This is a genomic window from Pseudomonas sp. FFUP_PS_473, from assembly GCF_002858665.1.
Lineage (GTDB): Bacteria > Pseudomonadota > Gammaproteobacteria > Pseudomonadales > Pseudomonadaceae > Aquipseudomonas > Aquipseudomonas defluvii.
Genome location: NZ_PJQQ01000013.1, coordinates 56,675 through 112,535 on the forward strand (window position 1 = coordinate 56,675; position 55,861 = coordinate 112,535).

General features: G+C 60.8%; 55 protein-coding genes and 1 tRNA gene (2 of these 56 cut by a window edge). 23 read left to right on the forward strand and 33 right to left on the reverse strand.

Features of this window, described 5'->3' with window-relative positions; genetic code table 11:
• From CYD26_RS11155 to pcaC, 5 genes are all read left to right on the forward strand, one after another.
• On the forward strand, positions 1-50 hold the 3' portion of the coding sequence (locus CYD26_RS11155) for a CoA-transferase subunit beta (RefSeq protein ID WP_176717404.1). It extends 733 nt beyond the left edge of the window; the window shows 50 of its 783 coding nt (coding positions 734-783); its start codon lies beyond the left edge, outside the window; it ends in the stop codon at positions 48-50.
• On the forward strand, positions 47-1,252 hold the full coding sequence (pcaF, locus tag CYD26_RS11160; protein ID WP_178081709.1) for a 3-oxoadipyl-CoA thiolase: 1,206 nt from the start codon (positions 47-49) through the stop codon (positions 1,250-1,252). The genes CYD26_RS11155 and pcaF overlap by 4 nt, the downstream gene beginning before the upstream one ends.
• 252 nt (positions 1,253-1,504) lie before the next feature.
• Positions 1,505-2,869: a 3-carboxy-cis,cis-muconate cycloisomerase gene (locus tag CYD26_RS11165; protein WP_102052623.1), complete on the forward strand. Its 1,365-nt coding sequence runs from the start codon at positions 1,505-1,507 to the stop codon at positions 2,867-2,869.
• A gap of 11 nt (positions 2,870-2,880) precedes the next feature.
• Positions 2,881-3,672 (forward strand): 3-oxoadipate enol-lactonase, encoded by a 792-nt coding sequence (gene pcaD, locus CYD26_RS11170; RefSeq protein ID WP_102052624.1) that lies wholly within the window; start codon positions 2,881-2,883, stop codon positions 3,670-3,672.
• A gap of 10 nt (positions 3,673-3,682) precedes the next feature.
• A complete protein-coding gene (pcaC, locus tag CYD26_RS11175; RefSeq protein ID WP_065758701.1) occupies positions 3,683-4,075 on the forward strand; it encodes a 4-carboxymuconolactone decarboxylase in 393 nt (130 codons plus the stop codon).
• A gap of 84 nt (positions 4,076-4,159) precedes the next feature.
• Here the strand turns inward: pcaC and CYD26_RS11180 are convergent, their stop codons facing one another.
• The 5 genes from CYD26_RS11180 to CYD26_RS11200 form a co-directional block, all read right to left on the reverse strand.
• The gene (locus CYD26_RS11180) at positions 4,160-4,666 is read right to left on the reverse strand and encodes a DUF962 domain-containing protein (protein WP_099775674.1); all 507 of its coding nucleotides are present in this window, start codon (positions 4,664-4,666) and stop codon (positions 4,160-4,162) included.
• Positions 4,667-4,892: 226 nt separating this feature from the next.
• The gene (locus tag CYD26_RS11185; protein WP_065758699.1) at positions 4,893-6,146 is read right to left on the reverse strand and encodes an OprD family porin; all 1,254 of its coding nucleotides are present in this window, start codon (positions 6,144-6,146) and stop codon (positions 4,893-4,895) included.
• A 365-nt stretch (positions 6,147-6,511) separates the two neighbouring features.
• On the reverse strand, positions 6,512-7,963 hold the full coding sequence (locus CYD26_RS11190; protein ID WP_099775673.1) for an AdeC/AdeK/OprM family multidrug efflux complex outer membrane factor: 1,452 nt from the start codon (positions 7,961-7,963) through the stop codon (positions 6,512-6,514).
• On the reverse strand, positions 7,960-11,112 hold the full coding sequence (locus CYD26_RS11195) for an efflux RND transporter permease subunit (protein ID WP_099775672.1): 3,153 nt from the start codon (positions 11,110-11,112) through the stop codon (positions 7,960-7,962). Before CYD26_RS11195 ends, CYD26_RS11190 begins: the two co-directional genes overlap by 4 nt.
• A gap of 3 nt (positions 11,113-11,115) precedes the next feature.
• Complete coding sequence (locus tag CYD26_RS11200) at positions 11,116-12,276, reverse strand: efflux RND transporter periplasmic adaptor subunit (RefSeq protein WP_065758696.1); 1,161 nt, start codon at positions 12,274-12,276, stop codon at positions 11,116-11,118.
• Positions 12,277-12,535: 259 nt separating this feature from the next.
• Between CYD26_RS11200 and CYD26_RS11205 the strand changes: the two genes are divergently transcribed.
• A complete protein-coding gene (locus tag CYD26_RS11205; RefSeq protein ID WP_065758695.1) occupies positions 12,536-13,168 on the forward strand; it encodes a TetR family transcriptional regulator in 633 nt (210 codons plus the stop codon).
• Between the two features lie 158 nt (positions 13,169-13,326).
• Positions 13,327-14,214 carry a DMT family transporter gene (locus CYD26_RS11210; RefSeq protein WP_102052625.1) on the forward strand — a complete coding sequence of 296 codons (888 nt, stop codon included), beginning with the start codon at positions 13,327-13,329 and terminating at the stop codon, positions 14,212-14,214.
• A 30-nt stretch (positions 14,215-14,244) separates the two neighbouring features.
• On the opposite strand, the gene CYD26_RS11215 is transcribed toward CYD26_RS11210, so the two are convergent.
• Positions 14,245-15,678, reverse strand: coding sequence for an MDR family MFS transporter (locus tag CYD26_RS11215; RefSeq protein ID WP_102052668.1), 1,434 nt, complete (start codon positions 15,676-15,678; stop codon positions 14,245-14,247).
• A 129-nt stretch (positions 15,679-15,807) separates the two neighbouring features.
• Positions 15,808-16,713 (reverse strand): LysR family transcriptional regulator, encoded by a 906-nt coding sequence (locus CYD26_RS11220; RefSeq protein ID WP_102052626.1) that lies wholly within the window; start codon positions 16,711-16,713, stop codon positions 15,808-15,810.
• Positions 16,714-16,828: 115 nt separating this feature from the next.
• Between CYD26_RS11220 and CYD26_RS11225 the strand changes: the two genes are divergently transcribed.
• Positions 16,829-17,458, forward strand: a complete 630-nt coding sequence (locus CYD26_RS11225; protein WP_065758691.1) for an NAD(P)-dependent oxidoreductase — start codon at positions 16,829-16,831, stop codon at positions 17,456-17,458.
• Here CYD26_RS11225 and CYD26_RS11230 read toward each other — a convergent pair.
• Positions 17,453-18,382, reverse strand: coding sequence for an AraC family transcriptional regulator (locus tag CYD26_RS11230; RefSeq protein ID WP_102052627.1), 930 nt, complete (start codon positions 18,380-18,382; stop codon positions 17,453-17,455). The two genes, CYD26_RS11225 and CYD26_RS11230, sit on opposite strands and share 6 nt — an antisense overlap.
• Before the next feature lie 307 nt (positions 18,383-18,689).
• Here CYD26_RS11230 and CYD26_RS11235 point away from each other — a divergent pair, with 307 nt between their 5' ends.
• Together CYD26_RS11235 and CYD26_RS11240 are read left to right on the forward strand one after the other, a co-directional pair.
• Positions 18,690-18,998: an antibiotic biosynthesis monooxygenase family protein gene (locus CYD26_RS11235; protein WP_102052628.1), complete on the forward strand. Its 309-nt coding sequence runs from the start codon at positions 18,690-18,692 to the stop codon at positions 18,996-18,998.
• 39 nt (positions 18,999-19,037) lie between these two features.
• Entirely contained in the window at positions 19,038-19,268 is a 231-nt protein-coding gene (locus CYD26_RS11240; RefSeq protein ID WP_099775667.1) for a hypothetical protein, read from the forward strand.
• 1 nt (position 19,269) lies between these two features.
• Here CYD26_RS11240 and CYD26_RS11245 read toward each other — a convergent pair whose 3' ends face one another.
• On the reverse strand, positions 19,270-19,875 hold the full coding sequence (locus CYD26_RS11245) for a flavin reductase family protein (protein WP_099775666.1): 606 nt from the start codon (positions 19,873-19,875) through the stop codon (positions 19,270-19,272).
• A 109-nt stretch (positions 19,876-19,984) separates the two neighbouring features.
• Positions 19,985-20,311: a hypothetical protein gene (locus CYD26_RS11250; RefSeq protein WP_102052629.1), complete on the reverse strand. Its 327-nt coding sequence runs from the start codon at positions 20,309-20,311 to the stop codon at positions 19,985-19,987.
• A gap of 218 nt (positions 20,312-20,529) precedes the next feature.
• Between CYD26_RS11250 and CYD26_RS11255 the strand changes: the two genes are divergently transcribed.
• Positions 20,530-21,285 carry a hypothetical protein gene (locus tag CYD26_RS11255; protein WP_102052630.1) on the forward strand — a complete coding sequence of 252 codons (756 nt, stop codon included), beginning with the start codon at positions 20,530-20,532 and terminating at the stop codon, positions 21,283-21,285.
• A 111-nt stretch (positions 21,286-21,396) separates the two neighbouring features.
• On the opposite strand, the gene CYD26_RS11260 is transcribed toward CYD26_RS11255, so the two are convergent.
• The 4 genes from CYD26_RS11260 to bglX form a co-directional block, all read right to left on the reverse strand.
• Positions 21,397-22,716: an MFS transporter gene (locus CYD26_RS11260; RefSeq protein ID WP_065758685.1), complete on the reverse strand. Its 1,320-nt coding sequence runs from the start codon at positions 22,714-22,716 to the stop codon at positions 21,397-21,399.
• Positions 22,717-22,886: 170 nt separating this feature from the next.
• Positions 22,887-24,221 carry a sigma-54 dependent transcriptional regulator gene (locus tag CYD26_RS11265; protein ID WP_102052631.1) on the reverse strand — a complete coding sequence of 445 codons (1,335 nt, stop codon included), beginning with the start codon at positions 24,219-24,221 and terminating at the stop codon, positions 22,887-22,889.
• Positions 24,215-25,972: an ATP-binding protein gene (locus tag CYD26_RS11270; RefSeq protein ID WP_099775662.1), complete on the reverse strand. Its 1,758-nt coding sequence runs from the start codon at positions 25,970-25,972 to the stop codon at positions 24,215-24,217. The genes CYD26_RS11265 and CYD26_RS11270 overlap by 7 nt, the downstream gene beginning before the upstream one ends.
• 66 nt (positions 25,973-26,038) lie before the next feature.
• On the reverse strand, positions 26,039-28,333 hold the full coding sequence (bglX, locus tag CYD26_RS11275) for a beta-glucosidase BglX (protein WP_102052632.1): 2,295 nt from the start codon (positions 28,331-28,333) through the stop codon (positions 26,039-26,041).
• A gap of 184 nt (positions 28,334-28,517) precedes the next feature.
• Here bglX and CYD26_RS11280 point away from each other — a divergent pair, with 184 nt between their 5' ends.
• The 4 genes from CYD26_RS11280 (at position 28,518) to CYD26_RS11295 (ending at position 31,825) form a co-directional block, all read left to right on the forward strand.
• Positions 28,518-29,120, forward strand: coding sequence for a LemA family protein (locus tag CYD26_RS11280; RefSeq protein WP_099775660.1), 603 nt, complete (start codon positions 28,518-28,520; stop codon positions 29,118-29,120).
• Entirely contained in the window at positions 29,120-29,854 is a 735-nt protein-coding gene (locus tag CYD26_RS25710; RefSeq protein ID WP_102052633.1) for a YgcG family protein, read from the forward strand. The genes CYD26_RS11280 and CYD26_RS25710 overlap by 1 nt, the downstream gene beginning before the upstream one ends.
• Positions 29,855-29,881: 27 nt before the next feature.
• Positions 29,882-30,499 (forward strand): TPM domain-containing protein, encoded by a 618-nt coding sequence (locus tag CYD26_RS11290; protein ID WP_102052634.1) that lies wholly within the window; start codon positions 29,882-29,884, stop codon positions 30,497-30,499.
• Positions 30,500-30,607: 108 nt separating this feature from the next.
• On the forward strand, positions 30,608-31,825 hold the full coding sequence (locus tag CYD26_RS11295) for an SAM-dependent methyltransferase (RefSeq protein ID WP_102052635.1): 1,218 nt from the start codon (positions 30,608-30,610) through the stop codon (positions 31,823-31,825).
• On the opposite strand, the gene CYD26_RS11300 is transcribed toward CYD26_RS11295, so the two are convergent.
• Positions 31,822-32,715, reverse strand: a complete 894-nt coding sequence (locus CYD26_RS11300) for a DMT family transporter (protein ID WP_102052636.1) — start codon at positions 32,713-32,715, stop codon at positions 31,822-31,824. The two genes, CYD26_RS11295 and CYD26_RS11300, sit on opposite strands and share 4 nt — an antisense overlap.
• Positions 32,716-32,820: 105 nt before the next feature.
• Positions 32,821-33,843, reverse strand: coding sequence for a DUF4917 family protein (locus CYD26_RS11305; protein ID WP_102052637.1), 1,023 nt, complete (start codon positions 33,841-33,843; stop codon positions 32,821-32,823).
• Between the two features lie 114 nt (positions 33,844-33,957).
• Between CYD26_RS11305 and CYD26_RS11310 the strand changes: the two genes are divergently transcribed.
• Together CYD26_RS11310 and CYD26_RS11315 are read left to right on the forward strand one after the other, a co-directional pair.
• Positions 33,958-35,028, forward strand: coding sequence for a glycerophosphodiester phosphodiesterase family protein (locus CYD26_RS11310; RefSeq protein WP_102052638.1), 1,071 nt, complete (start codon positions 33,958-33,960; stop codon positions 35,026-35,028).
• A 68-nt stretch (positions 35,029-35,096) separates the two neighbouring features.
• The gene (locus CYD26_RS11315; protein ID WP_102052639.1) at positions 35,097-35,729 is read left to right on the forward strand and encodes a LysE family translocator; all 633 of its coding nucleotides are present in this window, start codon (positions 35,097-35,099) and stop codon (positions 35,727-35,729) included.
• Between the two features lie 96 nt (positions 35,730-35,825).
• Here CYD26_RS11315 and CYD26_RS11320 read toward each other — a convergent pair whose 3' ends face one another.
• The 9 genes from CYD26_RS11320 to CYD26_RS11360 form a co-directional block, all read right to left on the reverse strand.
• On the reverse strand, positions 35,826-36,131 hold the full coding sequence (locus CYD26_RS11320) for a DUF3077 domain-containing protein (protein ID WP_065758674.1): 306 nt from the start codon (positions 36,129-36,131) through the stop codon (positions 35,826-35,828).
• A gap of 308 nt (positions 36,132-36,439) precedes the next feature.
• Positions 36,440-38,140 (reverse strand): SulP family inorganic anion transporter, encoded by a 1,701-nt coding sequence (locus CYD26_RS11325; RefSeq protein ID WP_102052640.1) that lies wholly within the window; start codon positions 38,138-38,140, stop codon positions 36,440-36,442.
• A gap of 365 nt (positions 38,141-38,505) precedes the next feature.
• Positions 38,506-38,799, reverse strand: coding sequence for a NadS family protein (gene nadS / locus CYD26_RS11330; protein WP_102052641.1), 294 nt, complete (start codon positions 38,797-38,799; stop codon positions 38,506-38,508).
• Complete coding sequence (locus tag CYD26_RS11335) at positions 38,799-39,113, reverse strand: type II toxin-antitoxin system RelE/ParE family toxin (protein WP_102052642.1); 315 nt, start codon at positions 39,111-39,113, stop codon at positions 38,799-38,801. Before CYD26_RS11335 ends, nadS begins: the two co-directional genes overlap by 1 nt.
• 212 nt (positions 39,114-39,325) lie before the next feature.
• Positions 39,326-39,399 (reverse strand) — tRNA-Gly (locus CYD26_RS11340).
• A 150-nt stretch (positions 39,400-39,549) separates the two neighbouring features.
• The gene (locus tag CYD26_RS11345; RefSeq protein WP_102052643.1) at positions 39,550-40,434 is read right to left on the reverse strand and encodes an alpha/beta fold hydrolase; all 885 of its coding nucleotides are present in this window, start codon (positions 40,432-40,434) and stop codon (positions 39,550-39,552) included.
• Between the two features lie 321 nt (positions 40,435-40,755).
• Positions 40,756-41,448, reverse strand: a complete 693-nt coding sequence (locus CYD26_RS11350; protein WP_102052644.1) for a pseudouridine synthase — start codon at positions 41,446-41,448, stop codon at positions 40,756-40,758.
• Between the two features lie 33 nt (positions 41,449-41,481).
• Positions 41,482-41,703, reverse strand: a complete 222-nt coding sequence (locus CYD26_RS11355) for a cysteine-rich CWC family protein (protein WP_065761120.1) — start codon at positions 41,701-41,703, stop codon at positions 41,482-41,484.
• The gene (locus CYD26_RS11360; RefSeq protein ID WP_102052645.1) at positions 41,700-43,175 is read right to left on the reverse strand and encodes a sensor domain-containing diguanylate cyclase; all 1,476 of its coding nucleotides are present in this window, start codon (positions 43,173-43,175) and stop codon (positions 41,700-41,702) included. The genes CYD26_RS11355 and CYD26_RS11360 overlap by 4 nt, the downstream gene beginning before the upstream one ends.
• Before the next feature lie 211 nt (positions 43,176-43,386).
• Between CYD26_RS11360 and CYD26_RS11365 the strand changes: the two genes are divergently transcribed.
• The gene (locus CYD26_RS11365; protein WP_102052646.1) at positions 43,387-43,854 is read left to right on the forward strand and encodes a hypothetical protein; all 468 of its coding nucleotides are present in this window, start codon (positions 43,387-43,389) and stop codon (positions 43,852-43,854) included.
• Positions 43,855-43,909: 55 nt separating this feature from the next.
• Here CYD26_RS11365 and CYD26_RS11370 read toward each other — a convergent pair whose 3' ends face one another.
• Positions 43,910-45,028 carry an enoyl-CoA hydratase/isomerase family protein gene (locus CYD26_RS11370; protein ID WP_102052647.1) on the reverse strand — a complete coding sequence of 373 codons (1,119 nt, stop codon included), beginning with the start codon at positions 45,026-45,028 and terminating at the stop codon, positions 43,910-43,912.
• Positions 45,029-45,157: 129 nt separating this feature from the next.
• Between CYD26_RS11370 and ung the strand changes: the two genes are divergently transcribed.
• Positions 45,158-45,850 carry a uracil-DNA glycosylase gene (gene ung, locus CYD26_RS11375; RefSeq protein ID WP_065761116.1) on the forward strand — a complete coding sequence of 231 codons (693 nt, stop codon included), beginning with the start codon at positions 45,158-45,160 and terminating at the stop codon, positions 45,848-45,850.
• Positions 45,851-45,911: 61 nt separating this feature from the next.
• Here the strand turns inward: ung and CYD26_RS11380 are convergent, their stop codons facing one another.
• The 5 genes from CYD26_RS11380 to CYD26_RS11400 form a co-directional block, all read right to left on the reverse strand.
• Positions 45,912-46,943: an AbrB family transcriptional regulator gene (locus CYD26_RS11380; protein ID WP_102052648.1), complete on the reverse strand. Its 1,032-nt coding sequence runs from the start codon at positions 46,941-46,943 to the stop codon at positions 45,912-45,914.
• Complete coding sequence (locus CYD26_RS11385) at positions 46,936-48,450, reverse strand: tripartite tricarboxylate transporter permease (protein WP_065761114.1); 1,515 nt, start codon at positions 48,448-48,450, stop codon at positions 46,936-46,938. Before CYD26_RS11385 ends, CYD26_RS11380 begins: the two co-directional genes overlap by 8 nt.
• 1 nt (position 48,451) lies before the next feature.
• On the reverse strand, positions 48,452-48,910 hold the full coding sequence (locus tag CYD26_RS11390) for a tripartite tricarboxylate transporter TctB family protein (RefSeq protein WP_102052649.1): 459 nt from the start codon (positions 48,908-48,910) through the stop codon (positions 48,452-48,454).
• A gap of 97 nt (positions 48,911-49,007) precedes the next feature.
• Positions 49,008-49,988, reverse strand: a complete 981-nt coding sequence (locus tag CYD26_RS11395) for a tripartite tricarboxylate transporter substrate binding protein (RefSeq protein ID WP_065761112.1) — start codon at positions 49,986-49,988, stop codon at positions 49,008-49,010.
• A gap of 33 nt (positions 49,989-50,021) precedes the next feature.
• The gene (locus CYD26_RS11400) at positions 50,022-51,311 is read right to left on the reverse strand and encodes an OprD family porin (protein ID WP_065761111.1); all 1,290 of its coding nucleotides are present in this window, start codon (positions 51,309-51,311) and stop codon (positions 50,022-50,024) included.
• Positions 51,312-51,512: 201 nt separating this feature from the next.
• Here CYD26_RS11400 and CYD26_RS11405 point away from each other — a divergent pair, with 201 nt between their 5' ends.
• Positions 51,513-52,184 (forward strand): response regulator, encoded by a 672-nt coding sequence (locus tag CYD26_RS11405; RefSeq protein ID WP_102052650.1) that lies wholly within the window; start codon positions 51,513-51,515, stop codon positions 52,182-52,184.
• Complete coding sequence (locus CYD26_RS11410; RefSeq protein ID WP_102052651.1) at positions 52,177-53,556, forward strand: sensor histidine kinase; 1,380 nt, start codon at positions 52,177-52,179, stop codon at positions 53,554-53,556. The genes CYD26_RS11405 and CYD26_RS11410 overlap by 8 nt, the downstream gene beginning before the upstream one ends.
• Here the strand turns inward: CYD26_RS11410 and CYD26_RS11415 are convergent.
• Together CYD26_RS11415 and CYD26_RS11420 are read right to left on the reverse strand one after the other, a co-directional pair.
• Positions 53,553-54,362 (reverse strand): HDOD domain-containing protein, encoded by an 810-nt coding sequence (locus tag CYD26_RS11415; protein ID WP_102052652.1) that lies wholly within the window; start codon positions 54,360-54,362, stop codon positions 53,553-53,555. The genes CYD26_RS11410 and CYD26_RS11415 overlap by 4 nt on opposite strands.
• Positions 54,363-54,423: 61 nt before the next feature.
• Positions 54,424-55,365, reverse strand: coding sequence for a folate-binding protein YgfZ (locus CYD26_RS11420; protein WP_102052653.1), 942 nt, complete (start codon positions 55,363-55,365; stop codon positions 54,424-54,426).
• A gap of 134 nt (positions 55,366-55,499) precedes the next feature.
• On the opposite strand from CYD26_RS11420, the gene CYD26_RS11425 reads away from it, so the two are divergent.
• Together CYD26_RS11425 and CYD26_RS11430 are read left to right on the forward strand one after the other, a co-directional pair.
• Positions 55,500-55,754: a succinate dehydrogenase assembly factor 2 gene (locus CYD26_RS11425; protein ID WP_065761106.1), complete on the forward strand. Its 255-nt coding sequence runs from the start codon at positions 55,500-55,502 to the stop codon at positions 55,752-55,754.
• Positions 55,738-55,861, forward strand: the start of a protein-coding gene (locus tag CYD26_RS11430) for a protein YgfX (RefSeq protein WP_102052654.1). Its footprint extends 329 nt past the window's final position; only the first 124 of its 453 coding nucleotides appear in the window; the start codon lies at positions 55,738-55,740; the stop codon falls past the right edge of the window. The genes CYD26_RS11425 and CYD26_RS11430 overlap by 17 nt, the downstream gene beginning before the upstream one ends.

A 55,861-nucleotide genomic window follows, 5' to 3' on the forward strand; every position in this document is an offset into this window, starting at 1 on the left:
TGGAAGCGCGTACGGCGGCCGCTCATGGCCAAGCGCCAGGAGAAGCCTGATGCGTGACGTCTTTATTTGCGATGCAATTCGTACCCCCATCGGTCGTTTCGGTGGCGGCTTGGCCAGTGTGCGTGCCGATGACCTGGCAGCCGTGCCGCTCAAGGCGCTGATCGAACGCAACCCGTCGGTACAGTGGGACCAGATCGATGAAGTGTTCCTGGGCTGCGCCAACCAGGCCGGCGAAGACAACCGCAACGTTGCCCGTATGGCACTGTTGCTGGCTGGCCTGCCGGACAGTGTGCCGGGTGTAACCCTTAACCGCCTCTGTGCCTCGGGCATGGATGCGGTCGGTACAGCCTTCCGCGCCATTGCCAGCGGCGAGATGGAACTGGCAATTGCCGGTGGCGTCGAGTCGATGTCGCGTGCCCCGTTCGTCATGGGCAAGGCCGATAGCGCCTACTCGCGCAACATGAAGCTGGAAGACACCACCATTGGCTGGCGCTTCATCAACCCGTTGATGAAAGCCCAGTACGGTGTCGATGCCATGCCGCAGACTGCCGACAACGTAGCGGATGACTATCAGGTGTCGCGTGCCGATCAGGACGCCTTTGCCCTGCGCAGTCAGCAGCGTACCGCCCAGGCCCAGGCCGCCGGCTTCTTCGCCGAGGAAATCGTGCCGGTGCGTATTGCGCACAAGAAGGGCGAGACGGTTGTCGAGCAGGACGAACACCCGCGTGCCGATACCACGCTGGAAGCACTGACCAGGCTCAAGCCGGTCAATGGTCCGGACAAGACGGTTACCGCAGGCAACGCTTCGGGCGTCAACGATGGTGCTGCGGCGATGATCCTTGCATCAGCCGAAGCAGTGAAAAAACATGGCCTGACGCCGCGTGCGCGCGTGCTGGGCATGGCCAGTGCCGGTGTTGCGCCACGTGTCATGGGTATTGGCCCGGTGCCTGCTGTGCGCAAGCTGGTCGAGCGTCTTGGCCTGGCCGTGACCGACTTCGACGTCATCGAGCTCAATGAGGCATTCGCCAGCCAAGGCTTGGCTGTACTGCGTGAGTTGGGGCTGGCGGACGATGCACCGCAGGTCAACCCTAACGGCGGCGCCATCGCCTTGGGGCATCCATTGGGCATGAGTGGCGCGCGCTTGATTCTGACCGCGCTGCACCAACTTGAAAAAACCGGTGGCCGTAAAGGCCTGGCAACCATGTGTGTGGGGGTTGGCCAAGGCTTGGCGCTGGCGATCGAGCGCGTGTAAACCAGTGACCTCATCACCCGGCCTCCACGCAAGGTCTGGGTGATGGGGTGATTGTTATGTGGAGCAAGGGTGTTGCCAAGCCTGTCTAGACTTTCAGAACCCTCCAAGAGTAAGTAGCCATGACTTCTGTCCGCTACATTGTGCCGTTGCTCACTACTCAGCCCGCGTCTGACGAATCAGGCGGCCTGTTTGCATAACGATCATTGATCTACTCGCGTACCCTTGGTGGTGCGTTTTGTTGAAGGACCTGCCATGACTCAACGACCGGGCAACCAATTGTTCGATGCCTATTTCACAGCACCTGCCATGCGTGAGGTATTTTCCGACCGTGGTCGAGTGCAGGGCATGCTTGATTTTGAAGCTGCGCTGGCCCGTGCCGAAGCCGCTGTCGGGGTTATCCCGCAGGAGGCGGTAGCGCCCATAGAAGCGGCCTGCCAGGCCGATCATTACGATTTCGGCGCCTTGGCTGAAGCCATCGCCGTGGCCGGTAACTCGGCAATTCCATTGGTAAAGGCATTGGGCAAGGTGATAGCCAGTGACGTGCCACAAGCCGAGTGTTTCGTTCACCTCGGCGCTACCAGCCAGGACGCGATGGACACCGGCCTGGTGCTGCAACTGCGTGATGCGCTGGGCCTGATCGAAGCAGACCTCGCACAGCTGTGCGAGGCGCTAGCACGCCAAGCCCTGGCCCATGCCGATACGCCACTGGCCGGACGTACCTGGCTGCAACATGCCACCCCGGTGACGCTGGGAATGAAAATCGCCGGCACCTTGGGTGCCCTGACGCGGCACCGTCAACGCTTGCAGGAACTCAAGCCTCGGGTCTTCTGCCTGCAGTTCGGTGGGGCTTCTGGCACCTTGGCTGCCTTGGGGGAACAGGGTTTACGGGTTGCCGACGCTCTGGCTGAGCAGTTGCACCTGAGCCTGCCCGAGCAGCCCTGGCACACTCAACGGGATCGCCTGGTGGAGTTTGCTTCCGTGCTTGCGTTGATCGCCGGCACCCTGGGCAAGTTGGGCCGGGATGTCAGCCTGTTGATGCAAACCGAAGCGGCCGAAGTGTTTGAGCCTTCTGCTCCGGGCAAGGGCGGCTCCTCGACCATGCCGCACAAGCGCAACCCGGTGGGAGCCGCAGTTTTGATCGGTGCCGCGACGCGCGTGCCAGGCTTGTTATCGACCTTGTTCAGCGCGATGCCTCAGGAGCATGAGCGCAGCCTGGGCCTGTGGCATGCCGAATGGGAAACACTGCCGGAGATCTGCTGCCTGGTGTCCGGTGCCTTGCGTCAGGCGCAGATTCTGGCCGATGGCCTGGAGGTCGATGCCGAACGGATGCGTCGCAATCTGGAGCTTACCCAAGGCCTGGTCTTGGCTGAGGCGGTGAGTATCGTGCTGGCGCAACGCTTGGGGCGTGACCATGCCCACCACCTGCTGGAGAGCTGCTGCAAGCGTGCAGTGGCTGAACAACGCCACCTGCGCGCGGTGCTCGGCGACGATCCGCAGGTGAGCGCCGAACTGTCGGCAGACGAGCTCGATCGTCTGCTGGACCCTGCACACTACCTCGGCCAGGCGCGTGCCTGGGTTGAGCGTGCAGTGGCTGAACATACCCGACTGAGTGCCTGAAGGAGACTTTTGTGGCTAGCGTACAACTTGCCGATGGCGTACTGAACTATCAACTCGATGGCCCGGAAGGGGCGCCGGTACTGGTGTTGTCCAACTCGCTGGGCACCAACCTGCACATGTGGGACACCCAACTGCCAGCGCTTACCGCGCACTTTCGCGTATTGCGTTACGACACCCGTGGTCATGGCCAGTCGTTGGTGAGCGAGGGCCCCTACAGCATTGAACAACTGGGGCGGGACGTGTTGGCCTTGCTCGATGCCCTGCAGATCGAGCGTGCACATTTCTGTGGCCTGTCCATGGGCGGCCTGATCGGCCAATGGCTGGGTATAAATGCCGGCCATCGTCTGAACCGATTGATCGTGTGCAACACGGCGGCCAAGATTGCTACGCCAGAGGTTTGGAACCCACGGATCGAAACCGTGCTGCGTGATGGTCAGGCCGCCATGGTTGGCCTGCGTGACGCGTCCATTGAGCGTTGGTTCACCCCGGCCTACGCGGCGTCCCACCCTGATCAGGCCAAACGCATCACCGACATGCTCGCGGCCACCTCGCCGCAGGGCTACGCGGCCAACTGCGCTGCGGTGCGCGATGCCGATTTCCGCGACCAATTGGGCGAGATCAAGGTCCCTATGCTGGTGATTTCCGGCAGCGCCGACGCGGTGACTCCACCGTCTGGTGGCCTGTTTATCCGGGACAACGTGGAGGGTGCCGAATACGCTGAGTTCCATGCTGCGCACCTGTCCAACGTTGAAGTGGGCGAACCGTTCAGTCGTTGCGTCATTGACTTTCTGTTGGCCCGTTGAGGAGTTAGGTGTGGACGAGAAACAGCGTTACGAAGAAGGTATGAAGGTCCGTCGTGCCGTGCTGGGCGACGCACACGTCGATCGCAGCCTGAACAACCTGACGGCCTTCAATAGCGAGTTCCAGGAAATGATCACCCGTCATGCCTGGGGCGATATCTGGACCCGTCCGGGTTTGCCGCGGCATACCCGTAGCCTGATCACCATTGCGATGTTGATCGGCATGAACCGTAATGACGAGCTGAAGCTGCATTTGCGGGCGGCGGCCAATAATGGCGTCACCCGCGACGAAATCAAGGAAGTGCTGATGCAGAGCGCTATCTATTGCGGGATTCCAGCGGCCAATGCCACCTTCCACCTGGCAGAGTCAGTGTGGGATGAGCTGGGGGTTGAGTCGCGCGAGTGACCTCGACGACCTGAAAAAACGGCGCCTGCACATAGACGTTCCCGCGTCTGTTGCAGGCGCTGGCCTTTACAGCACCATGTCCTTCTAACGCCTGGTCACCGGCCCGGCGCTGCCTTCCACAGCCGCTTTCAGGTCGGGCCGCAGCCCAAGCATGAAAGCCGCTTCTGCGACGATGAACAGCGGTCCGATGATCAGCCCGCTGATGTCATCGACAAACGCCGGTTTGCGCCTTTCGTAATAATGTCCGACGAACTGGATGGCCCAGCCTGCCACGAACAGCCCCAATCCTGCGCTAAACCAGACGGCAGTGCTTTGTGCTGCCAGCCGCTCGCCAGCCCATAGGCACAGACCGAGCAGTGCGCCCATCACCAGGCCAAAGTGTGTGTCCAGTCTCAGGTAAAACCAGGCCGAAGCAGAGGCCACGAGCAGTGCAGGTGACAGCCACATCCCCATCAGCGACAGGCCCGGGCGCGACAGCAGTACCGTCACTGCAACAACAATCAGCGGGATACCAATGAAATGCGTGGCGATGTTGCGTGGATCACGGTGATACGCAGCGTATTGACTGAGGTATGTGGCGAGGTTTTTCATTGTAGTTCCTCCCGTCGAGCGTCAAATGAATAACCGTCATACCTGGCGTATGCAGCCGATTCAAGGCCACAGGTGTGAGCGGTTGCGCATTTCTGTGCAGGATAGCGTGCTACAGGGGAGGGGGAGCGGCGTGCGGGGATGCAACGGGATCAAGGTTTTCGCCCCGGTTCGCCTCAAACAGCTGGCGAACCGGGGCGGAACCTCGACAGGCTAGACGTTGCGGTGCTTACAGAATACCGATCGGGTAGCTGACGATCAGGCGGTTCTCGTCGAAGGAGTTGGTGTTGAAGTCCCGGCGCATGGTCGAGTTGCGCCATTTGAACGAGAGGTCTTTGAAGGCGCCGGATTGGATGACATAGGCCAGCTCCGATTCTCGTGCCCATTCCTTGCCATTGTCGACACTGCTGGTTTGCACGTTGTCGCCGCTGATGTAGCGGTTCATCAAGGTCAACCCGGGTACACCGAGGCTGGCGAAGTTGAAATCATGGCGCAATTGCCAGGAGCGTTCCTTGGCGTTGTCGAAGCTGGAGTTGTAGCTGTCGTTGGCCAGGGTGCCGCCGCTGGTGCCGTTGACCCGCATCCAGGCGCTGTCACCACTGACGTCCTGCAGACCAACATAGAAGGTGTTGCTGCCGTAGCGTGCCGACAACAGGGCTGACGCGGTCTTGTTATCCAGTTTGCCGGCCCGTTCAGCGCCGTCTTCCTTGCCGATGAAGTAACCAAGGTTGGCACCCAGGGTCCAGTTGCCCAGTGGCTGGCTGTGAACAAGGTTGATGTACTGCTGGTTGTAGATGTCCTTGAGTTCGGCATTCCACAGGCCGATCAATGTTCGCTTTTCGTTGAAGCTGTATTCGCCGCCGGCAAAGTTGAAGCGGTCGGAAGTGAAGGCTGGCTTGCCGTTCATGTACATGTCTTCCATGCTAGCGTCATTGCGTGGGCTGTTGCCACGGAACTGGCCACCATAGAGCGTAAGGCCGGTAATCTCCTGAGAGGTGATCTGGCCACCGCGGAAGGTTTGCGGCAACGAGCGGCCATCGTCCGAACGTAGAATCGGCAGCACCGGCATCCATTCGCCGACTTTCAGCTCGGTCTTGGACACCTTCGCTTTCAATGCCACGCCCAGGCGACCGAAGTTGTCGGCTGGGCGGCCGTCATCATGAACCGGTAGCAATTGAGTACCTGCGGTGCCTTTACCGCCGTCCAGTTTGACCGAGTACAAACCCAGTACATCGACGCCGAAGCCGACGGTCCCCTGGGTGAAGCCGGACTTGGCATCAAGGATGAAACTTTGGGTCCATTCCTCAGCCTTGCCTTGTTTGTTTGCCGGGTCGACGAAGTTGCGATTGATGTAGAAGTTGCGCAGGTTGAGCGTGGCTTTGGCATCTTCGACAAAACCGCCTTCGCTGGCCAGTGCAGGCAGCGCGCAGGTGGTCATCAACAAGCCGGAAAACACGTGTCGTGCGGGTTGGAAGGTATTCATTGTGGTGTCTCTTGTTTTTATTGGGCCGAGGCCTTCAACCGTAACGTTCAGCCGTCACGGATCGAGGTGCTGAGCTGAATGATCAGTGTTTCAAAGCGGCGAGAGGATGGTGCTGCGAGCGGTGGGGGTGAATCAATTCGTTGCAAACGGTACTGTGCGATAAACGAACACTAACTAGGTGGTACATAATTTTTTGCGGCATTCACGTGGCTGCGATGGCCGTGCAGGCATCGGTGCTGCCAGGGTAAGCAGGCCAGGTAGCGTTTTTTCGTGGGGGCAAAAAAAACCACCGCGAGGGTGGTTTTCAACGAGTGGCTTGCCTGGGTCATGAGCCCAGGCAAGGCAGCAGATTGCTGCCGACGCAATCAGTTCTTCGAAGCCTGCGCTGACGCCTGCTGATCCTGAACGGTTTGTTCATGCCAGCCGCCACCGAGTGCCTTGTACAGGTTGACCTCGCTGACCAGTTGCAACAGGCGGTCGGCGATCAGCGCCTGCTGGCTGCTGAACAGCGAGCGCTGGGCATCGAGGAAGGTCAGGTTGCTGTCGATCCCGATACGGTAGCGACGCTCGGCCAGACGGTAGTAGTCCTGGTTGGCAGCGACCAGGTCACGCTGGGCTTGCAGCTGCTCTTTGAAGGTCTGGCGTGCTGCCAGGCCATCGGAGACTTCCTGGAACGCGGTCTGGATTGTTTTCTCGTACTTGGCGACGTTGATGTCTTTCTGGATTTTCGAGTAATCCAGGCTGGCACGCAGGCTACCCGCGTTGAAGATCGGCAGGTTGATCTGCGGCTGGAACAGCCAGGTGCCAGAGCCACCCTTGAACAGGCCGCCCATGTCTGGGCTGAGGGTGCCGGCGTTGGCCGTCAGGCTGATGCTTGGGAAGAATGCAGCCCTTGCCGCACCGATGTTGGCGTTGGCGGCCTTGAGCAGGTGCTCGGCTTCCTGGATGTCCGGACGGCGTTGCAGCAGCTCGGAAGGCAGGCCTGCCGGTACTTCGCTAAGCAGGTCGGCATTGAGTTCCTGGCTGGCCGGGAGGTTGGCCGGCACGCTGGTGCCGAGCAGCACGGTCAGGCTGTTCAGGTCTTGTGCAACCAGGCGTTGGTACTGGGCCAACTTCACCCTGGCACCCTCCACCGACGTGCGCGCCTGGCTCAGGTCCAGTGCCGACGACACGCCGACTTCATTGCTACGTTTGGTCAGCTGGTAGCTTTCCTCGTAGGTCTTGAGGGTTTCCTCGGTCAGCTTGAGCAGGGCCTGGTCTGCTTGCCAGGTCAGGTAGGCGTTGGCCACGCTGGCCACCAGGCTGATCTGTGTCGAACGGCGTGCTTGCTCGCTGGACAGGTAGGTTTCCAGTGCCTGTTCGCTGAGGCTGCGGACACGGCCAAACAGGTCCAGCTCATAGGCACTGACGCCGAGTGTGGCCGAGTACTGGCTGTTGATCGTTGCTTCGCCGGTACTGGAGACATCGCCGGGTACACGCTGACGGCTACCACTGCCATTGGCCGAAACGGCCGGGAACAGGTCGGCGCGCTGAATGCGGTACTGCGCCCGGTAGGCGTCGATGTTCAATGCCGCAACCCGCAGGTCGCGGTTGTTGACCAGCGCCGTCTGAATCAGCTGCTGCAGTGCCGGGTCATGGAAGAACTGACGCCAGCCTTGCTCGGCTGCCGCGACCTCGGCCGACTCGGTTGGCGAGTAGGCCGGGCCTTGCGGCCACTGAGCCGCCGCTGGCGACTCGGGCGTCTGGTAATCGGGAATCAGCGAGCAGCCGCCAAGAATGAAAGCGGTGACCGCCAGGGACAACAGGGACTTACTCATTGCCCAGCCTCATAGCGTGGAGTTTCGGGGGTGGCGTCGGCTTTAGGCTTCTTGCTGGCGAACAGCGACGACACACTGACGAAGAACAGTGGTACCCAGAAAATGGCCAGTACCGTGGCGGTCAGCATCCCGCCGATAACGCCGGTACCGATAGCATGCTGGCTGCCCGAGCCCGCACCGCTTGAGATAGCCAGAGGTACCACGCCGAGAATGAACGCCAGCGACGTCATGATGATCGGGCGCAGACGCATCCGGCAGGCTTCCACTGCGGCGTCGATCAGGCTGCGACCCTGCTCATGCAGCTCTTTGGCGAACTCGACAATCAGGATCGCGTTCTTTGCAGCAAGCCCGATGGTGGTCAGCAGACCGACCTGGAAGTACACGTCGTTGGACAGACCGCGCAGGCTGGTGGCAGCCAGCGCACCGATGATCCCCAGCGGCACGACCAGCATGACGGCAATCGGGATCGACCAGCTTTCATACAGTGCTGCCAGGCAGAGGAACACCATCAGCAGCGACAGCGCGTACAGGGCTGGGGCTTGCGAGCCGGACAACCGCTCCTCGTAGGATAGACCGGTCCATGAATAGCCGATACCGGCGGGCAGTTGCGCTGCCAGGCGCTCGACTTCAGCCATTGCTTCACCGGTACTGTAGCCCGGGGCCGGCGCACCCAGGATCTCCATGGCTTCAACACCGTTGTAGCGCGACAGCTTCGGTGCGCCATAGATCCACTGGCCTTTGGCGAAGGAGGAGAACGGCACCATTTCACCGATCGAGTTGCGCACATACCACTTCTGCAGGTCTTCCGGGTTCATCCGTGAGCCGGGCTCACCCTGGATATAGACCTTCTTGACCCGACCGCGGTCGATGAAGTCGTTGACGTAGCTGGCACCCAAGGCAATCGACAGTGTGCTGTTGATCTCGGCGATGGTCACACCCAGGGCACTGGCGCGTTCGTCGTCGATGGTCAGTTGGTACTGCGGTTCATCGTTCAGGCCGTTCGGTCGTACTGCAGTCAGTACCTTGCTTTGCGCGGCCATACCGAGGAACTGGTTACGGGCTTCCATCAGCTTGGCGTGGCCGACACCGGCGCGGTCCTGGAGGAACACATCGAAGCCGGTGGCGTTGCCCAGTTCCAGTACAGCGGGAGGGGCGAACGCGAACACCATGGCATCACGGAAGGTGAAGAAATGCTGTTGAGCACGTTTGGCCAGGTTGAATACGCTGTTTTCAGCAGAGCGCTGGTCCCATGGCTTGAGCATGATGAAGGCCAGGCCCGAGCTCTGACCACGACCGGCAAAGTTGAAGCCGTTGACGGTAAACACCGAACTGACGGTATCCGACTCCTGCTCCAGCAAATAGCTGCGCATCTGGTCGATGACCACCTGTGTACGCTCGGCGCTGGAGCCTGCAGGTGTCTGCACCTGGGCGAAGAGTACACCCTGGTCTTCTTCTGGCAGGAACGCCGTTGGAATGCGGGTGAACAGCCAGACCATACCGACGACGATGATCAGGTAGGCCAACAGGTAGGGGGCCTTGTGCCGCAGCATGCTGCCCACACCGCGCTCGTAGCTGCGTACGCTGCGGTCGAAGTTGCGGTTGAACCAGCCAAAGAAGCCACGTTTGGCAACGTGATGCTCACCTTTTGGCACCGCCTTGAGCATGGTGGCACACAGTGCCGGGGTGAAGATCAGCGCTACCAGTACCGACAAGGCCATGGCCGAGACGATGGTGATGGAGAACTGTTTGTAGATCACCCCGGTGGAGCCGCCAAAGAACGCCATGGGCAACAGTACTGCCGACAGCACCAGGGCGATACCGACCAGGGCGCCCTGGATCTGGCCCATGGATTTCTTGGTTGCTTCTTTGGGTGACAGGCCCTCTTCGGACATCACCCGCTCGACGTTTTCCACCACAACGATGGCATCGTCCACCAGCAAGCCGATGGCCAGCACCATGCCGAACATGGTCAGGGTGTTGATGCTGAAACCGGCGGCTGCAAGGATGCCGAAGGTACCCAGCAACACCACCGGTACGGTCATGGTGGTGATGACCGTGGCGCGGAAGTTTTGCAGGAACAGGTACATCACCAGGAACACCAGCACGATGGCTTCGATCAGGGTGTGGATAACCCCGCTGATCGATTCGGTGACCACTGGCGTGGTGTCATACGGGAATACCGCCTTCATGCCTTGCGGGAAGAACGGCTCCAGTTCGCTGATGGTCTTGCGCAGCGCCCTGGCGGTATCCAGCGCGTTGGCGCCGGTTGCCAGCTTGATCGCCAGGCCCGAAGCCGGTTTGCCGTTGAATTGGGCACTGACTGCGTAGTTTTCGCCGCCCAGACCGATCTTGGCGACATCACCCAGGCGTACCTGCGAGCCGTCGCGGTTGACCTTCAACAGAATCTTCTCGAACTGCTCGGCGGTTTGCAGGCGGGTCTTGCCGATGATGGTTGCGTTCAGTTGCTGGCCGGGCAGGGCGGGCAGACCGCCGAGCTGGCCGGAGGATATCTGGACGTTCTGCGCGGCAACCGCCGTCTTCACATCCACCGGGGTCAGCTGGAAATTGTTCAGCTTGGCCGGGTCGAGCCAGATACGCATCGCGTACTGGGCACCGAACACCTGGAAGTCACCGACACCGGCGGTACGCGAGATCGGGTCCTGCATGTTCGAGACGATGTAGTTGGCCAGGTCGTCCTTGCTCATGCTGCCGTCTTCGGACACCAGGCCGATTACCATGAGGAAGTTTTTCACTGCCTTGGTAACGCGGATACCCTGTTGCTGCACTTCTTGCGGCAGCAGCGGGGTGGCCAGGTTCAGTTTGTTCTGCACCTGGACCTGCGCGGTATCGGGGTTGGTACCCTGCTCGAAGGTCGCCGTGATGGTCATGCTGCCATCGGAGTTACTTTCCGAGGACACATAACGCAGGTTGTCGATCCCGTTGAGCTGCTGCTCGATCACCTGGACCACGGTGTCCTGCACCGTCTGCGCCGAAGCACCTGGGTAGGTCACGGCGATGGCAATGGCCGGTGGAGCGATGCTTGGATACTGGTTGATTGGCAACTTGAGGATCGACAGTGCGCCGACCAGCATGATCACCAAGGCGATCACCCAAGCGAAGATCGGGCGATCGATAAAGAATCTCGACATGGTTTACTCCCCTTTGGCCTCTGCAGTCGCTGCATTGGCCTGGGCTGGCTTGGCTGGCTGGGCCGACTGGACGTTGGTGGCTTCGCGTGCCTTGACCTCGATGCCCGGTTTGACGAACTGCAGGCCTTCGGTGATCAGGCGGTCGCCCGGATTCAGGCCTTCCTCGATCAGCCACTGGTTGCCGACGGTACGGTTTGCCTTGAGCTGGCGAAGTTCGACCTTGTTGTCCTGATTGACGACCAATGCGGTTGGAGCACCTTTCAGGTCGCGGGTCACGCCCTGTTGCGGAGCCAGGATCGCTGCGTTCTTGACGCCCGCCTTGAGCTGGGCATGCACGAACATGCCTGGCAGCAGGTTGTGGTCAGGGTTAGGGAACACCGCGCGCAGTGTCACCGAGCCGGTGGTGGGGTCGACCGAGACTTCGGAGAACTCCAGGCGCCCGGCATGGGCATAGCTGCTGCCATCTTCAAGGGTCAGTTGGACCTTGGCGGCATTGCTGCCGACCTTTTCCAACTGACCGCTTTCCAGTTCGCGGCGCAGCGTGAGCAGCTCGACCGAGGACTGGGTGACGTCAACATAGATCGGATCGAGCTGCTGGATGACGGCCATGGCATCGGCCTGGCCATTGTTCACCAGCGCACCTTCGGTGACTGACGAGCGGCCAATGCGGCCGGAGATCGGTGCCAGTACCTTGGTGTAGCGCAGGTCGATCTGGGCGCTTTTTAGGGTGGCCTCAGCCTGCAAACGTTTGGCTTGCGCGTCGTCGTATTCCTGACGGCTCACAGCCTGTTCGGCAACCAACTGCTTGTAGCGCTCAGCCAGCGCACGTGTTGATTGCAGGTTGGCCTGGGCACTGGCCAGGGTCGACTCATACACCGATGGGTCAATCTGGTACAGCTGCTGGCCGAGCTTGACCTCGCTGCCTTCAGTGAAAAGACGCTTGAGAATGATGCCGTTAACCTGGGGGCGAACTTCTGCGACCCGGTACGCGGTGGTACGTCCCGGCAGTTCCGTGGTCAGGGTATAGGCTTGAGGTTGAAGGGTGACTACACCCACCTGGGGGGCCTGTGCGACAGGCGCCGCCGCTTCCTTCTTACAGCCGCTGAGCAGTGTTGCCAGGGCGACGGCGGAAACCAGAGCAGTAACAGCTGGTTTGAAGTGCATGGAGATCCTCGGGTCGCTGAGAGCTGAAGACGCTCAAGAGTAGTGGAAATTGAATGAGAGAAAAAATGGCGTCGAGTGGATAAGTAGCTTACTAACGAATATACTTACATTCACGGCTGTTTGTAAACACCTCTCGTTCGGTCTACCCGACTGCAGCGAGACCTGAATTAACCCCCGGGAACTGGCTCAGTAGACACTTGCCCGGCACCGAACCCGAGCGCCCACGGCGCGCCCGGCCCCTTGATGAGGTTGTACTGCCATGGTCCGTCGAACCAAAGAGGAAGCCCAGGAAACCCGTAGCCAGATTCTCGAGGCTGCGGAGAAAGCCTTCTACAAACGCGGGGTGGCGCGCACCACCCTGGCCGATATTGCAGAGCTGGCAGGGGTGACCCGGGGGGCCATTTACTGGCATTTCAACAACAAGGCCGAGCTGGTTCAGGCCATGCTCGATACTTTGCGCGAACCGCTTGATGAGCTGGCAAGGGCGAGTGAGAGCGAGGAGGAAGCCGACCCGTTGGGGTGCATGCGCAAACTGCTCATTCAACTCATGCAGCACTTGGTACTCGACCCTAAGACGCGGCGCATCAATGAAATCCTGCATCACAAGTGTGAGTTCACCGATGACATGTGTGACATTCGCCAGCAGCGCCAGAATTCGACCATTGACTGCCATGCACACATCACGTTGTCGTTGGCCAATGCCATAAGGCGAGGCCAACTCCCCGCCAATGTAGACCCAGAGCGAGCCGCCATTGCAATACATGCTTACATAGACGGCATCATCAAACGCTGGTTGCTGTTACCCGAGAGCTTCGACTTGTTCAAGGATGCCGAACTGTGGGTGGACACCGGCCTTGATATGCTGCGCTTGAGCCCAGCCTTGCGCAAATAAGAGTTTGTGAAGGATTGTGAGTAACTGCGTCTATTTGTTTCCAAGGTCCAGTTGTGCCCAAGGCCTCGTTCAGGTGAAGTCGACAGGTTCCGTTCTCACGGAGTGTCTGCGCTCTGGTAGTTAGCAGGCTAATTAATTATTTTTCATCGAGTCCTACCATGAGAGCCCTGAACCCGAAGCTTGGTGGTGCCGAACGGCCGCTCAAAGGTATTGCCTTGATCTGCCTGGCGGTGCTGTTGTTTGCCAGCCATGACGCCTTGTCCAAATACCTGTCTGGTTTCTATGCCATTGTGATGGTGGTTTGGGCGCGTTATGTGGTGCATACACTGCTGATGCTTGCGGTTTTTGTGCCGCGTGCGGGGTTTTCGGCAGTGGTGCGTACCCGGCGCCCGGGGCTGCAACTGGCACGGGCCTTGTGTCTGATTGGTACCAGCCTGTTCTTCACCACTGGCCTGCGTTACATCCCACTGGCCGAAGCCACGGCGGTCAACTTCCTGGCCCCCTTGCTGGTGACGGCACTGTCGGTGCCGCTGCTGGGCGAGAAGGTCAGTCGCAGCCAGTGGCTGGCGGTGCTCGGTGGTTTTGTCGGGGTGTTGATTGTGGTGCGCCCGGGGGGCGCGCTGTTCACCCCGGCGATTATCCTGCCGTTGTGTTCGGCGCTCTGTTTCGGTGGCTACCAGTTGCTGACGCGCAAGCTCAGCGGCTTTGATAGCCCAACCACCAGTAACTTTCTCACCGGTATTCTCAACAGCCTGATCATGACCGCACTGGTGCCGTTTTTCTGGACAGTGCCTACCCTGACCCACGGCCTGTTCATGATTGGCCTTGGGACCTGCGGCATGCTGGGCCACATGTTGCTGACCCAGGCATTTCGGCATGCCGCTCCAGCGATGCTGGCGCCGTTCAGTTATGGGCAGATCCTGTTTGCCGGGATGTTTGGCTACCTGGTCTTCAACCACACGCCGGACCTGTTCGGTGTGGTTGGCATTACCATCATCTGCCTCAGCGGGCTGGCGGTAGCCTGGGCTCAACGCCGGGGCGCCTAAGTGCGCCCACGCAGTTGTTGATTGGGCAGCCTAAGTGCGCCCACGCAGTTGTTGATTGGGCAGCCTGAGGGCGGCACCCAGGCCGAGCAGCGAGATCAAGGCGCTGCCCAGCAGGACGTCGCGGAAGGTCAGGCTCAATGCACTGCGCAGGGCCTGCAATGCTGGGCCATCCACGGTGCTCAGGCTGTCGAGCAGGATGTTGCTGGTAAGGCCGTGTTCACTCATGCCAGGCTGAATCGGGCCTGTATGCCCCAGCATTGCCAGCAGTAGCGCTGACATGCTGGCCACACCAATTGCGCCGCCGAGTGCGCGGAACAGGTTGGTGGTGCTGGTGGCGACGCCAATATCACGTGGTTCAACAGAACTCTGCGCGGCGACCAGCGAGGTTGGAAACTGAAGGCCTGAGGCAATGCCGGTCAGCAGCATGAAGGTCGCACTGGTCAGCCATGCGTCTGGCGGGGTCAACGCCATACCGATGATTGCCAGCGGCATGCACAGCGCACCGGTCAGGATCTGCGGCTTGAAGCGACCGCTGCGGGCCGTCAGCCGCCCGCCCGTGTAGGCCCCGATGGGCAGGCCGATGGCCAGCGGCATCAGGTAAAGCGCTGCGCTATCGGCACCCGCACCCGTGATGCTTTGAAAGCGCAGGGGCATCAGCATAGACAGCGAAATGGCCTGGAAACTGGTCATGAAAATAGTGCACCAGCACAGTACTGCTGTGCGATTGCTGAACAGCTTCAATGGCAACAAGGGCTCGGGTGTTCGCCGCTGGTGGGCCACGAACAGCACCAGCCCGACCACGGCAGTACTCAGCAAACCGAGCATTTCCTGGCTGTTCCAGGCGTAGCCTTGGCCGATCAGGGTAATGGCCATCAGCAGGGTGCCGAGCCCGGCCACCAGCAGCACGCTACCCAGGTAATCGATCACCGCCGCCCGCTGAGGGATGACCAGCACGCGCAAGGTGCGTCGAGCGATCCACCAGGCGAGCAGCCCCAGAGGCAGGTTCAACCAGAACACCCAATGCCAGGACAGGTATTCGGTGAGGTAACCACCAAACACGGGCCCAGTGACGCTGGCCAAGGCATACATACTGCTGAAGTAGCCCTGATAGCGACCACGGTCGCGCGGTGCAATGATGTCGCCAATGATTGCCTGACTGACCGAGATCATCCCGCCAGCACCGATACCCTGCAGCACCCTGGCGACTACCAGTTGCTCCATACTTTGCGACAGGGCACAGAATACCGAGGCCAGGGTAAACAGGCCGATTCCGAACAGAATCATCCGCCGCCGCCCATACAGATCGCCCAGTTTGCCGTAGATCGGCACGGCCACCGTCATCGCCACCATGTAACCGGATATCACCCAGGCCAACAGGCTGACATTGTTGAACTGGGTCGAGATGGCTGGCATCGACACGGCGACGATGGTCTGGTCCAGTGCGCCGAGGAAAATCGCCAGCATCAGGGCGATCAGCACGCTACGCAGGACGGTTGGGGGCAAAGGAGCGTTCACGGACAAACCTTGGAGAGAAGTGAGTGGCCAGTTTACCTGCGTGCGTCGACTTTTCTAATCCGCCAGAGGTGTAACGTGCTAAAGGCCGATGTCCCATGCCGGTTCGGCGCTGAAGCGCTCCGCAAGAAAGTCGAGCATGCTGCGCAAGGTCGCGGGCATATGCTTGCGTGATGTGTACACCGCATTCAGGTTCAACTCGCGTGGCTTGGCATCCGGCAGCAACCGGATCAGCGCTTTGCTGCGCAGCGACTCGGCCACCAGGTAGGTTGGCAGCATTGCAATACCGGCCCCGGCCAAAGTAGCCCGTTGCAGCGTCAGGGCCTCATTGGCGCTGATAGAGCCTTGCACCGGAACCGAGACGGCCTCGCCGTGAACCTCGAAATGCCAGAGGCTGTGGCCGAAGTAGGAGTGGGTCAGGCAGTTATGCCGGGCCAGGTCCTCGACCCGTTGTGGTGCCGGGTGCTCGCGCAGGTACGCGGGTGATGCGCAGATCACTGAACGACAGACCGTCAGGCGCCGTGCAATCAGGTTGGGATCAAGGTCGTTGCTGGTCCGGATGGCCAGATCAATGCGTTCGTCCACCAGGTTGACGGTGCGGTCGAGCATCTGCAGGTCGACCTTCACGTCTGGATAGCGCTTCACATAGTCGGCGACAGCTTCGACCAACTGCGCATGAGCGAACGAGGTGCTGACACTGATGCGCAGTTCGCCGTGTGGCGCATCATCCGGCCGCCTGACCGCCGCTTGCAGGTCGCCGGCCATTTCCAGCATTTGTCGGCAGCGCGGCAGCGTTTCGTTGCCGGCTGCGGTCAGGCTCAGTTTGCGCGTAGTGCGTTGCATCAGCCGGGCACCGACCCAGTCCTCGAGCTCTGCCAGGTAGCGCGAAACGACCGGGCGTGAAAGCTCCAGGTGGTCGGCGGCAGCCGATTGGCTGCCGAGGTCAACCACGGTCACAAACACCCGCATTGCAGTCAGACGGTCCATGATTTGCCCGATTTCAGAAACAAACTATGTCCAAGGATCGCATTTTTTGCGATGGATCATGCAACTAAGCTGTTCCTCATTGATGACTTCAGCGCAACTCAGATCGGAGGTTTCCATGAGCAAGATCGCAATTATCGGTGCTACTGGCCGTGCTGGTAGCCAGTTGTTGGAAGAAGCCTTGCGCCGTGGTCACAGTGTCACAGCCATTGCCCGCAATACGGCCTCCCTGGCCGGACGTTCGGGCGTGACCACACGCCAGCTGGATGTCACTGATGCTGCCGCGCTAGAGCAGGCCCTGGTCGGCCATGACGTGGTGCTCAGTGCGGCGCATTTCTCCGGGATCAAACCGCAGGCGATCATCGAGCCGGTGAAGCGGGCCGGGGTCAAGCGTCTGCTGGTCGTCGGAGGCGCCGGTAGCCTGCTGCTGCCATCCGGGCACAAAGTGATCGACAGCCCGGACTTCCCGGAAGCCTATAAGGCTGAGGCTACGGCAGGCGGTCATTACCTGGACACCTTGCGCCAGGAGCACGAACTGGACTGGACTTTCCTTTCACCCTCGGCCGAGTTTGTTGAAGGCGCGCGCACTGGGGTGTACACCCTGGGCAAGGATCACTTGCTGATTGGTGCTGACGGCAGAAGCTGGATCACCTTCGCCGACTACGCCATTGCCATGCTCGACGAGGTAGAGAAACCAGCCCATTCTCGTCAGCGTTTCACCGTGGGCGCCGGCAAGGGCGACCTATAAGGCGCTGCGTAGCCGGGCCAGGTCTCGTAGCGGCGGTGCCCCGTACAGGCGGCTGTACTCGCGGCTGAACTGTGACGGGCTTTCATAGCCGACGCGATAGGCCGCCACCGAAGCCTCCAGCCCATCGTTGAGCATCAACCGCCTGGCCTCCTGCAGACGCAGTTGTTTTTGGTACTGCAGGGGGCTCATCGAGGTCACGGCCTTGAAGCGGTGGTGCAGTGTCGACGTGCTGAGGTTCACCTCCCGGGCCAGTTCGTCAATGCGCAACGGGTGGTGGAAATGCTCGTTCAGCCATTGAACGGCCTGACAGACACGGTGTGTCTGGCTGTTGGCCATGGCGATCTCGTAAAGCCGGTAACCCTGCTGCCCGCGCAGTAGCCGGTACAGAATCTCGCGGCGTACCAGCGGTGCCAGTACGGCAATGTCTCTGGGGGTGTCGAGCAGGCGGACCAGGCGCAGCAAGGCATCGAGTAGCTCGCTGTCGATGCGTTCTATAAACAGACCGCGCCCTGAGCGTGGAGATGGCACGCTCATCGGGCCGGCTTCGGCAATCAGGCTATGGATTTCAGCCGGGTCGATATCCAGGCGCACGCCAAGTGTAGGCTTCTCAGGGCTCGCATCCAGCAGTACACCACTGATCGGCAGGGCTACCGACACGACCATGTAGTGCAGTGGATCGTAGGTGTAGCACTCATCGCCCAATCGGACTTCCTTGCTGCCATGGGCCATGATGCACAGTGCCGGTTGCGCCAGTGTAGGCATCGAGCGCACACGCTCTTCATAGCGCACCAGGTACAGGTCGTCGATGGCCGATGCAACGCCAATCTGGCTGGCCGTGTGTCGCTTGATCAGGTCGGCCAGTTCCAGTCGTTGCTGCTCGAAAGCAGGTTCCAGTTGTGGCGCGGCGGGGGCTTCGGATGACATGCGACAGCTTCCTGAGGTGACCGGACAAAGCATAGGTTTGTGCAAGTGGTGACGCTAGTCGGATGCTGCCGGGTTCTTGCCTGATCCTGCGTGAGCTGTCTCTCTAGGGGCATGATTGTGCCGGATGCTTGCCTGAAACCCATCGGCATGGGCGAGGCCTCGCGTCAGGTTGGGCTTTCGCTGGCGATGAGCCTGTGCAGAATCAGGCAAGTCATCGGCAGGAATTGCCTATCGCCACGCGTGTTCGCGGTTCTACGCTGTGCAACCTGGCAATTTCCCCCTCTGGCCGCTTTCAGGAGAACCGCCCATGACTTCACCGCAACCGGTCAGCCATCTTGCGTTCGTTCGTGCCAGTTCCGGGCGCTCGGCAGAGCTGGGCGAACGCCTGCAGCAGTTGCTTGAGCCTTCGCGACAGGCGCCCGGTTGCCTGAGCTTCAGCCTGCAACGCTCTACCAGCGATACGCGGCTTTGGCTGCTCAGTGGCTCCTGGTGCAATTCGGCTGCGATGGCGGACTATTTCGCCTCGCCAACCTTGATGCTGTTCGGCGACTTGCTTCAGGCGCAGTTACTCGACAGCCTCGACGTACAGACATTCGGCGAGGCGCACACAGGTTAGAATGCTGGCTTTCCAGTCACCGAGGCAGGTTTCAACTCCATGGCACGCAGAGAGTTTGCACAGTACGAGGCCGTTTCGGCCGTGGTTCCGGGAGAGGGCGGTTACAGTGCCGCCATCGCGGTAAAAGGTCTGGGCGCCGGTGGTGCACCACGCTTCCACAAAGTGCTGCCGGGCCAGACCTTCAAGACCGCTCACGAAGCTGACGTCGCCGCGTGTGGTGAACTAGAGCGCTTGGTCGGGGTCAGCGAGGACGCCGAACTGCGCTGGTAACTCACACCTGCGGACGGGTCATCTTGAACAGGTTGCCCAGTTCAAAGTAGTCCGCCGGGCCGCCACCACGAAGGATCGGCTCGGCGGCCGCCGTGTCGTAGATACCCTCTTTGAGCAGATGCTCGGCGATATGCACGGCCACCACTTCACCCAGAATCAGCCAGCTCGGTACCAGTGCCTGGTCGGCACGTTGCAGCTGGACGATCTGCGTCACCTTGCATTCGAACGACACCGGGCTTTCCTGCACGCGCGGTACGGCGATCACCTTCGAGGCGGCGGGTGTCAGCCCGCTCAAGGCGAACTCATCGACGTGCGACGCGACTGCTGCGCAGCTCTGGTTCATGGCTTCGGCCAAGGGGCGGGTAGCCAGGTTCCAGGCGAACTCGCCGGTCTGCTCGATGTTGTTCAGGCTGTCTTTGCGTCCGACGCTGCAGAAGCCGATGATCGGTGGGATGTAATTGAACGCGTTGAAAAAGCTGTAAGGCGCGAGGTTCAGGCGACCTTCTGCGTCCTGGCTAGAGATCCAGCCAATCGGTCGTGGGCCGACGATAGCGTTGAAGGGATCGTGGGGCAGGCCATGGCCTTTTGCGGGTTCGTAGTAGTACATCGAGGGTCTGCTAGCAATTTTACGGCCTGCTAGTGTGCCAAGGTCCATCGTCGTTGAAAACGACCAAGCCCGGCCGAAGCCGGGCGTTGAGCATGTCGTTGCCGTTGTATTAGCTGAAGCGGTGGGCCTGGGTGCGGTCGAAACCATCTGCGGCAAACCTGGCAGCGCCGGTACGGTCGAAACCGTCTTCGGCAAACTTGGCAGCGCCGGTGCGGTCGAAACCATCTTCGGCAAACTTGGCAGCGCCAGTGCGGTCAAAGCCGTCTTCAGCAAATTTGCCAGCCCCCGTCCGATCAAAACCGTCTTCGACATAGCCGGCTGATTGGCTGTGCTCGCTGGTAAAGCTGTGAGCATGGGTGCGTTCAAAGCCATCTTCAGCGAATGCGTTTGCAGCCAGAACCGAGAAGACGAGGGTCAGGATCAGTTTGCTTTTCATGGTGGTTGCTCCGGGGTAGTGAGGGGTTGTGTGTTGCTATGGGTTCAATGTTACGCTCGTTAAATTGTTTAAAAAGCGCAAAAAATAACGCGTATAAATCAGTTAATTCGATACATATGGCGAAACAAAAAAACCAACGAATTTTTCATCTCTGCTCGACTGGTTTTTCATCCGTCTTTACGCAGCCTTGCCGCACTTTTTCCTGGAGCGGTGAACGCGTGAATAAACTTCCTCAGATAACCCTGGCGTTCTGGGTCATGAAGATCTGTGCAACCACCTTGGGCGAAACCGCCGGTGACTTGCTTTCGATGACCCTGAACGTTGGCTATGCCCTCAGTTCGGTCATTCTGATCGGCATTTTCCTGGCGACCCTGGTTACCCAGCTGTTTTCCCGTACCTACAGCCCGGTGCTGTACTGGTTGGTGATTCTGTCGACCAGTACCGCCGGTACGACGATGTCCGACTTCATGGACCGCACTCTGGGCTTGGGCTATGCCAGTGGTTCGATGATCCTGATCGGCATTCTGGCGGCGATTTTTGTCGCCTGGCGCTTCAGCGGTGACTCGCTCGATGTGAGCCATGTTCAAACGCGGCGCGGCGAGCTGTTCTACTGGGCCGCGATTCTGTTCTCCAACACCTTGGGTACCGCGTTGGGCGACTACCTGGCCGACGACTCCGGCCTGGGCTTTGCCGGTGGTGCGTTGCTGATCGGTTCGGCCATTGGCGTGGTGGTGTTGGCGAGGTACTGGACGCGGTTGTCGGGTGTGTTGCTGTTCTGGGTAGCGTTTGTGCTGACTCGGCCATTCGGCGCCACCTTGGGCGACTTCCTGACCAAGCCGCACGAAAAGGGCGGGCTGGATTTTGGCACCGTCGGTTCATCGCTGGTGCTGGGCGGTGTGCTGTTGGTGCTGATTGTCGCAGCCTCGTACTACCAAGGACGTGAGCAACGCCAAGTCTCCGCCGAACTTTCGTGAGGCACTGAACACAAAAAAGGGGGCCAGTAACGGCCCCTTTTTTGTGTTCTGGCGCTGATCCCTGCGCCGACGCCATCGCAGGCAAGCCTGCATCCCACAAAGACCGCTGTATCAGTCGGTGACGATTCGTGAATGCTGGCGGGTGTCCTTCATGAATACATACACCAGCAGCGAACAGGCGATGCAGGCGGTGACGTACCAGTAGAAGCCGGCTTCCATGCCATTGCTCTTGAACCACAGTGCTACGTATTCGGCGGTACCGCCGAAAATCGATACCGTCAGTGCATAGGGCAGGCCAACGCCCAGGGCGCGGATCTCGGTAGGGAACAGCTCGGCTTTGACCACGGCGTTGATCGAGGTGTAGCCACTGACGATGATCAGTGCAGCCATGATCAGGAAGAACGCGCCCCACCAGGTCTGGATGGTGTGCAGGGTGCTGAGGATCGGTACGGTGAACAGTGTTCCCAATACACCGAAGGCAATCAGGATCGGACGACGGCCAATCTTGTCGGACAGGCCGCCGATCACTGGCTGCAGGCACATGAACAGGAACATTGTGGCCGCTGAAATGGTGGTCGAGTCGCTGATGGTCATGCCCACCGTGTTTACCAGGTACTTCTGCATGTAGGTGGTGTAGGTGTAGAAGGCCAGGGTACCGCCCATGGTCAGGCCAACTACCGTCATCAGCTCCTTGGGATGACGTATCAGTGTGCGCATCAGGCTTTCCTTGGACTTCTCCTTCTTGGTGAACGAGCTGGTTTCTTCCATGCCACGACGCAGGTACAGCGCAACCACTGCACACAGCGCGCCGATCACGAACGGTACGCGCCAGCCCCAGGCGTAGAGCTCTTCGGTAGTCAGTGTCTGTTGCAGGACGATCAACACAGCCAGGGCGATCAGCTGGCCGGAGATCAGCGTCACGTACTGGAAACTGGAGAAGAAACCACGGCGCTCCTTGCTGGCCATCTCGCTGAGGTAGGTAGCCGAAGTACCGTATTCCCCGCCCACGGACAGGCCTTGCATCAAGCGGGCGATCACCAGCAAAACGGGGGCCGCAACGCCGATGGTTTCATAACCGGGAGTCAGGGCGATGAGCAGCGAGCCGGCACACATCAACAGCACCGAGGCCATCAGCGCAGCCTTGCGTCCCTTGCGGTCGGCGTACAGGCCCATCAGCCAGCCGCCGATAGGGCGCATCAGGAAGCCCACGGCGAAGATCGCGGCGGTGTTGAGCAGTTGTGCGGTGGAGTCACCAGCAGGGAAGAAGGCCTTGGCGAAATACAGCGAGAATGCGGCGTAGACGTACCAGTCGTACCATTCGACCATGTTGCCGATGGAGCCACTGAAGATCGACTTGAGCCGGCTGGCAGTGTTTTTTTCTGCGGCAGGCGCTATGGCCGCCCCGACAGACAGGGTGCTTGAATTATCCATGATGGATCCTTCTCGTTGTTTTTGTGGAGCGCGCCGAAACGCAGCTTGCCTGTGCCATAGCAGGAGCTGTGCCAGATGCCAGAGGCCCGTTCTAGAAGGGTTTAGCCTCTTTGGTAAGCGGAAATTCGCTTATCGCTCAGGGGGAGGTCGGCAAGAATCCGCTTACTGGCTCAGGGCCGGTCGAGAAAGTCTTCACGCTGCAGGCCGTGGCGCTGCATCTTTTCGTTGAGGGTGCGCCGGGGCAGTTGCAGCTCCTCGAGCACTGCCTTGATATCGCCCTTGTTGCGGGTAAGTGCCGCACGCAGGCATTGGGCCTCAAAGGCCTCTGTCTGGGCGGTCAGCGACTGCCCGCTTTCTACCGCCAGCGTTTGAGGGGGTGTCAGGCCCAGAACCTGGCGCTCAGCAGCGTTAGCCAGTTCGCGTACGTTGCCTGGCCAATCGTGGCTGAGCAGGTTGCCCAGTTGTGCGCCGCTTAAAACGGGTGGGATGCGGGCCAGTCGTTCGGCAGCGGTACGGGCGAAATGCTGGAACAGCAACGGGATGTCTTCGCGGCGCTCGCGTAACGGCGCCAAGTGCAGTTCGGCGACGTTCAAACGGTAGGCAAGGTCTTCACGAAAGCGCCCGGCGCGGGCCTCTTCAAGCAGATCGGGTTTGGTCGCGGCAATGATCCGCAGGTCGATGGCGATGCTCTGGTTGGCCCCCAGGCGTTCGAGCTTCTGTTCCTGCAAGACGCGCAGCAGCTTGGCCTGTTGAGCCAAGGGCATGCTCTCGATTTCGTCGAGGAACACCGTGCCGCCGTTGGCGTATTCCAGCTTGCCAATACGTTTGCCCTGAGCACCGGTGAAGGCACCGCTTTCGTGGCCGAACAGCTCAGCTTCAAACAACTGCTCGGGGATCGCCGCGCAGTTAAGCGCGACAAAAGGTTTGTTCGCACGCGGGCCGAAATCGTGCAGGCAACGGGCAACCTGCTCCTTGCCGCTACCGGTTTCGCCACGTATCAGGACATTGACCGGTAGCGCGGCGAGCTCCAGTACCTGACGGCGTAACTGCTGCATGCCTTGGGACATGCCAAGCAACGTGGACTCAAGCCGCGCCTTGAGGTCGGCCTGTTCATGTAGCGAGCGGTTTTCCAGCACCAATTGGCGTTTTTCCAGGGCGCGGCGCAGGCTGCTGAGCAGGTCTTCGGGGCTGAACGGCTTTTCCAGAAAGTCGTAGGCCCCCTTGCGCATGGCCTGTACGGCCATCGGCACATCGCCATGGCCGGTCAGCAGGATCACCGGCAGGTCGGCATCGCGTGCTTGCAGCTGTTCCAGCAGTTGCAGGCCATCCATGCCGGGCATGCGCACATCGCTCACCACCACACCGGGGAAGTGCTCGGGCAATTGTGCCAGGCACGCCTCGGCACGGTTGTGCAACTGAACGCTGAAGCCCGACAGGGTCAGCCACTGCTCCACCGCAGTAAGGATGCTGGCTTCGTCATCAACGACGATCACCGAATTCAACATGCTGGCTCCGTATCGCTGGGCAAGGTCAGGGTGAAGCGGGCGCCACCCGGCAGGTTCTCAACCTGCAGGCGACCACCGATTTCATGGACGATACCGTAGGAGATAGCAAGACCCAGGCCAAGCCCTTCACCCACAGGTTTGGTGGTGAAGAACGGGTCGAAAACGTTGGCCAAGTGTTCGTCGGCAATACCGCCACCGCTGTCCAGTACGCTCAGTTTCCAATCGTGCTGGTCGACCTCAATGCGCACTTCCAGGCGTTTGTAGGGCTTGTCGAGCATGGCGTCGAGGGCATTGCGCAGCAGGTTGATCAGCACCTGTTCAAGGCGGATCGCATCGCCACGCACCCAGGCTGGTCGGGCCAGGTACAGCGCCGTACTGACGCCCTCGGCGCGGATACGCGGATCGAGCAACTGCATGGCCTGATCCACCACTGTGGCCAGGTCCAGGCGTTCGCGCAGGCCGCTGGGGCTGTTGCGGGCGAACGTTTTCAAGTGCCCGGTCAGGGCCGCCATGCGGGTCAGCATCTGTTCCAGTGGCTCCAGTGCCTTACGCGCCTCGTCGAGGCGTTCATTGTCGAGGAGCAGGCGCAAGGTGGCCAGTTGCATGCGCTGGGTGGTCAGCGGCTGGTTGATCTCGTGGGCCAGGGCGGCCGACATCTGCCCCAGGGCGGCCAGTTTGGCGGACTGCACCAAGCCTTCCTGAGCGGTACGCAGGTCGCGGGTGCGGGCTTCGACCAAACGCTCCAGCTCCTGGCGGCTACGTTGGCGCAGGCGTGCCATGCGCAGGCGCTGGCTGATGAACAGCAGCGCAAAGAACAGGCTTAGCCATAACGCGGCAGCCGCCAGGGCTGCGTTGCGCCCGTCTTCAGTCACCTGGGGCGAACGCAACAGGTGCAGTGTCCAGCCTTCAGTGCCCAGCGGCAGGCTTTCCCACAGGTAGTCCCTGGTGCCTGCTGGCCCCTGGACACTGACCAGTTGGCTGTTGTCATCAAAGCGGTTCAGTGGATGATGTTTCAGGGGTACCAGCGGCTGCTTGTCGTATTGCCGGGTTTGCTCCAGCTCCTTGCGGTCTTCGGCGCCAAGCGGTTGCAGTTCGCGGTAGCGCCAGCCGTCCTGGTTAGCGATGAAAATAATGCCGCGGGCATCACTGACCAGCAGGATATCGTTGCCCTGGCGCCACTCCCGCTCCAGCTCCGGAAACTCCAGTTTGACCACCATTGCACCGAGAAAGCGCCCGTTACTGTCCTTGACCGCACTGGAGAGGAAGTAGCCAGGGATGCCGCTGGTGACCCCTACGGCATAGAAACGCCCACTGCCCTGGTTCATGGTCTGTTTGAAGTAGGGGCGGAACGCATAGTTCTGCCCAACGTAAGTGCTGGGCAAACGCCAGTTGCTGGCGGCGACGGCCAGGCCCGTGTGGTCCAGCAGTTCCAGGGTCGAGGAATTGGCCGCGCCGTTGATACGCTCCAGCTTGTGGTTGAGCGCCTCCTGAACCTGGGCTGTGACCGGGCCACTGAGGGCTGCGATCAGTTCCGGGTCGAGGGCCAGCACCGCGGGCAAGGCGCGGTAGCGTTCGATCAGGGTGTGTAGCGAGTTGGCGTACAGGCCCAGTTGCTGGCTCGCCCTGGAGGCATCCTCCAGCAAGGCCTGGCGCTGGGCATGCTGCCAGGCCCACGCCGTGCTCAAGAGCATGCCTGTGAGCATCAGGAACAGCATCAGGCCCAAGCGCATGGCGCGAAAGGAAATAGGCATGGCAAACAGAATCCCGGCAACGGGGAAGGCATTCCGGCACTTCCCCTTGGACATCGCGGCGACCGCTTACAGCAGCTCGAAACTCTGCTGTTTCACGGCCTCTGAGTCCAGCCCGACCTGCACGTTGAACTCGCCAGGTTCTGCAGCGTACTTCAATTGAGCGTTGTAGAACTTCAGGTCGTCTTCGCTGAGGGTGAAATGAACGATGCGTTCTTCGCCCGCCTTGAGGCTGATTTTCTGGAAGTTCTTCAGCTCCTTGATGGGCCGGCTAATCGACGCTGCGACGTCGCGAACGTACAACTGAACCACAGTTTCACCGTCACGCTTGCTGGTGTTTTTCACGCGGATGCTGGCATCGAGGGTTTGCCCAGGCTTCAGGGTCTTGCTGGACAGCGTCAGCTCCGACAGGCTGAACTCGCTGTAGCTCAGGCCATAGCCGAACGGGTAGAGCGGGCCGTTGGGTTCCTCGAAGTACTGCGAGGTGTAGTTGCCCGGCTTGCCCGGTGTATATGGGCGACCAATGCTCAGGTGGTTGTAGTACATCGGCACCTGCCCCACCGAACGCGGGAAGGTCATAGGCAGTTTGCCGGACGGGTTGTAGTCGCCGAACAGTACGTCCGCGATGGCGTTGCCGCCTTCGGTGCCGCTGAACCAGGTTTCGAGCATGGCATCGGCTTGTTCGCGTTCCCAGGTCAGCGACAATGGTCGGCCGTTCATCAGCACCAGCACCAGCGGTTTGCCGGTGGCTTTCAAGGCCGTGATCAGGGCGCGTTGGCTGGCGGGGACTTCCAGCGTGGTGCGGCTGGACGACTCATGGGACATGCCCCGCGACTCGCCTACCACGGCAACCACGACATCTGCTTGCTGCGCGGCCTTGACCGCTTCATCGATCATCACTGCCGCAGGGCGTGGGTCGTCGACGATTTCCGGCGCAGCGAAGTTGAGGAAGTTCAGGTAATCGAGGATCGCCTTGTCGTGGGTAATGTTTGCACCCTTGGCGTAGATCACGCGGGCGCGTTCGCCCAGCGCACGGCGCATACCGTCATGCACGGTCACGGAGTGACGCGGGCGGCCTGCCGCGGCCCAACTGCCCATCATGTCGATAGGGGCATCGGCCAGTGGCCCGACCAGGGCAATGGTGCCCTGTTTCTTCAGGGGCAGGGTCTGGTTGCGGTTTTCCAGCAAGACCATGCTGCGGCGCGCTACATCACGGGCGGCATCGCGGTGCAGGCGTCCTTCGGCGTAGGTGTCGGCCGGGTCTTCGCTGGCGATACCGATGCGTCGGTACGGGTTGTCGAACAGGCCCATGTCGTACTTGGCACCCAGCACTTCACGCACGGCATTGTCGATATCCGCCTGATTGATCTCGCCGGACTTGAGCAGGCCCGGCAGTTCCTGGCCGTAAAGTGAGTCGTTCATGCTCAGGTCGATGCCGGCCTTGATCGACAGCTTCGCCGCTTCGCGACCATCACGGGCGATGCCGTGCTTGATCAGTTCAAAGATCGCACCGTGGTCGCTGACCGTGACGCCCTTGAAACCCCACTCCTTGCGCAGCAGGTCATTCATCAACCAGGTGTTGGCCGTGGCCGGTACACCGTTGATCGAGTTGAGCGCCACCATCACCCCGCCTGCACCCGCATCGACAGCGGCGCGGTAAGGCGGGAGGTAGTCGTTGTACATCTTGATCGGGCTCATATCGACGGTGTTGTAGTCGCGCCCGCCTTCCACTGCACCATACAAGGCGAAGTGCTTCACGCTCGCCATCAGGCTGGTCGCCGATGCCGGGTTGTTGTCCTGAAAGCCCTCGACCATCACTTTGGAGATCCGCGAAACCAGGTAGGTGTCTTCACCGAAGCCTTCACTGCTGCGGCCCCAGCGCGGGTCACGGGCGATATCGACCATGGGCGCGAAGGTCATGTCGATACCGTCGGCACTGGCCTCTATTGCCGAGGTACGGGCGACCGTGTGGATGGCGTTCATGTCCCAACTGGAGGCCAGCGCCAGGCTGATCGGGAAAATGGTGCGGTGGCCGTGGATCACGTCATAGGCGAAGAACATCGGGATCTTCAGCCGGCTGTTCTTCACCGCCGCATCCTGCAGAGGGCGGTTCTCGCTACGGGTGATGGAGTTGAACGTACCGCCGATGTTGCCCGCGGCGATTTCCTTGAGGATCTGCGGCTGGGGCATTTCCGGGCCGATGCTGATCAGGCGCAACTGGCCGATTTTTTCCTCGAGCGTCATTTGCTGCATCAGGTCGGCAATAAACGCCTGCTTGTTCTTCTGCGGCTCGGTAGTGGTATCGGCAAAGGCGGTATGGCTGGCCAGGCTGACAAGCAGGCCCAGCAAACAGAGTTTGTTCATGACTATTCGTTCTCAAGGCTCAGAGCAGTATTCATCAGGGAGACTGCACAGCCGAAATTGGGGGAGCAGCTATTGTTGTAATGGGCTGGGATCTTTTAGCCGATTGTGCCATTGCATTCCAGCGATGGCCGGGGATTATGCCTGAAGTCCGGACTTTTACGGGTAATCAAGGAGCACGATGACGATGCAGGTACTTCATGCCAAAGCGATACGGCTCTGGGTCGTGTTGATGCTGTCCAGCCTGCTGGCCGGTTGTGGGATCAACAACATTCCTCAGTATGACGAACAGGTCAAGGCGGCCTGGGCGCAAGTGCAGAACCAGTACCAGCGGCGCGCCGACCTGATTCCCAACCTGGTGGAGACGGTAAAAGGCTATGCCAAGCAAGAGCAGACCACCCTGACCGCCGTTGTCGAGGCCCGGGCCAAGGCCACCTCGATTCAGGTCGACGCCAGTACCTTGGACGACCCGGAAAAATTGCGCCAGTTCCAGGCGGCACAAGCTCAACTCAGCGGGGCCTTGAGCCGGCTGATGGCGGTTTCCGAGCGTTACCCGGAGCTGAAGTCGAACCAGAATTTTCTGGCCCTGCAGTCGCAACTCGAAGGCACGGAAAACCGGATTGCCGTGGCGCGCAAGGATTTCATCGCCGCCGTACAACGCTACAACACCGAGATCCGCACCTTTCCCGGGCGTATCTGGCACAGCTTGATGTACAGCGACATGCCGCTGCGTGAGACCTTCGAGGCGACCAGTGCCGATGCCGACAAAGCCCCTGAAGTGAAATTCTGATGCGCCTGCTCAAGGCTGCTGTGCTGCTGGCACTGCTCTGTGCAGCCTTGACGCTGCGCGCTGAACCCAGCTTCCCGGCCCTGACCGGGCGCGTGGTGGACGAGGCTCATTTGCTCGATGCGGCCAGTATTGCCCAGCTCAGCCAGATGTTGGCGGCCCATGAGCAGGCCAGCGGCGGTGAGCAGGTGGTGGTGGTCACCTTGCCTGACCTGCAAGGCATGAGCATTGAAGACTACGGCTACCAGCTAGGACGGCACTGGGGGATCGGCCAGCGCGGCAAGGACAATGGCGCATTGCTGATCGTCGCGCCACAGGCGCGCAAGCTGCGTATCGAGGTCGGCTACGGGCTGGAAGAGCGCCTGACCGATGCCCAGTCCTCCGTCATCATCAACAGCATCATTACCCCGGCGTTTCGGCGCGGCGAGTTCAGCCAAGGTATCGTTCAGGGCACGGCGGCGATTATTCAGGTATTGGGGGGCAACCCCTTGGCCGAACCGGCCCAGGCGACGGGCGCAGAGGCCGAAGGCGGCTCGCGTGGCTGGACCATCGGCTTGTTCATCTTGCTGGTGGTACTCGCCTTCACCTTGCAAGGCTTGGGCTTGAGCGGTGGGCGAGGCGGGCGCGGCGGCGGTTTTGGTGGCGGCCTTGGTGGCTTCGGCGGCGGTTCGGGTGGGGGCGGCTTCAGTGGCGGTGGCGGCAGTTTTGGCGGTGGCGGCTCATCGGGCGGCTGGTAGATAACTCATCAACAAGAGCCACAGTGCATGGCATTGCTCAGTGAATTTGAACAACGGCAGGTCGCCGAGGCGATTGCCCAGGTCGAGCGCAACACCGACGCGGAACTGGTCACGGTGTTGGCCGCTCGGGCTGACGACTACACCTATATCCCGCTGCTCTGGGCCAGCCTGCTGGCACTGGTGCTGCCGGGCATCATCTATTACCTCAGCGGCTGGCGGGGTGGGCATGGGCTGCTGATCGCGCAATGGCTGACCTTCATTGTGTTCAGTCTGGTGTTTCGTGTGCCGCGCCTGACCACCCGCTTGATTCCGCGCGCTGTGCGCCATTGGCGGGCCTCGAACCTGGCCCGGCGGCAGTTCCTTGAACAGAACCTGCACCGTACGGCGGGCAGCACCGGCATGCTGATCTTTGTCAGCGAAGCCGAGCGCTATGTGGAGATTCTGGTCGACGAAGGCATTTCCCGGCATTTGGACAATCAGGTCTGGGACCGCATTGTGCAGCGCTTCACCGGGCAGGTCGGGCAAGGCCAGACCTTGCAGGGTTTTCTCGACTGTATTCAGGCGTGTGGCGAACTGTTGAGTGCCCATGTGCCACTGACGCAGGCCCGTAATGAATTGCCCAATCGCCTGGTGATATTGCCGTAAGGGCAGGGCAATCATCGACAAAAGCTGTGCCTGCGCGGGTCATCCACGTAAAATGCCCGGCACTGGCGCCGACTGGCGCGTCCCCGCACTCCGAGGCACCCACTCCTGATGTCCGATACCCCTACCGCCCAGGCCGCGCCGGATGCGCGTGCGCAGTTTCTGGCCCTGCTCGCCACCTGCCTGCAGCAGAATGCCCTGATCAAGCTGGTGCTGGCGCGCCATGTCGGCACCGAAGAAGCCCTGCAACGGGTGATCGCCAAGCCGCTGACCGTCAAGGGCCAGGCTTGCCTGTCGTTTGTCTACCGCTACCAAACCCGTGACATCACCCGCAATCTGCCGGTCGACGAAGCCCTGGCACTGGTGGCTGAACTGCTGCCAGGCAGTTTTCGCAACGCCCACCTGCAGAGCCTCAGCGATGAAGCCCAGTTGGAGTTCAGCAAGAAAGGCAAGCCGATGCTGCACCACAGCGCAGCACAGCAGGCACGTCAGGCGCCGGCGGGCGAGCATGACCGGGAGAAGAAACGCTACCTGGAACTGAGCCGACCGTTCCTGGTCGACCTGGGTGTCACCGATAAGCAGCATGCGCTGATTCCGGCCATGTCGCGCAAGTGGAAACAGATCAACAAGTTCATCGAGGTGTTTTCCCATGCCCTCGGCAGCTCGACCCTGGGCGCAGAGCAGCCACTGCGTGTCGCGGATTTCGGCTCGGGCAAGGGTTACCTGACCTTCGCCATCCATGATTACCTGCGCAACACCCTGCAGCGTGAGGCCCAGGTCACCGGCGTCGAGCTGCGCCAGGACATGGTCGAGCTGTGCAACAAGGCTGCGGCTCAGTTGGAGCACCCGGGCCTGCATTTCGAACATGGCGACGTGCGCACCGTCGTGCCCAGCGCCATCGACGTAATGATTGCCCTGCATGCCTGCGACATCGCCACCGACTACGCCATCCACACCGGTATCCGCTGTGGTGCAGCCATCATCATGTGCTCGCCGTGCTGCCACAAACAGATTCGCCCGCAAATGCACCCCCCGGGCCTGCTCAAGCCGATGCTGCAATACGGCCTGCATTTGGGCCAGCAGGCTGAAATGCTGACCGACAGCTTGCGCGCGCTGTACCTGGAAGCCTGCGGCTATGAGACCAAGGTGTTCGAGTTCATTTCCCTTGAACACACCAACAAGAACAAGATGATCCTGGCGATCAAGCGTCGCGATCCGGTCGATGCGAGCGTGTTGATGGCCAGAATCCAGGAGCTCAAAGCGTTCTATGGGGTTCAGGAGCACTGCCTGGAAACCCTGCTGCGGGCTGACGGTTTGCTCGCGGCCTAAACCTTGGCTGGGCGCTGGGCCGGATGCACCCGTGTGCGCCGGCCCAGTACCACAGTCAGAATCACCCCGGTGGCAAACACCCAGGTAATCGGCTCGACCTGTTCGCCAAAGAACAGGGCGGAAAAGGCGATAGTGAAGAAGATCTGCAGCAACTGCACCTGACTCACCCGGGCGATGCCACCCAGCGCCAGGCCAGCGTACCAGGCAAAGAAACCGATGAACTGCGAGAACAGCGAAACATAACCGAAGGCCCACCAGGTTTTGCTGCTGACCTCGCCCTGGTGCTGCAGCGCCAGGTACACCACCGGCCCGAGCAGCAACGGGCTGGCCAAAACCAGCGCCCAGCAGATCACCTGCCAGCCGCCCATTTCACGCGCCAGTCGCCCGCCTTCGGCATACCCCAGGCCACCCACCGCAATGGCGGCGAGCATCAGCAGGTCACCGGCCTGGATCTGCCCGGCACCCATGATCATGGCGTAGGCCAGCACCAAAACGCTGCCCAGCGCGGCGCAGGCCCAGAAGGCTTTTGACGGGCGCTCGTGGGACAACCAGGCCGCGTACACCGCTACGCACAGCGGCTGCAGGCCGTTGACCAGTGCTCCGTGGGATGCCGGTACGGTTTGCATGGCCCACGCGGAAAACACCGGGAACCCCAGAATGACCCCCAGCGCTACCAGGCTCAGCCCTTTTATTTGCTGCCAGGTCGGCCATTTTTCGCGACGCCAGAGCAACAGCGCGGCAGCGGGAATGGCGGCGACCAGCGCCCGGCCCAGCCCATTGAGCAGTGGGTGCAGTTCCTGCACGACGATACGGGTCATGGGCAGGGTCAGGCTGAAAATGACCACGCCGAGCAGGCCGAGGGCCATGCCGGTGTTTTCGCGGGTAGACATGCGGGAACGCCTTGGGCAGATAAGTCCGTCCATTGAGCCACAGGCGTTGGGTGCGGTCTTGTAACAGTTGCATACAAAACAACGGATACAGTCCCTGCACAGCGTTTAGCGGCGACGTTTGCTGGCAGGGGGAACGGCCACCGCCAATTCAGCCTGCCCCAACGGGTGGCTGCTGGCATCGAAGAAACACAGTTCGATGTCCGGGCGCTCGGCAAACAACGCCGCATAGTGCTGCTTCTGGCCGATGATCGCTGCTTCGCTCAGTGGGTGTACCGCAATCGCGAGGTGGCCGGGGTTGGCCTGTTTGATGGCCTCCACCAGATGCCGGTCGGAGCTGTCCAGGCGGTGCCCGAAAATACACAGGCCACCCTCATGGCTGGCCAGTTCGCCGTGGCACCAGCTCAGGTAGTCCGAGGTACGGATAGCGCGCAGTTTGTCGTCGCTTCTGCTTTCATTGATGAACAGCGGCACATCGCCGGGGGTGTTCACCGCAAAGCCGTCGAGCAGTGCGCTTTCGCGGGCACTGCGTTGGCGGGTGCTGCCGTCCTGTTGCTTGAGCAGGTGCAAGCCACCGTGCAGGTAAAGCAGGCGATGGCCTTCACCGCGGCTGCGGCGTACGTCAAACACGCCCTCCTCATCGAACAGCACCTGAAACCCTTCAGGCGCGTAGCTCACCGCCCAATGGGTGAGCAGGTCGTAGTTGCTCGAATAGATGCTGCGGTAATTGCGCAGCTCCTGGTTGAGGGTGTGCAGGGTCGAGGCAGGCAGCAGCTTCCACGGGATATGCACGCTGCGCACGGCATGAATCAGCGCTTCCTTGATTGCGTAATAGCGGTTCAGCGGTGCCGACGAACTGATGGCCAGGGCGGCATTGACCCGTACCGTGGTGTTCAGTGCCGTGAGCACCGGCTCGAACACCTCCGTGCCCATGGACTTGAACAAGGCCTGATCGGTAAGCCCCAAGGGTTTGTGGCGTACCCGCTGGGCCAGCTCGAACAATGAGAAATAGGCGAACGGGCGCCACACCATACGGCTGGCGCCGTTGCCCAGCAGCAAGCCGCTGCAAGGGCGGCGGGAGGCCAGTTCAGGCCAAGCGGCGAGGGTGGCGTCGAAGTTGGCAGAGGGCATGCAAGGCTCACAGACAGGTAATGCAAAGGAATGGGCGCGACTGTATCACGCACGTCCCGCTTGTCATCAGCGTGGGCGACTATGCTGGAGGCGTCCACTGGTTGAGAGAAGCCCATGTCGATACACCGCATTGCTGCCATCATGAGTGCCGTGCTGCTGCCCTGGGCAACAGCTCAGGCCATCGACGGCCCAGGCTTGGCAGCCGCTCAGCATATTGCCTACCCGGCGGTGATCGCCCATCGCGGCGCCTCTTTCGATGCCCCGGAGTCGACTGCGGCGGCCTATGCGCTGGCGCGTGAGTTGGGGGCCGATTACCTTGAGCTGGATCTTCAACGCAGTAGCGACGGTGCGCTGGTCGCGCTGCATGACAGCAACCTGCTACGCACCAGCGATGTGGCCCAGCGTTTCCCCGAGCGCAAAGACCGTCCCGTGAGTGCCTTTACCCTGGCGGAGCTGAAAACACTGGATATGGGCACCTGGTTCAACCAGGCCTACCCTGCTCGTGCACGCCTCGCATATGCCGGGTTGCAAATACTGACCCTGGACGAGGTGCTGGACATCGCCGAGGCCAACCCGCAGCGGGTGCCGGGCCTCTATATCGAAACCAAAGCGCCCAAGCTGTTCCCCGGTATCGAGCAGGACCTGCATGATCGGCTGAAGGCTCGCGGCTGGCTCGACATGCCTGGCCGGGTGGTGCTGCAAACCTTCGACCGCGACAGCCTGGCGTTGCTCCATTCGATCATGCCGCAGGTACCCAAGACGCTGTTGTTGTGGCTGGGCAAAGGTTACGTTGAACCCGCCGAGGCGCAAACATTCGCTGAGTCAGGGGAAACCGATCGAGCCGCCTTCCTCGCGCGACAACACCCGAAAGACAACGCCGAGTTCGAGCGCTGGCTCGACTATGCCAAGGCAGGCGGCGCCATGGGTGTTGGCGCCTCGGTGGCGCTGACCGGGGGCGGCGATCAGAGTTACGCCAACCTTGTACAGCCCTCGATGATCCGGAATGCCCATGACAAAGGGCTGCTGGTGCATGCCTATACGGTTGACCTGCCGGTGGATTTTCAAAAGGTGCTGACCGCGGGGGCTGATGGCATTTTCACCAACCGCAGCGGCGAGCTGCAGCGTTTTCTCGGGCGCTCACTGCCGCAAGATGAAGCGCCGATTCTTGAATCCCTGGGCTATTGAGTGGCTGGCTGCCGCGTGGACGCGCGCGTAGACTCTCGTGCCTTGCTCTGTTCAGGCCCCGTGTTCCGATGACGTTTTCGCTTGTGTTTGCTGTGCTCGCCTCCGGCTTTATCTATGGCATTACCCCAGGCCCCGGTGTCCTGGCGGTGCTCGGTATTGGCGCGGCACGTGGGCGTAAGGCGGGGGCGGGGTTTCTTTGTGGGCACCTGCTGGGTGATGTGCTCTGGTGTGGCACTGCGTTGGTGGCCATCGTCGGCGCGCGCCAGGTTGGCAGCCTGCTGTTTGATGGCCTGGGCGTAATCAGCGGCGTGTACCTGTTCTGGCTGGGCCTGCGCGCCTTGCGCAGTCGCCCGTCTGCTGAAAACGGGCAGCAGGGGCCGGTGCGTCAGCCGTTCTGGCATGGCGTGGTGTTCGGCCTGACCAATCCCAAGGCCTACCCGGTGGCCGTTGCCACCTTTACGGCATTGTTATCCAGCCGCGCCGAGGCACTGACCTGGTCGATGCTGCCCTTGTTGATCGTGCTCAGCTTTGTGGGTGGCTTGCTGGCCTATGCGATTCTGGTGGCACTGGTGGGCGCGCGCCAGGTCCGTACGTTATATGTGCGCTATGAACTGTGGATCACCCGGGCCTGCGGGTTGATGTTCATTGGTTTCGCAATCAATGCGCTGGTGCATGCCTTGCCGGGGTTGCTGGCGGGTTAATCGCGTGGCCCCAATCGCAGGCAAGACCTGCTCCCACCCGGCCCCGATCAAACCGCGTGGGATGCAGGCTTGCCTGCGATGGCGTCAGTGAAGGTATTAGCGCTTCATGGCCTGCGCTTCGAACCCGTCGAGCAGGGCGTCAATCAACGCTTTGGCCGCCTCCATCGCGTGCAGCGAGGCCCAGCGCAAGCCTTCCGGGGTGCGCTCGTGGCAGAAGCAGGTCTGGTTGACGGCATCAATGCCTGCCTTCAGTTGCAAGGAGGCATGCACCAGCGCGTCTTCGGCACTAATGCCTTCGTTAACGGAAAACAATGGCGGGTGCCCTGCGTCGCAGGAGCCAAAAGGTAGCGATGCCGTTTTATACGGCGCACAACGTGGTGGGTCGGGAACAATTTTCATCATGGTAAAGCTCCTATAGACATAGAGGAGCTGCCCTGACTCACTTCCACATGAGGGTGGCAGCCACACGCAGGGTGGAAGACCGGTCTATAGGAATCCGGCGCACCCCAAAGGGTGCCCTGCGCGTAGCCGCCATAACAAATCATACAGGCATAAAAGTACGCCAGCATTCACCTGTCAGGGAATACACGCCTATAGAGGGTCCAGACTTCCACATCTGGTCGCTGAATATGCAGCGACCCCCGAAGGCTAGTGGGCATGCCGTTGTGCAACAAGGTAAGCACTTCCCAAGGTTATGTAGGAAGTTTCGCTTACTCCGATGCAAACAGCTCTTTGTTCCGATTGCGCCATACGCGGTAGGCGCGAATGCCGGCCCGTACCGAGCCGAACAGCAAGCGATCCTCCAGTTCACGCGCGATCCCCGAGCGCACCAGCATGCGCAAGAACTTGCCGCGGGCACGGGCAATGCCGAACAGAATGCCTTGCGCTTTGAGGGTGTCCCGCACTTCACGCAAGGCCGCGATACCGCTGACGTCGATGGTGCTCACCGCTTCAGCGTCGAACAGCACCGCACGGGGTTGGTGTTCACGTTGTACGGCATCGAGCAGGCGCATTTTGAAGTAGTCGGCGTTGAAGAACAGAATCGCATCATCGAAGCGGTACACCACTAAACCCGGTACGGTGCGGGCATCTTCGTGGTGACGAATGTCCACCTGGCCTTCGACGCCGGGTAGCCAACCGAGTACGGCATCGGTTGGCTGGTAGATGCTGTACAACAGGCGCAGGATGGCCAGGGTTACGGCAATGATAATGCCCGGCAGCACGCCCGCCCCGAGCACGCCGACGGTGGTGAACACGCAAAGCCAGAACTCGAAGCGACTGAGTGTACGGATCTTGCGCAGTGACTGCACATCAATCAGCCCCCAGCCGGCCATCAGCAACACCGCGCCCAAGGCGGCTTGTGGAATCCAGGCCAGTGGTGCGGTGAAGAACATCAGGATCGCCGCGATCACCAGCGCGGCAATAATGCCCACCAGTTGGCTCTTGCCGCCGACCATATCGTTGACCGCCGTACGCGAGTCGGCACCGCTGATGGCAAAGCCCTGGGAAACCCCGGCAGCGAGGTTCGACACACCCAGTGCAAGAAACTCGTGGTTGGCATTGATCGCGTAACCGTGGCGCGCGGCGAAACTGCGGGCGGTGAGCATCGCACTACAGAAGCTCACGGTCGCGATACCCAAGGCGTCACGCATCAGGCTTTTCATTTCTGCCAGGTTGGTTTGCGGCCAGGCCAGTTCCGGCATCCCGGCGGGCACCGCGCCCAGAATGGCAACGCCGAAGCGGTCCAGCCGCAGCACGCCAACCGCCAGCGTGGCGATGGCCACGGTCACCAGTGCCGCCGGCAAGCGTTGGAAGTGCCGGGGCAACCAGATCAGTGCAATCAGCCCGGCAACCCCAATGGCCAACGTCGGCCAATGGATTTCGTTCAGGCGCTGCAGCATGTTGATCAGGCTGAGAATGAAGCCATCGCCCTCGATCCGAAAGCCGAGCACTTTGCCTAACTGCCCGGCCAGCAGGCTCAGGCCGATCCCGTTCAGGTAGCCGATCAGAATAGGTCGCGAGAAAAAGCTGGCGATAAACCCGGCCCGTGCCGCCCCGGCGGCGATCAGCATCAGCCCCACCAGTACCGTGACAATCACCGACAACTGCGCCAGCCGCTGCGGATCGCCCATCGCCAGTGGCGCAATTGCTCCGGCAACCATCGCACAGGTGGCGGCATCCGGCCCGACCATCAACTGCCGCGAACTGCCGACCAAGGCATAGACAATCATTGGCAAGATGCAGGCATACAAGCCCACATGGGGCGGCAGGCCGACAATTTGCGCATAGGCAATGGCGATAGGGATCTGAATCGCGGCCACAGACAGCCCGGCCTGAAGATCGTGGCGAAACCACTCGGCGCGGTAATGCAGCAAATTGGCCAGGCCCGGAAGCCAGCGGGAGAGAAACATGAACGGGTCCTTTCGACTGTTTCAGAACAACGCCGCGTTCATTCCCGAGCGCCGAAACACTGCGGCGGGCAGGGCGCCTGGTCAGCGTGCAGCGAGATGAACTGTTTGTACCCGATTGCAGAAACGTTGCAAGAAATTTCGACAGTAAAGCGACTGGCGTTGTTTTGAGTCAGGCGAGAGGCAAATGCGCAGGCCTAGACAGCGTCCCTAAGCGAAAGGCCTTGGTTCTTTGTTTAAGAGCAATGCCAATGTCACGGGCTTATAGGGTTTCTATGGGGTGTAGGCTTGAATTTGGCTTGGAAAAACAACCCCCCGCTAAAAGCGGGGGGCGTCTGTAACCTGAACCCGCCATGTGGCTGGGGCTTTCATGCTTCTGCCAACGCGGCCAGCACATGAGTAGGGTCATTATGAATCGCACGCAGCAATGCACGTGCTGGCCCTTCTGGAACACGACGTCCCTGCTCCCAGTTCCTGAGGGTCCCAACAGGTACATCGATTCGTTTTGCAAATTTTTCTTGAGTAAGACCTGTAGCTTCGCGGATTGCTTTCACGTGTACAGCGTCGACCCGGAATTCCCGGGATGGCTTGCGCTCACCACGGGCGATCTCATCCATCTCAGTCATGCTGTTAACAAGACGATCGAAGAGATTTTTGTCCATCATTTCCACCCTTGGTTGATGCTTTTTAGTACTGCCTTTTCTTTTTTCGTCAACGTATCCTGGATACCTTTACGGTAAATCAGCAGCATTCGTATCTGTTCTTTGTGGGTAACGTGGTAGTAAATAACACGCACACCCCCACTCTTTCCCTTTCCTTTTGCAGCCCAGCGGACCTTTCTCAATCCCCCGGTTTCCTCAATGAGATCACCTGCTTCTGGATGCTCTGCAAGATAGTGCTGGAGCTTCCGGTACTCTTCATCTTCGAGGTGAGTCTTCACATCCTCTGTGAAAATTGTTGTTTCGATGAAAATCATGCCGTCCTTGGGTATGCGTCATTGGCGTAGTTGAAGTCTATGTCGTACCTTCGCGCGGTGCAACAGGAGCCGGCGCAATCGCATTGATGCAGTGAAAGATTGAAAACGTCGTAGTGGCGGGGAGGGGGCAGATCAGGCTGGACTGATGGTAAGGAAAAATGCCTTATTTTCAGCAGCGTATGGAATCAGACGAATTTTCAGCGAGGGGAAAGTGGAGCGGGTGAAGGGAATCGAACCCTCGTTATCAGCTTGGGAAGCTGGAGTAATGCCATTATACGACACCCGCTCTGCAGGACGACTTTGTACCAGAAGTGAGGCGGGAATTGAAGCCTTTCTTCACGCGTGTTGTGCGGTCGGCCGGTAACGCAAGGTCTGCATCTTGCGGGTGCCCGAAGGCGTGTGATGCAGGTTGCTGCGTTACCGGCGACCCCGATGCTCAGAGGGCAAAGGCATGTTCTCCCAGGGTAAACGGCGTGCGTACGCGGTGTTCCCGAGGCGAGGGGGTGAGGAAACTCAGCAGTGCATCGCGCGAGTCGCGGCAAGCGGCCTTGTGTTCCATGTCGAGGAAGTGGCCGGCGCTCTGGATACGGCTGAAGTGGCTGTTGCGCACGTGTTTGCTGAACTTCTGTGCGTCTTCGGTGGTGGTGTATTCGTCCCATTCCCCGTTCATGAACAGTACCGGGATGTCGATGACGCGGGCCGAGCGCAGGGCGTTGTCCAGGTCGTGCTTGAGCACTTGGTTGATGTGGAAGTGCATCTGCTTGTATTCGTGGTTGTCCAGGCTGCTGACATGCCGGTAGTTGAAGCGCTTGAACAGCGACGGCAGGTGCTTGCCGATGGTGTCGTTGACCAAGGCGCCGACTTCGTAGCGGTCGCACTTGTTCAGGTAGTGTGAACCGCGCTCGAGGTAGTCGCGCATCGGTTCGTTGATCACCGGCGAGAACGAGCTGATCACCGCCTTTTCGATGCGCCGTGGCTTGTGGGCCAAGGCGAGCAGGGTGCAGGCGCCGCCCCAGGAGAAGGACATGATGTGATCGGCAGCAAAATGGTCGATCAGTTCCAGAAGGATCTGGCCTTCGATCTCTTTGGTCAGCAGATGGTCGTTGCGGTTGTGCGGCTTGGACTTGCCCGAATAGGGTTGGTCGTACAGCACAACGTTGAATTGTGGGTGCAGGTTACGCACCGTCTGGGCGAACGAGGCAGTGGTTGCCAGCGATCCATTGATCAGGATGATCGTCTTTTCGGCGGCGTCTGCGCGATAGAACTCCGTGTAAACCCGGTACTGACCTTGTATATCCAGCACAGCAATTTCTGGCCTCATGTCATCGACTCCTGGCGCAAGAAAGGGTAATCGCGCAAGCAAGATTGCACGTTCTTTATGACAGGTAGGCATACGCCTTGAAGTGAAACTGAGGGCCCTTGTCGATCCGCTACAGGCTGGTCGACGGGTATTGTTCTAGGCGGGCAATCTGCCGGACCCCATCACTTCGAGGTGCTGGTAGCCGGCAAAAAGGTGTCTTTGACTGCGGTTGTGACTGGTGAGTCACATGCAGACCGACGTTTGGATTCAAGCAGCCATGTGCTGAACCCGCAAGTGCCGTTGGTGTAATTGGCGATATTTTTCTGCCAGGCGGTCGTGACGTCAGAACGCGCTGATTTCGTCTGGGCGCAAGGCGCGGTACTCGCCGGGCAGCAGCGACGGGTCCAGTTGCAGGGGGCCCATGTGTTCGCGGTGCAGGCGTATTACCTTGTTGTCAAAGAAGCCGAACATCCGTTTGACCTGGTGATAGCGGCCTTCGACGATGCTCAGGCGAGCGCTGTGTGGGCTGAGTATCGTCAGGTCTGCCGGTTGCGTGGTGAGGTCTTCAAAGGCGAAGTAGAAGCCTTCACGAAACTTTTCGATGTAGTGCTCGTCGATGACGTGCTCGGTTTCGACGTAGTAGACCTTGGGGAGTTTGGTCTGTGGCTGGGTCAGGCGCCTGGACCATTGGCCGTCGTTGGTGATCAGCAGCAGGCCGGTGGTGTTGTAGTCCAGGCGACCGGCGATGTGCAGGTCGTGTTTGTCCGGCTCGTCGAGCAGATCAAGGACGGTGCGGTGCTGTGGGTCGACCGTGGCACTGACGCACCCCGCTGGTTTGTGCAGCATGAAGTAGCGCGGTGCTCTACCGGCTTGCACAAGCTGATCATCGACTTCGATTCGGCTGAACTCGCGCACCTCATGCCGTGGGTCGCCGACCTGTGTGCCATCGACGCGTACGCGGCGCTCTGCCAGCAGCAGGCGAACTTGCTGGCGGTTGTAGCAGGGCAGGTTGCTGAGAAAACGGTCGAGGCGCATGGGGCGAGAAGGGGCCAGTATCGGGGGCGCAGTTTAGCGCTTTGCGGCGTCCTTGGCTGCCTGCAGTTGGGCTTCTACCTGGGCGCAGCGCGGGCACAGGCAGGCTTTGTCACGCAGCTCGGCCGGCAGTGCTTCAAGCACCTGCGGGTCGATGCTGACGCCGTAGCACCAGCAATCGTGCGTAGCGCTGCGAGGGTTGGCGAGGCTGCAGTGGTTGCTGGCACCGCAGGCCGGGCAGAGGTTGGGCTCGTTCATGCGTGATCCGTGCAGACGCGGTTGCGCCCGCTTTGCTTGGCGCGGTAAAGCGCGTGGTCGGCGCGACCGATCAGGGTGTGTAGCGTATCGTCCGGGCGCAGGCTGCTCAAGCCGATGCTGACGGTCAGCTTGATGTCGGCGTCGGCATAACTGAACGCCAGTTGCTCGGTTTTCTGGCGGATCTTTTCTGCAACACCGAGTGCCTGTTGATGCTCGCTGCCCTGGAGTAGCACGACGAACTCTTCGCCGCCCCAACGGCAGATGATGTCGGAGACGCGCAGGCAGCTCTCCAGTACGCGGGCAAACTGGCGTAACACTTCGTCGCCACCCAGGTGGCCGTAGGTGTCGTTGAGGGCTTTGAAGTGGTCCAGGTCGAGTAGCAGCGCCACCAGTGGCTTGGGCTCGCGCTGGGCTTCGAGCAAGGCTTGTGCGGCAAGCAGGTCGAAGGCCCGGCGGTTCGGTAAGCCGGTCAGGCTGTCGAGGGTGGCCAGGGCCTGGATGCGCTCATGGTGGCGGTTGATCATGGCATTGAGCAGCGAGAGTACGACCAGGGTGATCATCGCGCAGATCGCCAGGTTGATGTACAGCGATTGGAGGATGCTGTCCAACCGGCCGTCTTCATGTTTTTCGACGAACAGGTACCAGTTCAGTTCCGGGATGAAGCGCACGTTGAGGAACTGGTTGTGGCCGTCGGCACTGCGGTATTCGCGGCTACCACTGACGGGGATGGGCATCTGCTGAGCCAGGTCACCCAGCCCTTTGATGTCGCTCAAGTGTTGCCCGGCCCGCATGCCCTGAGGGCCTCCATCAGAGCCGGTCAGCACGATGCGGCCCTGGCGATCAGCGAAGTAGACACTGCGCATGTAGCGTTTTTGGTAGTCGTCGATGCACTTGATGACCGATTCGAGGCTTAGCCCGACACCGGCGGCACCGATGAAGTTGTTCTGGTAATCAAGGACCTTGTAGTTGATGAAGATGGCCATGTTGTCCTGGTTGGCCATGTCCAGGTCGACGTTGATTTCGTAAGGCGCATCGAGGTTGCGAAGGCGGAAGTACCAGGCATCACGGGCTTCCTGCAGGTCGATCTGCTTGAGTACACCCTGGGCCTGGAAGTAGGTGTGGGTGAGGTCGGAGACGAAGAAGGCGGTATACGCGCGATTGCGAGCCATCACCTCGTTCAGGTAGCGGGTCATGCGCTCAGGCTCGTGTTCCCCGGCCAGCACCCAGTCGCGCAGGAACGTGTCGTTGGCCATCATCGATGAAATGAGGATGGGGCGTACCAGGTCTTTCTGAATTTCCGAGTAGAGGGTGTCGGCAGTCAGTGGCAGCTCGGTGTTGATGATGTTGTCACGGATCGAACTGCGTGAGGCGAAGTAGCTGAGCAGAGACGTCGCGAGAAAGCCGCAGCCCAGCAGGAGCAGTAACGCCAGGATCAGCGAACGTTGTGAAAACAAGGCAGAACGAGACGGCATGGCATTTCCGTTGCTGGTACCAGTGGCCTGTATTCTAGTGGTCTTGAAGAAAAATAACTGGATGATTTTTAAGGTTATAAGCCTTGTATCAAATTATTTCGTCTGCGGCACCGGGCGCGCTTTTGCGTGTCTGATGTTGTGCCGGTCGATGACCATCGATTGGCGCCGACCAGCGCCGCTGGATGGCAGCTTAGCGGTCCAGGAGGCCGCCATGTATCGCCGACTTTTGCTGATTGTAGTGTTGGGTTCATTAATGGCTGCGTGCGTACCTTATGGAGACCATGGCTACTACCGCAATGACGTTTACACCGTAGATCGTTACTCCTATCGGGACTACGACCGGCCTTCCTACTCGTATGGGCGAGGCTACTATGTGGTGCCTCAGCAGCGTTATTACGCGCCTGCGCCACGTTACTACCGAGCCGCCCCCGAGCCTTACTACAACAACCGTTATCAGGGGCGTGGTTATGACGCCCGTTACCGTCATGACAACCATGGCTACCGGGATGCGCCTCGCCGGGACCGTGATGGCGGCCGTGGTTATGACCGCAATTATGGCCGTGGTCATGAGCATGACCGTGGTCGGGCTTATGGTCGCGGTCAGGAGCACGGTCGTGGCCAGGATTACGGTCGTGGACACGACCGCGATGGCAGATCGGATCGCAACTGGAACCGCTGACACCTGCTAGCACCCCGGAAGGCATCGCCTTGCGCGGGCTGGCCTGCTACAGCACCTACGTGAGTGGCTGTGTGAGGTCTGCCAGCGGATGGCGACCTTCCCATGCCTTGTTGAAATGCGCCTCGACCACTGCTGCGGGTACATGGCTGATGTCTGGCCAATGCCAGTGGGGCTTCTGGTCTTTGTCGATCAGGCGCGCGCGCACCCCTTCGGCGAATTCCGGGTGGCGACAGCAGTTCAGGCTGATGGCGTATTCCATCTGGAACACTTGAGCCAATGACAGGTGCCGTGCACGAGCAATCTGCTGCCAGACCAGCAGCGCGGTGAGTGGGCAGCCCTCAAGCATCGTCTGTGCGGCACGGTCGAGCAGGGTGTCGGGTTGATGCCGTAGCTGGGCGATGGCGCGCCAGGCGCAGACCGGATCACCGACATCAAGCAGGTTGTCCAGATGCTGGCGGCGGGGCAACCACTGCGCGGCTGGCAGGGCAGGCAGGGCTTCCTGTTGCAGGGCTTTTAACAGGCTATTCAGTTGCAGGGCCGTCTGTTCCTGCCAGTTCAGTTGCAGCAGGCCTTCTATCAGGCTTTCCTGCTGATCCGGGGTCATGAAGCGGTCGGCCAAGCCCAGGTCAAGTGCATCGTGGGCGTTGATCGGTGCGCCGGTCAGGCCCAGAAAAAGGCCCAACTTGCCGGGCAGGCGCGAGAGGAACCAACTGCCGCCGACGTCCGGGTACAAGCCAATACTGATTTCCGGCATGGCCAGGCGGCTGTTTGGGGTGACGATGCGCACGCCGGCCGCTTGCAGCAGGCCCATGCCTCCACCCAACACATGGCCGTGGCCCCAGCACAATAGCGGTTTGGGGTAGGTGTGCAGGCAGTAGTCCAGGCGATATTCGGCGGCAAAGAAATGAGCGGCCGTCGGCGGTACTTCACCGGGCCGATCAAGGCAGGCCTGGGCCAGGCTGCGTACCTCGCCGCCAGCACAGAACGCCTTGTCGCCGTTACCACGCAGCAGTACGCAGGCAATGCGCGGGTCTTCAGCCCAGGCCTGCAGGTGCGTGTACAGCGCCTGGACCATCGGAAGTGACAACGCATTGAGTGACTGTGGTGCGTTCAGGCTGGCGATACCAATGCCAGCACCGTCAACACCGGTCAATACTTCAAACGCCACGCTCATGGGGAGGCCTCGACAGGTTTATCCCGAAAGTATGGTCGCTGATGGTGATCGTGCCGGTCGTCGGTCGGATCGATTGACAAGCACGAGCGGGTTTCCTAGTGTCCGCCCCATTGTTTTCTGGATGACACCATGACCGACGACGACCGTATCAAACTCGAACCCAGCTGGAAGCAGGCCTTGCGCAGCGAGTTCGACCAGCCCTACATGCAGGAGCTGAAAGACTTTCTGCGCCAGGAACATGCTGCAGGCAAAGAGATCTACCCGCCAGGGCCGATGATTTTCAATGCGCTGAATTCCACGCCGCTGGATAAGGTCAAAGTGGTGATTCTTGGCCAAGACCCATACCACGGCCCCGGTCAGGCCCATGGTCTGTGTTTTTCGGTGCAGCCAGGTACGCCTACACCGCCGTCGTTGCTGAACATTTACAAAGAACTGCAGCGCGACCTGAACATCGACATTGCCAACCATGGCTGTCTGCAGCACTGGGCTGAACAAGGCGTGTTGCTGCTCAATACCACCATGACTGTCGAGCGAGGCAATGCGGCGTCCCATGCCAACAAGGGCTGGCAGCACTTCACCGACCGGATTATTGAAGTGGTGAGTGAGCAGCAGCCAAACCTGGTTTTCCTGTTGTGGGGCGCGCATGCGCAAAGCAAGCGCAAATTGATTGATGCCACCAAGCATCTGGTCCTGACGTCGGTGCATCCATCGCCGTTGTCGGCTTACCGTGGTTTTCTCGGATGTGGCCATTTCAGCCAGACCAATCGCTTCCTCGAGCAGCGTGGCCTGGCGCCTATCGATTGGCGCCTGCCGCCTGCGTAAATGAAGCACCTTCTGTGGGCTGCGCAAACCGCTTGGTTCTTCGGCTTGTGCAAGCGGCAGGTTATTCGCTGTGCCGGGTCCAGTGGTGGAACAAGGGCTCGGCCAGAAACAATACAAACAGCAGGCGCATGACCTGCAACGCTGTTACCAGCGGTACTGACAGTTGCAGGGTTTCGGCGGTCAGGCTCATTTCCGCGATGCCGCCCGGCATCATGCCCAAGGTTAGTGAGCGCAGATCGAGGTGGGTGGCGAGGCTCAAGGCCCAGGCGGCTAGCCCCGCGATCAGCATGCTCAACGAGGTGGCAATCAGTGTTCGCCCAAGAAAGGACGGCGCGCGGCGGAAGAACGCTCGGTTGAAGTGACAGCCCAGGCCGCTGCCAATCAGCCATTGGCCGATCTGGCTGGCGCCGTCTGGCAAGCCGATCTGCAGGTTCCAGCCAATGCTGACACTGGCGGCGACCAGCAATGGGCCGAACAACCAGGGGTTGGGCTGGCGCAGCCGTTGCCATGCCCAGGCCGTTAGCCCGCCCAACGGGAGCACCACGACCAGCCAGCGCCAATCGACGTTGCCGGCATGCAGCAGCGATACACCGTCGCCGAGCAGGAACTTGAAGGCGGCAGGTACGCACAGCACGACCACCAGCACCCGCAGGCTTTGCGCCGCTGCGACGTGGCCGAGGAACGCGCCATTACGCGCCCCCAGGTTGACCATCTCCCCTGAGCCACCCGGCATGCTTGAGAAAAATGCCGTGGCTCGATCCTCACCGGTTCTACGCAACAGCCAGACCCCGACCACGCTGGACAGGCTGGTAAGCAATGCACCGAAGAAGATCAGGCCAAAGTGGCTCGCCACCTGCTCGACCACCGCAGGGGTGAAGTGCAGGCCGATGCCGACACCGATGATCCATTGTCCGCCTTTACGGCCGCCGGGTATTTCCTTCAGTTGCCAGGGTGTCAGGCAGCGCACCAGGATGACGGCGAGCAGCGAGCCGACCATCCAGGGCAATGGCCAGCCGACCTGGCTGGCGAGAAAGCCGCCTGCCAGGCCGACCAGTGCGGTTGCCCACCAGCCTTGTGGTGCTGAATCAGGCATCTGCCAGGGCACGTCGCTGCACGCTGCGTTTACGCCAGATACGCAGCAGTGGCAGTACCAGCATGAACGCAGTCAATACCCATACCGACAGGCTGATCGGGCTGGCCCAGAGGATGTCCAGCGCACCGTTGGAAATCGACAGGGCCCGGCGCAGGTTCTGTTCCATCAAGCCACCAAGGATGAAACCGAGCAGGATTGGCGACAGCGGGAAGTCGAGCTTGCGCAGGATGTAGCCGAAGATGCCGATGCCGATCATCAGGAACAGGTCGAAGGTGGTGGCGTGGACGGCATAGACACCAATGGCGGTAATGATCGCGATCACCGGCACCAGCGCCCAGTTCGGCACTGCGAGAATACGGGTGAACAGGCGAATCATCGGGATGTTCAGAATCACCAACATGATGTTGGCGACGAACAGCGACGCGATCAGGCCCCAGACGATATCGGGTTGTTGTTCGAACAGCAGTGGCCCCGGGGTGATGTTGTACAGGGTCAGGGCGCCGATCATCACGGCGGTAGTGCCCGAGCCCGGCACGCCGAGGGTCAGCATCGGTACCAGAGCGCCGCAGCAGGATGCGCCAATCGCTGTTTCTGGCGCAGCCAGGCCGCGTTTGTCGCCTTTGCCGAACGTGCCGCTGGCGCCCGCGATACGTTTTTCGGTCATGTAGGCCACGGCGCTGGCCAGCGTTGCGCCGGCACCCGGCAGCACGCCCATGATGAAACCAAGCAGGCCGCAGCGAATGTTCACCACGAACACTGATGCCGCTTCCTTGAGGTTGAACAGCATGCGTCCGGTGGCTTTTACGGCTTCGTGGCCGTGGTGGGTTTTTTCCAGCAGCAGGAGAATCTCGCTGATGGAGAACAGGCCCAATACCAGGACGACGAACTGGATACCGTCGGCCATGTGCACGCTGTCGCCAGTGAAACGGTACACACCACTGTTGGCGTCAATCCCGACACTGGACAGGAACAGGCCGATCAAGGCGGCGATAAAGGTTTTCAGCGGCCTGTCCCCGGCCATGCCACCGAGGCAGACGATGGCAAAGACCATGAGCACGAAGTACTCGGCAGGGCCGAAGGCTATCGCCCATTTGGCCAGTAACGGCGCGAACAGCACCATGCCGCAGGTGGCGATCAGGGCGCCGATGAACGAGCTCCAGGCCGACAGCGACAAGGCCACGCCGGCCAAGCCCTGACGCGCCATCGGGTAACCGTCGAGGGTGGTCATGACCGTGGAGGCTTCGCCCGGGATGTTGAGCAGGATCGAACTGATCCGCCCACCGTACTCGCAGCCCAGGTACACCGCTGCCAGCAGGATCAGCGCCGACTCTGGCGGCAGGCCCAGGGCAAAGGCAATGGGGATCAACAGGGCGACGCCGTTGATCGGGCCCAGGCCCGGTAGCAAGCCGACCACGGTGCCGATCAGGGTACCCGCCAGGGCGGTGACCAGGTTGTAGGGGCTCAGGGCGACGCCGAAGCCTTGGCCCAGATAGCTGAGGGTATCCATGTCAATTCTCCAGAATGTCGAGCAGGCCAAGGGGCAGCGGCACATCCATCACCCGGTCGAACAACAGGTACAGGGCAATGCTCATCACGCCGATGATGGCGGCGCTGGGCAGCCAGCGACCGCCGTACAGACGTGCCATCGGTACACCGATCAGGATGCTGCTGAGGATGAAGCCCAGCGGCTCGAAGGTGGCTGCGAAGACCAGTAACAGCAGTACACAGACGCCGATCTTGTTCAGCGTGGCGCGGTCCAGCGCCGGTTCATCGTCGCTGTGCACGATGGGGGTGGGGCGAAACAGCAGGTACAGCAGTGCTGCGCTCATCAGGCCAAGCATCAGCAGGGGATAGGCGCGGGGGCCGACCGGTTCGTAGGAAAAGGCGGCCTGGTAGGGCCAGGCCATGACGGCCAGGATGGCGCATGCCGCCAACAAAACGAAGGCGAAGAGTCGTTGCAGGATCATGGTGAATCCTCTTTGGGGCAGGGGATCGCCGGCAAGGTTGACGCCTACCGGGGCGGTGTAGGTGCCTTGCCAGCGATAGGCTTTCTGGATAAGCGGGTTACTGAACCAGGCCGAATTCCTTGGCCAGGGCCTTGTAGTCCGCCACCTGTTTCTTCACGTAGGTGTCCAGCTCATTGCCCGTCAGGGCGAAGGGGAAGAGTTCGCGCTGATCACGCAATGTGGCGAAATCTTCAGAGGCCAGCAGTTTGTCGAAGGCGTCTTTCCACCAGGCATATTCTTCGTCTGTGACCTTCGGCCCCAAGTAGAAGCCGCGCACTACTGGCCAGACAATGTCGTACCCCTGTTCCCTGGCGGTGGGGATGTCTTTCATTTCCGGCTCATCCAGGCGCTTTTCGGCAAACACCGCCAGCAGGCGCATGTTGCCGCTCTGGATATGCGGCATGGAGTCGGAGATGTCGGTACTGCCCACTTGAATGTGCCCACCCAGCAGTGCCGTGGCGATTTCACCGCCGCCTTCCAGCGCCACATAACGCAGGTCCCGCGGGTTGATCCCGGCAGCCTTGGCGATCAGTGCGGTCTGCATCCAGTCCTGGCTGCCGACGGTACCGCCCGAGCCGATAACCACTTTGCTCGGGTCTTTCTTCAGTGCCGCGACCAGGTCGTCGAGGGTCTTGTAGGGGGAGTCGCTCTTCACTGCGATGGCGCCATAGCTGGTGCCGACCGCCGCCAGCCAGCGCACCGCGTTTTCATCGAAGCGACCGAACTTGCCCTGGGCCAGGTTCAGCAGCGAGCCGCTCGACCAGGCAACCAGGGTGCCCGCATCGGCGGGGCGCTGGGCAACCACGGCGTTGTACGCCACGGCGCCGACACCGCCGGGCATGTAGGTCACGCGCATCGGTTTGGTGAGGATTTTTTCGTTGACCAGTGCGCTCTGTACCAGCTTGCAGGTCAGGTCGAAACCGCCACCGGGCGAAGCCGGGGCGATGCATTCGGGGCGTTTCGGTTCGCCAGCCAGGACATGGCCGGCCAGTAACAGGCAGCTAGTGGCAAGGGCAATACGGCGCAGGGAAAAGGTCATGGTCATTCTCCTCGGATATTATTGTTATTGGGCTTACCACAGCGCCACGTTGTAGCTCACCAGCAGCCGCACTTCGTCGGCGTCACGGGCGAACGACGAGCGGTAGGTCGCGTTGCGCAAGCGTACGGCGACGTTCTTGAACGTGCCGCTCTGGACGACGTACTTGAACTCGCTGTTGCGTTCCCACTCCTTGCCCTCGCCGCCGTTGGCCAGGCTGACATTGTCGCCGTTTATGTAGCGACTCATGAAGGTCAGGCCAGGTATCCCCAGCTTGGCGAAGTCGTAGTCGTAGCGCACCTGCCATGAGCGCTCATCGGCACCGGCGAAGTCGTTGATCTGGACGAAGTTCACCAGGTACGGGTCGGAGCCGTCGACATACGGGAAGGCGCTGTCACCGGACATATGCTGGTAGGCGGCGCTGAGTTTGTGCCCGTTCAGGGCGTAGCTGAGCAGGCCATTGAGCGCGGTGTTGTCGATCTTGCCGCCACGGGCCTGGCCCTGGTCATCGCTGAAGGCCATGCGCAGGTCAGCGCCGAAGGTGCCTGGGCCCATCGGCTGGCTGGCGAGCATGCCGACGAAGTGCTGGCGGTACACATCGTCGAGTTGGGCGTAGTGGTAGCTGCCGGTGATCCGGTCGGTGAACCGGTAGTCCAGGCCGGCCATGTCGAAGTGGTTGCCGGCGACGGTGCCGAGAAAGCGACCGTTCTTGTTGTTGAGGGCGATGTCTTCCTTGTTGGTGTCGTCGCGGTCCTTGGCCTTTTCCAGGCGACCGCCCGTAAAGGTCAGGTTCTTGATTTCCTTGGAGGTCAGCAGGCCGCCCTCGAATGTTTGCGGCAGGATGCGCCCGTCATTGGGCTGCAGGGTCGGCAGCTCGGGGATCAGCGTGCCGAGCTTCAGTTCGGTGGCGGAGATCTTCACCTTGCCGGTCAGGCCCAGCTTGGAGTACTCGTCGGCGGCATAGCCATTGTCGTGGGTCGGCAGCAGGCCGGTGCCGGTGCGGTCAGGGCTTGAGTCGAGCTTGATGCCCAGCATGCCCAGGGCGTCGATGCCGAAGCCAACGGTCCCTTCGGTGTAACCGGACTCCAGGTTGAGCATGAAGCCCTGGGCCCATTCGTCGCGTTTGGATTGCTGGGCGCTGGTGCCGTCGCGAAAGTCACGGTTGAAGTACATGTTGCGGGTTTCAAAGCTGGCACTGCTGTCTTCGATGAAAGCGGCCTGGCTCAGCGGTGCAACGCCAGCAAGGGCGAGTGCGCTGGCAATAGCGGTAGGGCGGGTACGCAAATGACGGGTAGGCGCGAACGCCTGCAGCTGCATCGACAGCATGGTGGATCACTCCGTTATTGTTCTTATTAGCGCGAGCCTTGAGGTTCGCTTATCGGCTTCCAGAGAGGGCCGTGAAAGGATGCTATGAGGTGAAGCTTTCACTAACCTTTCAATGCACTTTCATTGCGACGATGGCTTCACAGTGGTTGTCTCGGCTGTACACTCCGCGGCATTGACCGCGACGTAACCGGGGAAAAATCGATGCGTGTTCTGCTCGTCGAAGACCATCTGCAACTGGCCGAAAGCGTGGCTCAGGCACTCAAGGGCATCGGCTTGACCGTCGATATGCTGCACGATGGCGTTGCCGCCGACCTGGCCCTGGCCAGTGAGGAATATGCGGTGGCCGTGCTTGATGTTGGCTTGCCGCGCATGGATGGCTTTGAAGTACTGGCGCGTCTGCGCGCACGCGGCAAGAACGTGCCCGTGCTGATGCTGACCGCGCGAAGTGACGTCAAGGATCGGGTGCACGGCCTGAACCTGGGCGCCGACGATTACCTGGCCAAGCCGTTTGAGCTGAGTGAGCTTGAGGCGCGGGTGAAGGCGTTGCTGCGCCGTACGGTGTTGGGGGGGGAGCGCCAGCAGCGCTGCGGGCCATTGGTCTATGACCTGGATACCCGGCGCTTCACATTGGGTGATGAGTTGCTGACGCTGACCTCCCGCGAGCAGGCAGTGCTTGAAGCGTTGATCGCCCGCCCTGGGCGGGTGATGAGCAAGGAGCAGTTGGCGGCGCAGGTGTTCGGTCTGGATGAGGAAGCCAGCGCTGATGCCATCGAAATCTACGTGCATCGCCTGCGCAAGAAGCTCGATGGTCAGCCGGTGGCGATCGTGACTTTCCGGGGGCTCGGCTACCTGCTTGAGCACCGCGATGCGTGACTCAGGAAGCCTGCGCGGGCGGCTGTTATGGAACCTGGCGCTGCTGCTGGTGGTGTTGATGGTGGCCAGCGGCCTGAGCGCCTATTGGAACGGTCGAGAGGCTGCCGACACCGCCTACGACCGCACGCTGCTTGCCTCGGCGCGAACCATTGCGGCCGGGCTGTCCCAGCGCGACGGTACCTTGAGCGCCGATGTGCCTTATGTGGCGTTGGACACCTTTGCTTATGACAGCGCCGGACGTATTTACTACCAGGTCAACGATATTAATCAGCGTTTGATCTCCGGCTACGAAAACCTGCCGCCGCCACCACCGGGTACGCCGCGCACTGACGACTACCCGGCGCTGGCGCGTTTCTACGATGCCCAGTACCTGGGGCAGGACGTACGCGTGGTCAGCCTGCTCAAGGCAGTGAGCGAGCCGAACATGAACGGCATGGCCGAAATTCGTGTTGCCGAAACCGAAGAGGCGCGGGTACGCATGGCCCGCAGCCTGATGGCCGACACCTTGCTGCGGCTAGGGATGCTGGCGATTGGTGCGTTGTTTCTGGTGTGGTTTGCGGTGAGTGCCGCGCTGCGTCCGCTGGAGCGTTTGCGCCGAGCGGTGGAGGAGCGTCAGCCGGACGACCTGCGACCGCTGCCGCAGGTGCAGGTGCAACGAGAGCTCGGGCCGCTGGTGCGCGCCTTGAACCACTTCACCGAGCGCCTGCGCGGACAGTTTGAGCGTCAGGCGCAGTTCATTGCCGAGGCGGCCCATGAACTGCGTACACCGCTGGCAGCGTTGAAAGCGAGGGTCGAGTTGGGGTTGCGCACGCAGGAGCCAAAGGTGTGGCGGGACACCCTGGAGGCCACCGCGCAAAGCACTGACAAACTGACCCATCTGGCCAATCAGTTGCTGTCGCTGGCGCGGGTGGAGAACGGTGCCCGGGCAATTGCCGAAGGCGGGGCGCAGTTACTCGATCTCAGTCAGTTGGCGCGTGAGCTGGGGATGGCCATGGCGCCATTGGCTCATGCCCGTGGTGTGGCGCTGGCGCTTGAGGCGCCGGAACCGGTGCAGTTGCGTGGCGAACCAACCTTGCTCAGCGAGTTGCTGAGCAACCTGTTGGACAACGCCTTGGCCCATACCCCGCCCGGTGGCAACGTGATCCTGCGGGTCATGGCCCCGGGTGTACTTGAGGTGGAGGATGATGGGCCGGGAATCCCGGCGGCCGAGCGCGAGCGGGTCTTCGAGCGGTTCTACCGGCGTGGCGCGCAGGGCACCGGCCTGGGGCTGGCCATCGTGGGTGAAATTTGCCGTGCGCACCTTGCTCAGATCAGCCTGCACGATGGTGAAGGCGGCGGCCTGAGGGTGCGCGTCAGCTTCATCCCGGGCTAGTGGAACATGTGCCGAGCGCTGAGCAGGTCGCTGCTCAGCAGGGGGGTGTTTACCGGTAACTTCAGGTGCGCGTAGGCCGGCAGCGAGGCGAGGGAACGCTCGCGTCCGCTGGTATCGCTGATGGCGCGAGCGATCTGGACGATATCGACGTAATCGATCTGCTGGGTCCGGCGGTCGAGGTCCTGGGTCAGGCTTGGCAGTTTTGCCAGTTGCTCAGGGAACTCCCAGACACTGAGGATCTTGTCGCCCAGCGCGGGATGAATCTGCTCGATGATGTGGTTCAGGCATACCGGATCGGACAGCAGTTCGTTGTGTTCTTCGGCGTAGGTGAGGATGGGCAGCACGCCGATTTGGTGAACCAGGCCGGCGAGGGCGCCCTGATCAGGCTTGAGGTTGGTGAAGCGTAGGCAGATTTCATAGCTGATGCCTGCAACCTCCAGGCTTTTTGCCCAGATTTCGCGCATTTTCTGCTCGACGACTTCTGAGCGCGCATGGAAGATCTGCTCGATCACCAGGCCGATAGCAAGGTTGCAGCTGTAGTTGATGCCCAGGCGCGTGATGGCTGCTTGCAAGTCGGTGACTTCGCAGGCTGCGCGCAGCAGTGGGCTGTTGACCACCTTGATCAGGCGCGCCGAAAGGGCGGCGTCGCGGCGGATCACTTTGCTCAGGGTGCTGACGCTGATCTCGCTGTCTTCGGCTGCTTCGCGAATGCTCAGGGCCACCTCCGGCAGGGTCGGCAGCACCAGGTCGTCGTTGTCGATGGCGGTCAGCAATTGTGCTTCGACCATCTTTGCCAGCGTGTTCATTGTGATTCTCTACCGCATTCAATGAGGGCCCTGACGTTCTGTACGGCAGGGCGGGGCTGGCTCAACGCTGGATTTCGCGGTCGCGATCCAGCTCATAAGGTAACGACAGCAATTGCAGGCTCGGGCCTTCCAGGCTACCCAGGTGCAGGTTGCCGTCTTCCGCTGCGTCGGCCTGGAGCACAGCCAGCAGTTCGCAGCCGTGTTCGCTGCGGGCCGCCAGCACCACCTCGCCAACGGACGAGGCGTGTACCGGAGAAAACAGTGCGCTGCCCGGCTCTGGAAGTGGGCCGTCGATCAGGGCCAGACGGTACAGTCGGCGCTTGAGCTTGCCCAGGTACTGCATGCGCGCGACGATTTCCTGGCCGGTGTAGCAGCCCTTCTTGAAACTGACACCGCCCACCGCTTGCAGGTTGATCATCTGCGGGATGAACAACTCGCGGGTCTGCGCCATGACCTGGCCAATACCGGCGCGCACCTGGCCGAGCAGCCAGTCGTTCAGCTCGCCTGCTGCCAAGTGGGAGGCCAGGTGGCTGCGCACCTGGTCGGCATTCGCCGCCGGGCACCAGAGCTCAATGCGGCCTTCCGAGACGGCAATTGCCATCAGCCCATCATGCACAACGAATTCGTCTGGCTTGGCTGGCGCCGTGATGCCAAGCCCTTGCAGTGCCTGTTCAGCATGGCTCAGGCCGAAGCGAACCCAGGCGGCGCTTTCGTCGGTGAGCTTGGCTTTGGAGAACACGGCGTACTTCTTGAGGTCCGCCAGTTGTGGCTCGATCAGCTCGCTGGCCATGGCCAGCACATAGCCGTCAGCCTGCGGCAGGATGCGGAAGCTCGACTGCATGCGGCCCTTCTGCATGCAGCGGGCTCCAAGGCTTGACGTGTGTTCATTGAGGTAATTGATGTTGCAGGTCAGTTGACCTTGCAGGAACTTGCCGGCGTCCGAGCCGCGGACGGCGAGGACGCCCTCATGAGACAAGGTGCAGAAAAAAGCAGAATCGGCCATGGGTCATCGCAGGGTGATAAGACTGGGGCTCATCATAGAGCGCCGTCGGAAAAATAGGTAGGTGAACTAGACCAATGCCTTGTGCCTGGCCTTGCCTACCCTTGTATACTGGCGGCCTATTTGAGGAGGGCTCCATGGTCGAACAATCTGAACTCAACCGGCTCTTTTGGCACAGCCGCCGTGGCATGCTCGAGCTGGATGTGCTGCTGGTACCTTTTACCCAGGAAGTCTATGCGACCCTGAGCGAAGCGGACCGTGAGTGCTACCGCAACCTGCTGGCTTGCGAAGATCAGGACATGTTCGGCTGGTTCATGGAACGTACCGAGTCCGAAGACCCTGAATTGCAGCGCATGGTTCGCATGATCCTGGACCGTGTCCAGCCCAAGTGACCGCTTCGAATGTCGCTGGCAAGCCTCTCGGGGGTTGCTGGCGGCCTACCTGTTCGGCCAGCTGTCGGCGCTGCTTGCCCTGACCCTGCTGGACCTTCCCGTTGTCG

Coding starts and splice junctions, on each gene's coding strand:
- CYD26_RS11350 (WP_102052644.1), bottom strand. CDS start 41,448: ATGCGCCTCGACCGTTTTCTCAGCAACCTGCCCTGCTACAACCGCCAG.
- CYD26_RS11345 (WP_102052643.1), bottom strand. CDS start 40,434: ATGAGGCCAGAAATTGCTGTGCTGGATATACAAGGTCAGTACCGGGTT.
- CYD26_RS11270 (WP_099775662.1), bottom strand. CDS start 25,972: ATGCCTATTTCCTTTCGCGCCATGCGCTTGGGCCTGATGCTGTTCCTG.
- CYD26_RS11370 (WP_102052647.1), bottom strand. CDS start 45,028: ATGAGCGTGGCGTTTGAAGTATTGACCGGTGTTGACGGTGCTGGCATT.
- CYD26_RS11320 (WP_065758674.1), bottom strand. CDS start 36,131: ATGATGAAAATTGTTCCCGACCCACCACGTTGTGCGCCGTATAAAACG.
- CYD26_RS11395 (WP_065761112.1), bottom strand. CDS start 49,988: ATGACCTTTTCCCTGCGCCGTATTGCCCTTGCCACTAGCTGCCTGTTA.
- CYD26_RS11405 (WP_102052650.1), top strand. CDS start 51,513: ATGCGTGTTCTGCTCGTCGAAGACCATCTGCAACTGGCCGAAAGCGTG.
- CYD26_RS11265 (WP_102052631.1), bottom strand. CDS start 24,221: ATGTTGAATTCGGTGATCGTCGTTGATGACGAAGCCAGCATCCTTACT.
- CYD26_RS11205 (WP_065758695.1), top strand. CDS start 12,536: ATGGTCCGTCGAACCAAAGAGGAAGCCCAGGAAACCCGTAGCCAGATT.
- CYD26_RS11280 (WP_099775660.1), top strand. CDS start 28,518: ATGCAGGTACTTCATGCCAAAGCGATACGGCTCTGGGTCGTGTTGATG.
- CYD26_RS11290 (WP_102052634.1), top strand. CDS start 29,882: ATGGCATTGCTCAGTGAATTTGAACAACGGCAGGTCGCCGAGGCGATT.
- CYD26_RS11425 (WP_065761106.1), top strand. CDS start 55,500: ATGGTCGAACAATCTGAACTCAACCGGCTCTTTTGGCACAGCCGCCGT.
- CYD26_RS11315 (WP_102052639.1), top strand. CDS start 35,097: ATGACGTTTTCGCTTGTGTTTGCTGTGCTCGCCTCCGGCTTTATCTAT.
- CYD26_RS11225 (WP_065758691.1), top strand. CDS start 16,829: ATGAGCAAGATCGCAATTATCGGTGCTACTGGCCGTGCTGGTAGCCAG.
- CYD26_RS11210 (WP_102052625.1), top strand. CDS start 13,327: ATGAGAGCCCTGAACCCGAAGCTTGGTGGTGCCGAACGGCCGCTCAAA.
- CYD26_RS11415 (WP_102052652.1), bottom strand. CDS start 54,362: ATGAACACGCTGGCAAAGATGGTCGAAGCACAATTGCTGACCGCCATC.
- CYD26_RS11190 (WP_099775673.1), bottom strand. CDS start 7,963: ATGAGTAAGTCCCTGTTGTCCCTGGCGGTCACCGCTTTCATTCTTGGC.
- bglX (WP_102052632.1), bottom strand. CDS start 28,333: ATGAACAAACTCTGTTTGCTGGGCCTGCTTGTCAGCCTGGCCAGCCAT.
- CYD26_RS11250 (WP_102052629.1), bottom strand. CDS start 20,311: ATGAAAAGCAAACTGATCCTGACCCTCGTCTTCTCGGTTCTGGCTGCA.
- CYD26_RS11385 (WP_065761114.1), bottom strand. CDS start 48,450: ATGGATACCCTCAGCTATCTGGGCCAAGGCTTCGGCGTCGCCCTGAGC.
- CYD26_RS11295 (WP_102052635.1), top strand. CDS start 30,608: ATGTCCGATACCCCTACCGCCCAGGCCGCGCCGGATGCGCGTGCGCAG.
- CYD26_RS11305 (WP_102052637.1), bottom strand. CDS start 33,843: ATGCCCTCTGCCAACTTCGACGCCACCCTCGCCGCTTGGCCTGAACTG.
- CYD26_RS11260 (WP_065758685.1), bottom strand. CDS start 22,716: ATGGATAATTCAAGCACCCTGTCTGTCGGGGCGGCCATAGCGCCTGCC.
- CYD26_RS11380 (WP_102052648.1), bottom strand. CDS start 46,943: ATGCCTGATTCAGCACCACAAGGCTGGTGGGCAACCGCACTGGTCGGC.
- nadS (WP_102052641.1), bottom strand. CDS start 38,799: ATGGACAAAAATCTCTTCGATCGTCTTGTTAACAGCATGACTGAGATG.
- CYD26_RS11165 (WP_102052623.1), top strand. CDS start 1,505: ATGACTCAACGACCGGGCAACCAATTGTTCGATGCCTATTTCACAGCA.
- CYD26_RS11220 (WP_102052626.1), bottom strand. CDS start 16,713: ATGGACCGTCTGACTGCAATGCGGGTGTTTGTGACCGTGGTTGACCTC.
- CYD26_RS11245 (WP_099775666.1), bottom strand. CDS start 19,875: ATGTACTACTACGAACCCGCAAAAGGCCATGGCCTGCCCCACGATCCC.
- ung (WP_065761116.1), top strand. CDS start 45,158: ATGACCGACGACGACCGTATCAAACTCGAACCCAGCTGGAAGCAGGCC.
- CYD26_RS11335 (WP_102052642.1), bottom strand. CDS start 39,113: ATGATTTTCATCGAAACAACAATTTTCACAGAGGATGTGAAGACTCAC.
- CYD26_RS25710 (WP_102052633.1), top strand. CDS start 29,120: ATGCGCCTGCTCAAGGCTGCTGTGCTGCTGGCACTGCTCTGTGCAGCC.
- CYD26_RS11390 (WP_102052649.1), bottom strand. CDS start 48,910: ATGATCCTGCAACGACTCTTCGCCTTCGTTTTGTTGGCGGCATGCGCC.
- CYD26_RS11420 (WP_102052653.1), bottom strand. CDS start 55,365: ATGGCCGATTCTGCTTTTTTCTGCACCTTGTCTCATGAGGGCGTCCTC.
- CYD26_RS11400 (WP_065761111.1), bottom strand. CDS start 51,311: ATGCTGTCGATGCAGCTGCAGGCGTTCGCGCCTACCCGTCATTTGCGT.
- CYD26_RS11325 (WP_102052640.1), bottom strand. CDS start 38,140: ATGTTTCTCTCCCGCTGGCTTCCGGGCCTGGCCAATTTGCTGCATTAC.
- CYD26_RS11195 (WP_099775672.1), bottom strand. CDS start 11,112: ATGTCGAGATTCTTTATCGATCGCCCGATCTTCGCTTGGGTGATCGCC.
- CYD26_RS11360 (WP_102052645.1), bottom strand. CDS start 43,175: ATGCCGTCTCGTTCTGCCTTGTTTTCACAACGTTCGCTGATCCTGGCG.
- CYD26_RS11410 (WP_102052651.1), top strand. CDS start 52,177: ATGCGTGACTCAGGAAGCCTGCGCGGGCGGCTGTTATGGAACCTGGCG.
- CYD26_RS11365 (WP_102052646.1), top strand. CDS start 43,387: ATGTATCGCCGACTTTTGCTGATTGTAGTGTTGGGTTCATTAATGGCT.
- CYD26_RS11235 (WP_102052628.1), top strand. CDS start 18,690: ATGACTTCACCGCAACCGGTCAGCCATCTTGCGTTCGTTCGTGCCAGT.
- CYD26_RS11240 (WP_099775667.1), top strand. CDS start 19,038: ATGGCACGCAGAGAGTTTGCACAGTACGAGGCCGTTTCGGCCGTGGTT.
- CYD26_RS11200 (WP_065758696.1), bottom strand. CDS start 12,276: ATGCACTTCAAACCAGCTGTTACTGCTCTGGTTTCCGCCGTCGCCCTG.
- CYD26_RS11230 (WP_102052627.1), bottom strand. CDS start 18,382: ATGTCATCCGAAGCCCCCGCCGCGCCACAACTGGAACCTGCTTTCGAG.
- CYD26_RS11300 (WP_102052636.1), bottom strand. CDS start 32,715: ATGTCTACCCGCGAAAACACCGGCATGGCCCTCGGCCTGCTCGGCGTG.
- CYD26_RS11215 (WP_102052668.1), bottom strand. CDS start 15,678: ATGCTGGCGATTTTCCTCGGCGCACTGGACCAGACCATCGTCGCCGTG.
- CYD26_RS11180 (WP_099775674.1), bottom strand. CDS start 4,666: ATGAAAAACCTCGCCACATACCTCAGTCAATACGCTGCGTATCACCGT.
- CYD26_RS11185 (WP_065758699.1), bottom strand. CDS start 6,146: ATGAATACCTTCCAACCCGCACGACACGTGTTTTCCGGCTTGTTGATG.
- CYD26_RS11355 (WP_065761120.1), bottom strand. CDS start 41,703: ATGAACGAGCCCAACCTCTGCCCGGCCTGCGGTGCCAGCAACCACTGC.
- CYD26_RS11310 (WP_102052638.1), top strand. CDS start 33,958: ATGTCGATACACCGCATTGCTGCCATCATGAGTGCCGTGCTGCTGCCC.